The organism is Vibrio sp. Vb1166 (assembly GCF_033338695.1).
In the GTDB taxonomy this organism is placed as follows: Bacteria; Pseudomonadota; Gammaproteobacteria; order Enterobacterales; family Vibrionaceae; genus Vibrio; species Vibrio alginolyticus.
This window is the reverse complement of the sequence record NZ_JAWOTE010000015.1, coordinates 1-57,671: the sequence shown is the minus strand read 5'-3', so window position 1 is coordinate 57,671 and position 57,671 is coordinate 1. Positions and strand designations below refer to the sequence as shown.

The window sequence follows — 57,671 nt, the reverse complement described above, 5'->3', positions numbered from 1 at the left end:
GGCTTAACCTATGGGTTAAGCCTTTTTTGTTATCGGTCGTTTATGGAAAGCCCTATCGAACTTGCACCAGACTACTATCTAGAGAACTTCTTTAAGCTGACTCATCACGCAGTAACTTGGTACAGCGATTTACTGACCAAGGAAGAACACGCATGGCTTTGCTCGTTTGATTCTTTGAGCAAACACGCCCAGTGCCTTTTGGTACGTTTATACAGCCGAAAGGGATGTTGGTTTCGAAGTGATAAACTGAGTTATCAAGAAATACCTTCTATCAATGAAGCGCTGGCGGAATTGAGTCAACATGAGTTTGTAGCCCTTTCCCCACCCCTTTCTCATCAAGAGTTAGCGGCCAATTTACTGACCAAACCAGAAATCTCTGCGCTTTATCCCGAACTGCCGAAATCACTCAAGAAAGACGCCCTTGTCGAACGTTTGAGTAATGCGGAATTTGATCGTATAGAGAAGCTTGAGTTTACGATCGTCAAACTCAATTCAGCTCATATGATCGACGTGTTGCTCACTCTGTTTTTTGCCAACACCCATCAAGACTTAAGTCAGTTTGTGCTTGATGACTTAGGTTTGCATCAGTTCGAGCAATATCAATTGAGTAAAGTGCGCCGTTTCTTTGATTCACGTGAGCAAATAGACCGTTTAATTGAACTAAGCCAGTTGGCCAACCTGTACTGGCAATTTGACCGAAAAGACAAAGCCAATCTCGACTTATTAATTGAGGCAATGCCTCAGCCCGTTAAACACCGTTACGTAGATCGTAAACGCGAGCACATGTTGAATGACATAGCACGTGATTACGAACGGCTTAATGATCTAGAGACCGCCCTGTCTCTATTTGGCCAAACTCAACTCACACCGAGCCGAGAACGACGCGCACGTATCTATGACAAATTAAACCATGATGATTTATTTGGTGACATTGTCACAGATATGCTTAACTCACCGATCGATGTGTCTGAGCTCGAAGTTGCACAAAAACTTGAGCAACGGTTAAAACGAAAACAAGGCGAGAAAGTGCCAAGAGTGACGAAGCCAACCTGTACGGAATACCGCCTTGAACTGGATTTATCTCAACAGAGAGTCGAACTCGCCAGCAAAGCGTATTTTGAGTCCTTAGGCTGGACTGTATTTTACGCCGAAAATGCACTGCTTAATGCATTACTTGGTCTCACTTTTTGGGATGCGATTTTCGCTCCCATCGAAGGCGCATTCATCAATGCCTATCAACATCGTCCTCTGGATTTGTACCATTCTGATTTTGTTACCAAACGCCAAGCTTTGATAGATGCGACGTTTGATATGTTGGAAACGGGCAATACTTATACGTTGTTAACTAGATACGATGAGAAGTTTGGTATCAGCAATCCATTTGTGCATTGGAGCTTAATAAGTAAAGAGCTACTCGAAATGGCACTCGATACAATCCCAACTAACATGTTGATGGCGCTATTTAAAATACAATTGAGTGACCTAAAGCTTTACCGCAATGGGATGCCTGATCTGATTGCTTTTAAAGGAAACGAGTTCGAATGGATTGAAGTAAAAGGGCCAGGCGATAAACTCCAGGATAACCAATGGCGTTGGATCAAAGAGTTTACTCGCCTTAATGTCCCGTTTGCGGTGTGTTACGTCGCAGCAACTTAACTTACTCTATATAAAGAGCTTGGTGTTTGTTCACTCAAACCGCCCCTCGGTTATCGCCCCTTGCTCTTTTTTCTAAACATTTTTTCGTTTCTTCACGATCGCTTCACGCTTCTTCACACAAAATGCGCTTCTACTCACTAAGTTGATTTGAAGAGGCAAAATAAAATGAACAAAACACTTCTTGCGTTACTTGTTACCTGCTCAGTTTCGGTATCTGCGGCTCCTTATGTAGGTCTGGAATATGGACTAGGCACCACTGACCATGATTTGGAACCTCACTTTTCAACTGACAACGTAACACTCAACCCTGAGCTTGAAGACGGTATTTTCTCAGGCTTTGTCGGTTACGCATTTAATGACAACTGGGCATTGGAACTGGGTTACAGCCAGTTTGACCTTGATGATAGTCGTTCAAAAAACCTAGGTATCAAGTCAATCGATGGCAAAGATTACCATCATGAAATGGATTGGGATGCGTCAATCAAAGCCAAGCAAGTGTCGTTGGCTCCTGTGTTTAACTATGCATTAAATGATAAATGGACAACAAAATTCAAAGCGGGTCTAACGTACACGGAATACAACGCCAAGGTTTCTAAACATCAAGAATACGAACTTGTCACGAACGACGATGTGGAAATGACCAACACGCTTTTCCATAGCGCGGAGAAAAACAACGAGCTAGGCGCAATGTTCTCAGTGGGTGCGGAATACAGAATTTTCCCGCAGCTCACCATAGGTGTAAACGCAAAATATCAACTAGACCGATACGCGAACACTGCATCCTTTAACGTAGGCACAACTTATTACTTCTAATATAAGGAGATGATAATGAAAAGAGTATTGTTAACATCCATGCTTGCCCTACTTTCAAGCTCGGTTTTCGCCGCGTTTAATGGTCCAGAAGTCAGTGCAATCAATACGGTGAAAGAGGCGCGCAACGCAACCGACGACAGCGCTGTAGTGCTAACCGGGCATATTGTTCAATCATTTGGTAACGAGACTTACTTGTTCAAAGACAACACTGGTGAGATCGAAGTAGAGATCGACAACGAAGATTGGATGGGTCAAGAAGTGACACCAAAAGATACCGTAATGATTCGAGGAGAGGTTGATTCAGATTGGACAACTACGCAAATAGACGTTGAGACCATTCAAAAACGTTAAGAAGTTGACTAATACCTCAACACAAATAACACAGCCACATTTTAGTGGCTGTGTTACGCAATAATCATGGAAAACGCTCGTTTAGCTAGTCAAGCAAGGGCAATCTTGCGGTACGACTAATCGTATACTCTTAGGCTGAACATCAAATCTAATGGTTCTCGAATGATAAGGTTCTCCATCTAAATTAAGAGGCAATGGATTCGGAAAATCTATCTCCAACCAGCTTGCTTTAGTGTACTTCACAAACTCTCCTTTCTCACTCGGGTTATTGATCTCGTCGATTACTTTAGGCAGCTCATGAGGTAAAAATGGGCGCACCAATGTTAGATCCATCATCCCATCATTAATCATCGCTTTTGGAGCTAACTCTTGCCCACCTCCAGCAAGGCGCCCATTACAAAACGCACCGAGCAACATTTCTCCCTGATACGCGCCACCTTCAATCTTTATTGTTCCGTCATATGGTTTAAAGCCAAGTGCTTTTATAACACCAGTTAACGTGTAAGCTCCGCCGCCAAGAAAGTTTTTGAGTTCAACAGGCGTTTCTGCTGTAACTTCTGCACCAAACCCTGCTGTTGCCACGTTAATAAAGCAGCGATCGTTCGCTTTGACGCAATCGACCAAAGCGGACTGCCCCTCAACAGCAAGAGATAAAGACGCCTTAATGGAATTAGGTACTTGAATAGCGGTAGCAAAGTCATTGGCGGTACCAAGGGGAATAATGGCTAACTCAGGGCGTTTTTCTTTGTCAATTTGAATAATCGCAGAAGCCGCCTCATTGACGGTCCCATCGCCACCAGCGACAACAATACGTTCAATGCCTTCATCAACCGCTTCTTTAACTAGCCGCGGCATGTCTTGAGATTCCCACGTCACACGCACCTGTACGTCGATGCCTTTTTCTCTCATTTTCATGATTGCATCTCTTAACTCTGGATTCCCAGCTTTTTTTCCGTTAAGGATGGCACGTATTGTCTTTTTCATTGCACTTCCTATTGGTTGATGACTTTTCCTGCTTGCTTAATCTGTGAACGTAACCACTGATGGGCGCTGTCGTTTGTGCGACTAGGATGCCAGATTGTACAAAGCTCATACATTTGTTCATCAAATGGCATTGATAAAGATTTAACATGATAGGTGTTATTGAACAAGTTGATCATCGACTCTGGCATTAAACCAATGTATTCACTACCACAAATAATTGGGAGCATTTCTAGTACGCCTGAGGCTCGATACTTAATCTTTCTCTTATCCAAGTCGACAATGTCATCGGCGTTTAACAAGCTCTTACGACTCTGCCACTGCGAAACCACTACGTGTTCTTCTTCAAAAAATTGTTCAGCCGTAATCTCGTCATTCAGGCGTGGATGCGCTTCGCTACATACCACCACCAAACGCTCCGTAAGTACAGTTTCCAGTTTTAACACCGTTCTTGCTCTTGGTGTGATATCAATGATCAAATCGTATCGTTGTAACCGCAGATCACTTTCAAAATCTTCCGTAAAAAGCGGATGTACTTCTAATGCAACATTTGGCGCCGACACACGGATTTGTTTCATGACTTGAGGTAGCAACTCAAAGCTTGCAACGGACACACAGGCAATAGAAAACACTCTATTCGACACTTTAGGGTCAAACTCACTAGAGGCCGATAATGTCGAAGTGAAATTTTGTACTGAAGCTAGAAGAGCAGGATAAATATCCATCGCAAACGAGGTAGGCTCGACACCTTTAACGCAACGATGAAACAATGGGTCATCGTAGATATCACGTAGCCTTGCTAGCGCTTTACTCACCGCAGGCTGGGTGATGTTTAAACGCGCCGCCGCCCGAGACAAGTTACGCTCTTCATAGATGGCAGTGAAAATGGGAATAAGATTAAGGTCGGTCGGTTTCATGCTATTAAATTTTTCAAAAGTCACTTTCTCTATTTTAATCTAACAGCATGATCCTTCACGTAGCCAAGTGCAATAAATGGGCGGTATCGCTTGTTTTAATGAGTTTTAACTCAATTTTGACGCACTTCATTCACCACATAAACTGGCACCATAGTGCAACGTAAAGCTTGACTTAGGCTTTGCCTAGGTAAGGGGTAAGAAACTCGCTGACTTCCTCGCCGCACAAACCCGTTTCTACCTCTATACCTGCTTGTTTTAGAATCTCGATACCTCGACCACTGTTGCGCGGGTCGGGGTCCAATATGGCTACGACGACTTTGCTTATGCCGGATTTGACTAATGTCACCGCGCAAGCTGGCGTGCGACCAACAAACGAACACGGTTCCAGCGTAACGTATGCCGTCACCGATTCTAACGAGCCTTGATACGCATTCAGCGCTTCCACTTCCGCGTGATTGCCACCAATCGCTTGAGTATGACCTTCAGAAACGATTTGATTGTCTTTCACTAACACGCAGCCAACCGGCGGGTTGGGTTGACATTCAGGAAGCGCATTTTTGGACACTTCCAATGCGCGGCGCATAAACTCTTGGCTCATTTGAACTCTATTCTCTAATAAAAACGAGGCGCTATATTAGCGCCCCGTTTTATTCATTGCCATCTCTTCCAATGACTTTGTCCAGTTCTGGTAACGCTCGCGGAATACGGAATTTAAAGCGTTTTTGTTTGGTCTGGACTTTGCGCCACATCGACTTCAGTAAATGAGCGCTATTTTCACCATTTTGCATTCGCGACGCACTTTTTTGCCACGATTCACTCGTATCGGCTTTGGTCATTTCTAGCTCGGCCGTATTTAAACGCAATTGTTTGTACAATATGGTCCTTGCTTCAGACCAACGTTTAGCCTTTAACAAACGGTGGAACGTCAGCCATGCTGGTGTCGGTCTGTTGCGGTAGTAACGTTTAATGGCTACCAATGAAATAATCACAAAACCCAGAAATACAAGCGTGGATACAATCCATGCAAAGTACGTTTTGATGAAGGATTTCAACGTGTGCTTCGCAGCAAATGTTTTGCCCTCTAACACCACCGTTTCCACTTGTTGAGTCTTACTATTCCACCAACGGAACTCATAATCTGGCAGGGTTAATTCACCACCTTGTTGAATCACGTACACACTCTCTTCTGTGCGTGTTGACTGGTAGTCACCACGTGTTTGCGTATCTGTCAAACGGTGCGGTTGAGGATACGCTTGGTAACGGGTTGTTGATTCTCCTTTCAACAAGTCTGGTAGCAACACAGATAGCGAATCATGAGCCAAAATGGTGATTTTACGCGTGATTGCATCCCCAACTTTGAGTGACTCAGTGGAGGTTTCCCACTCTTGTTTTACGTCTACGTGCGTTGCAGAAAACCAAGGCGTATCACCGCTCAACAATCCCGATGGCAAGACAGTTTTGAACTTAATCGGCTGCGTATAAAGTGTGCCTGACACCTTCTCGCCATCCGGCGCCGACACCTGAACGCCCACAGCGACAGGTGGAATCACAAAATCACCAGATGCTTGTGGATACAAAGTCACTTCCCAGCGTTGACGCGACCAAGTTTGTCCCTCTTTTTGCTCAGTAAAGTTGGTTGCTAGTTGATTACGCTGTTTGGCGATAACATTGGGTATTTCAATATTGCCAATTCTCGTACCACCCGTAAACCAACGCGGCGTTGCCACTTCGATGGTTAAAATAACTTGCTCATTGACGCTAAAACTTGGTGTTTTACGCTTCTCTCCAGCCGTTGGTTGTTTACCAACCCACGCTTGTAACTCAACACCATGCTCTCGTTGAACGTCACGAATATCTTGAGCCAACACACTACTGCTCAGGAGGAAACCGAAACAGATAACTAACCACAAGGGTAAAGCAAAGGGCGTAAAACGGTGGCTTTTCATCATTGCACCGCCTCCTCTGTATTTTCGTTCGCAGTAGAAGTTGATTCTCCGGTTTCTATTGAACGCAATTGAATCTGAAACTTCGCATTTAAGAAGTATTTAGGATCCGCTTCGACTCGCTTTAACCATTTGTCGGCTAATTCTTGGCTACCTAAGATGTCGTCTGCACTTAACGTCTCTTTAATCATCAACTCCGCTGACGTTTTTTCATCCGCCCCTTCTGCGGTTTGAGGGTTGTCGCCTAGCTCGGTTGACGCCTCTTGCTCTGTTCCGGCTTGACTTTCACTCATCTGATTTATCTCATCGACGATGCCAGCAATCACTTTCAAGTTGTGCTCAACATCAGGTCTTAACGACTCGCTCAACGTGGGCTTACTGGCTAGGGATTTTAACAAGTCACGAGCAGCCAAATATTCTCGCTGACGCGCCAATGCGCTCGCCGCATTGTAAAGACCGTAATCTCTAACCTCTTCGGACGGGTCGTTTTGCATTTCCAAAAACGCACTGTGCGCGAGCTCAAACTCGCTAGCGTAGTAGTACGCCGTGCCTTTACGTAATGGATCGACAAAGTGTTTTGCAGCTTCTAAATACGCTTGTTGGTTGAACAAACGCTGTCCTTGTTGATCTGGCGTTAGCCACAAATCCCACCACCATTGCGCCACCTTGTCGAAAGCCGTCACTTTTTGCACAACTTGTGGCTGCTCGGCTTTAACTGAAATGTTCTCGGCCAATGCACTTGTTGGCATCAATAACGTGCCGCTCACCATTACAATCACGCACCACTGCACTAACCACCCTTTTCTAAACCACAGCATCATGATCAGCGCGATTGGGAACAGAATTTGATACCCCATGTCTTTCCAAGGCATTGAAGATTCGCCATTAAGCTGCATATTGCGCTCAACGTATCGATTCAGTTGCTCGATATCACTATTATCGACGGTCACTTCCACCAATCGACCGTTAGCCTGACTAGCCAGTTCTTGTAGAGAATCCAAATCCATTGGGTTGTTACTCACAATGTCAGCATTCCCTGCCGCAAGAATTAACAGTTGATAAGATTTGCCCGAGAAATACGCTTGGTATTGCTCAATCGTGGCTGGATTAACGCCATCACTCACCAACAGAACGGTAGAGCCTGGTTGACCTTGCAATTGTTGGTCAATTAACGGCAAGGCTTTTTCGGCAAGCTTACCTTGCACGGGCATAATTTCTGGCGTAATGGCCGCCAAAAACGGGTCAAATACTTTACTGTCTTGAGTTATAGGCATCGCGACATGAGCACTGCCCGCAAACACGACTAATCCCGTTTTTCCGCCTTTTCGCACGGCTAGCAAATCGCGTATTTTCTGTTTGGAACGCTCAAGGCGGTTTGGTGGGAGATCTTTTTGCAGCATCGATTCGCTGTTATCAAGCACCACCAGCAGAGAGGCTTTATCTTCGCCAAAGGGGGAAGATTCACGTTGCCACGTTGGGCCTGCACAAATCACAATGGCGATGAACACAATCAGCATCAAGAGCTTAAGCGGCAGTTGCTTACGCCAACCTCGCTCACCTATCGTCAAAGCATTGCGTAAATGTTCGGGCAGAATATCCTTCCAGCTTGGCTTGCTTTCTTCTCGCCAGCGTAACCACACCAAGAAAAACATGGGGACCAAAGCCAGTAACCACAGTGGTCGAATAAAATGAAACTGCGTAAAGAATTGCGTCCAACTAAGAGAATCAAACATCGCTATCTCCTAATGATGATCGTGTAACAGTCCTTCTTTTGAGTGTTGCGACGCTGAACGCGAGCAAATGCATGATGACCACTAACGCCATCAAGTAATGATGAAGGCTTTGTTTTGGGCGGTATGTGGTGCTTTCGTAAAGTTGAGGTTCCAGTTTGCCAATTTCGTCGTAGGCAGCCGATAGTTCATCACGGTTGAGTGCTTCAAACGCTTCACCGCCGGATTCTTTCGCAATGCGATGAATCGTGTCCATATCCAACGCGGTTTCACCTATCGTTTCCGGATCGCCCATCGCAATGACGTGTACTCTCACGCCTTTGGCTTTCGCAACTTTCGCCGCATCAATCGGTTCAACAAAACTGCCCGTGTCGTTACCATCGGTTAATACAATCGCGACTTTTTCACGGTTTTGGTCTTGTTCTAAAGCACCACGCGACTGATCGCTTTGCTCAAAAACTTTAATCGCTAAGCCAATCGCATCACCAAGATGGGTACTCTGCCCTGCCATTGCCACATCGGTTTGGTTAAGCAGTTCGAGCCACACTTTTTGGTCTGCGGTAAATGGCGTTTGCACGAAAGCAGCATCACCAAAAAGCACCAAGCCTAATCGGTCACCTTTACGAGACTGAACAAACTCCGACAGCACTTCTTTTGCCGCATCAAGACGAGAAATTTTTTCGCCTGTACGTGAGGTGAAATCTGGCTCGGCCATGGAGCCCGAAAGATCCACCACCACCATCACATCGCGGCCTAAACTCTCGCGAACTTGAGGCTCGCCTAACACGGTGGGTTTTGCCATCGCACACACCACCAAAAGCCATGAAAGAATTAACGTTGCTCGTTGCCACCAACTCGGGGTCAACTGGCTTGCACCTTCTGATGGCGTCTCGCCAATCGCTTCCACCAGCTGACTAAAAAACGGCACTTTGATCGCCATTTGCTTAGTGCGATATGCGGGCACCAAGTAGTACACCACCAACGGCAAGGGCAAAACCAGAAACCACATTGGGTGAGCAAATTCAAAACCTGACAAACCAGTTATCGATGCAAGAAGATCATTCATGTTGACCTCCCTGATGTGCTTTGCGTTTCAATCGTGGTGATTTATTTGCCGCGCTTTTTTGAGCATCACAACGGTGCTCACTCACCCAGTTTTTCGCACGAGCAATAAGCGTTACTCGCTCTTCGTTGGTTAGCGTAACGCTTGGGTCAACAATACTTTGTAGCCAGCACTTTGAAAGCTCATCGTTAAAAACCATTTGCGAGTTTGCTTGAGAATCTTCGGTTTGCGGATACAGCGCATCGAGCTTGCGCAGAAAGGCGGTATCAAACAATTTCGCGTTGCGGCTATCAATATGAATCAGCACTACTTTAAGCACAGAGAACAATACTTTTGGCATGTCTTTGTCGCTCGATTTGATTTGCGAAATCGCCAGTAGAGCTTCTTTTCGGTAACGATTATGCCACCATTGCCGAGCCAATCGATATACGACATACACCAATGCAATGAGCACAACCGCCGCTAAAATTTTCCAGCCAATAGTTTGCGGGTACCAACTCACGCTAGATGGTACAGCCACATCATGCAGCTCTCTGAGTATGTAGGTACTCGGAGGCGTAGGAAGATCACTCATTTAACGCCCTCCTACCAGTTTTTGGAATTGTTTAATGTGCTCACCTGTCGTATCGAGTTCGATGTGCGGAAGGTGTTTCATCGCCATAAGTTGAGAGAGTGATTGACGCTGTAAGCTAGTTCGAGCCTCAAGCTTTGCGCTCGCAGCTTCTACCTTTGCGTTGCTGTCTAAATTGAGTTGATACTGCCCATCACCAACCACCCATTTCGATTTTGCCAAATCGTCTGGTAGCGCTTGTTCTAATGGGTCACTGACCATCACAGCAAGAACATCGTTGTGCTGTTGTAGCTGTTTAAGGTGATCAAGGTGGTGCTCCTCGCAGTCGCTCCAGTCGCTGATAAAAATCAAAGTGGATTGCTTGAGCTTCATGCGTTTAATAAGCTCAATCCATTGACTGAACGTTACTTTTTCGGAGTTGCGGGAGTCCACATTGAGCGATTGATTGGCTTTAGCGAGACGTTTAAGTTGCGCCAGAAGATCGTTTTGCGAACGCTGTGCCTTGCTGTGAAACAACGCCTGCTGGGATGCGATGACAAAACCGACTCGGTCGCCATCTTTTAATACTCGCCACCCACACATCGCTGCGATCTCTGCCGCGACAACTGATTTCATTACTTGCGTCGAAGCAAAAAACATTGTGCTTCTCTGGTCGACACACACGATTACGTTGCGATCTTTTTCTTCTGTATAGCTGCGCACGTGCGGCTTACCTGTACGCATCGTAACTTTCCAATCAAGGTTACGAATATCGTCACCCAATTGGTAATGGCGCAGCTCTTCGAAGTTCAATCCACGACCGCGAAACAACGAATTGTGTCGGCCAGAGAGTACGCTACCCGCTTTTAGATGAGGAAGTAAACTGAATGATTCTGCTTGTGCTTGCAGACGTACTAAACGAGCATAATCGCAGTACAAACGGGGATCCATCCCCTGTGATTTTGGCGCAAGAGTTGGCTTAGCCATAATGCCTCCCACTTACCCAATTTCTACACAATCTAGCAGCTCTTGTACGACTCGTTGATGATCGACTCCGTCTGCTAGTGCGTCGTAGGTCAAAGAAAAACGGTGGCCCAATACAGACGGAACCATGGCACGCACATCGTCAGGAGTCACATGGTCACGTCCTTGCATCCACGCATACGCACGAGCGCATTTGTCGAGTGCGATGGAAGCACGAGGACTAGAGCCAATCTCAATCCATTTTGCTAAGTTTGAATCGGCATAACGCTCTGGCTTACGAGTCGCCATCACTAACGCAACGATGTAGTTTTCCACTAGGTCCGATACCACGATGTTTGGTAACTGACGGCGCGCTTCTAGCACCACGTCTGGCTCAATGTGTTTTGGCGTAATAATTTCGCTGCTGGTTTCCGCACCCAATTCTTCACTGCGCACCAAACGAATGATGTCACGTTCGGCGTCATCTTCTGGATAATCGACGGTAACCTTCATGATAAAGCGGTCCATTTGCGCTTCTGGCAGTGGGTACGTGCCCTCTTGCTCTACTGGGTTTTGCGTTGCAAGCACCATAAATAAGTCCGGCAATACGTGAGTTTTATCGCCTACCGTGATTGTGCCTTCGGCCATGGCTTCAAGCAGTGCCGCTTGTACTTTGGCTGGTGCACGGTTGACCTCATCAGCAAGTACAATGCTGTTAAAAATGGGCCCAGGTTGAAAGTGGAGTTGCGGCTTACCATCCAGCTCTTGATAAACCTCAGTACCCGTCACGTCAGATGGTAAAAGGTCCGGCGTAAACTGGATTCGACCAAAACTGGTGTTTAACAAGTTCGCCAACGATTTTACGGAACGTGTTTTTGCCGTTCCCGGTAAACCTTCTAGCAGAATATGCCCATTTGTTAATAACCCGATGACTAAAGCTCGAACCACGTGGCTTTGTCCAATGACGCTTTTTTCTGTTTGTTCGATGAGTTCTTTTATCGCTTGTTGTGCGTGGTTCATAGGATACCTTTTCAATGGTTTAAGCCGTCTTTTCGATAGTTAAGTATAAGAACAAATGAAATAACTTAAGGTTATATTCACTATGTTATCTTTGCGGTTCTTGAGATTGGAGAAGTTGTGCAAGACCAACCAACATCGGTAACGCATAATCAAAGAACATTTTGATTCCCGAACACAAATAGTTTAGACCACTCTCACCATTCGGCGTTTTGATCAAACGGTTTTTTGGGCACTCACCCCAACAATAAGGCAAGTAAGGGCATTGCTTACAATACGTCGGCAATGAATCGCGTTTTGCCATGCCAAAAGTATATTGTCTTGTAGAGAAGGCCATTTCATTCAGTGAGTGTTCATGAATGTTGGCGAGTTTGTATTCTGGATACACATAGTGGTCGCAACTGAACACGTCGCCATTGTGCTCAATCGCCAACCCTTTGCCACAAAACTCCGCCGTCACGCAAAGCTGAGACGGTTTCCCCATTACTTGCGCCACCGCGGTTTCAAACAGATTAACCAGCACACGGCCAAGATCGTTATTCACCCACTCTTCAAAGGTCGCCATTAAAAAGCGTCCCCAGTCTTCAGGATCGACTGACCAATCCGTTACAATCGACATTGGATGCCCCGGTTTAGCCAGATCACTGCCTTTAGTTGGGATCATCTGTTCGTTCCAAAACTGCGGCGCGGTTGTTTGGAAGTTGTTGGCTTCTACCACCGGCGCAAACTGAATATAAGTCACACCCAATTCTTGGGTTAAAAATCGATATACTTCGAGCGGGTATTTCGCATTGTGACGATTCACCGTGACCAACGCGTTGAATTTCACGCCATGCGCTTTGAGCTTATCTACCGCTTTCATCACGAGATCAAACGTTGGCTTACCGCTGCGGGTTTTGCGATATTTGTCGTGCAGCTCTCGTGGTCCATCAATCGACAAGCCAACTAGGAAGTTGTGCTCTTTTAAAAACGCACACCACTCATCGTTTAGCAAAATGCCGTTGGTCTGAAGGTCGTTTTCAATGCGAACGCCTTTCGGCTGATATTTCTTTTGCAAAGCTACGACATTGCGGAAATAGTCCAACCCAAGCAGCGTCGGCTCCCCGCCCTGCCATGAGAATACAATTTCTTCGCCATCCTGACTTTCGATATAGCTTTTCACGAACGCTTCCAGTGTTGCGTCGTCCATTTTTGGCTGCTTTTCTTGGTGCAGTAGATTTTCTTTATGCAGATAAAAGCAGTACTGACAATCGATGTTGCACTTTGCTCCACCTGGCTTTGCCATCACATGGAATCGACGGTCATACGCGCCCAGAACAGGCGCTTTAGACGCCGTTTTAAGAGGAACAATAGGCATAGTAGTAGAATGGCGAGGGGAAATCTTACTCATACGTTTCTCACTATTACATATACCCAAATAACCTCGTGAGCGCTGTACAGCAAAAGTGAAGCTATTTGGGTATATAGCGCTCCAAAAAGCGCTATATAATCTTAATTTACTTAGAAGACTTAGGTACGAACGAACCTGCTTCCATACGAGGCGGGAATTCTTTGAATGTACCCATCACCTCTTTCACTGTATCCATTGCTGGCATCATTAAGAATGAACGCTCGTACATCCAACGAGAATAACCCATGCCTTGATCGCCTCGTTCAAATGGATCAATGCTCAAGTCAAAGATCAGTGGCACACGAAGTTTAGTGAACGGCTTACGCCATACATCCATACCCGTTTCATTCTCTTGAATCATAAAGTGGAACTTGTACTTTCCTTGGCGCAATGCCACAAGATCGCCGTCGTCGCTCCAGTAAACGAACTCATTTCGTGCGGATTTGTCTGACTTACCCGTTAAATATGGCAGTTGGTTGTAACCGTCTAGGTGAACTTTGTAGTCCATATCGCCAACTTTTTTGCCTTTTAGCAGTTCGTCTTTAACTTTGGTATCACCTGCCGCAGCAACTAGTGTCGGGAAAAAGTCCTCTAATGACATCATGCCGTTGAATGTTTTACCTGCCTCAATTTTTCCAGGCCATTTAATCAACATTGGCACACGGAAACTCCCTTCCCAGCCAGTGTTTTTCTCTGAGCGGAACGGTGTCATCCCTGCATCCGGCCACAAATCAACCATAGGGCCGTTGTCAGTGGTGTAAACAATGATTGTATTGTCATCCACACCTAACTCTTTGATCTTGTTAAGTAGCTGACCGATTTGGTCATCGTGCTGCTTAACACCATCCGCGTAGAAACCGGCACCTGTTTTACCTTGGTATTCTTCAGGAACATGTGTGAAGTTGTGCATGCGAGTGGTGTTAAACCAAGTAAAGAACGGCTTGTCCGCTTTTACTTGCTTTTCTATGAAGCTCTCTGCGGCATCAAGAAACTCACCATCAACATTTTCCATACGCTTACGCGTTAGTGGACCGGTATCTTCGATTTTGCCGTCAGCGTAAGAATGGATAACGCCACGAGGGCCAAATTTCTTCTTGAACTCCGGATCTTTAGGGTAATCCACGTTCTCTGGCTCTTCTTCTGCGTTCAAGTGGTATAGGTTGCCGAAGAATTCATCAAAACCGTGGTTGGTAGGAAGATGCTCGTCTCGGTCACCTAAATGGTTCTTACCAAATTGTCCGGTTGCGTAACCCATTTGTTTAAGCACGGTTGCAATCGTCGGATCTTTTTCCGAGATACCTTCCGGAGCGCCTGGTAAGCCCACTTTTGATAGACCTGTACGTTTTGGCATTTGACCAGTGATGAATGCAGAACGGCCTGCTGTCGAGCTTTGCTGTGCGTAGAAGTTAGTGAACTTCGCACCTTCTTTAGCAATGCTATCGATGTTTGGCGTGTTGTACGCCATCATGCCTTGGTTATAGGTACTAAGGTTCCAGTAACCAACATCATCACCAAAGATGACAAGAATGTTGGGTTTGTCCGCTGCATGTGCAACTGCAGATGCAGCGCCCAAAGCTAACGTACATGCGTTAAGTACGAGTTTTTTACTGCTCGTTTTGGTCGCATTTTTCATATTATCTCCAAGAGTTCGCTAGTGCGTAAAAAACGGTATTCGCTTTTCAATACCATTGTTGATATAAGATAAAGCACTAATTTCAGGCGATAAATGCAGTCAAAATTAGTTAACCTATAAATTAAATTTATGAGTGACGTTATGGACTTGAATTTGATCCAAACTTTTCTTGTTGTTGCGGAGTTTCAATCTTATACAAAAGCCGCGGAACAATTAGGGCTTACACAACCTGCTGTGAGCGCTGCAATAAAGCGTTTAGAGCAAGTCGTAGATAAGCAATTATTCGTTAAAAAAGGACGAGGTATCGCACTAACCTCCACCGCTTATCAATTACTGCCGCAATTCCAGCAAGCGGTTAGTATTATTGACAATGCGATATCTGATAGAAATCATTTTGAAGTGTGTTGTTCGGAAATTTTGTTGCACATTATGGACCCGATAAAGAACACTATTTTTTATGAATCACCACCCGAAAAATTCCTATTATTTGAGCTGTTAAGACAACAAAAAGTCGATCTAGTAATCGATACGGTGATCACGAAAGATGCAGCGTTTATTATTGAAGATGCCTATGAGGAAGAAGCCGTGGTTATCTGTCGTGAGAACCATCCCCGTGTACACGGCACGCTCACAAAAGAGCAATTTTATGAGGAAACTCACTGTTTATTTTCAGGAAAATGGAACAACATGTCGGGGTTCGAGCAACTAGCAAAGGAAACAATTCAAGAAAGAAAAGTCGACTTGATCACATCTTCGCTAGCGGGCATGGCGCTGTATGTCGCCCAAAGAGACAGTTTAGGGATCGTTTCTCAATCTTTTGCAAACAAGTGGAGCAAAGCGCTCAAACTTCAAATTTTGCCCTGCCCCATTTCGATACGCTCTATCCCTTACAAGTTCGTTTACCATAAGCGAGAGGTAAACAACCCAGCCCACATCGCTCTACGTGAAAAAATCAAAGCCAACTTAACGGCAGCCCACTACGAACCAATTTGTTTATAACTCTTGTCAATTGAAGCGTTAGGCGTTTTCGTCATCAAGCTTTCTACAAACCTGAATAGATAGAATTTTACAGATAAAAAAGAGGCTCACGTTAATGAGCCTCTCTCTATATGTGATACTTCACTTAGCTTTTCCTACTTATTTGGGTTCTCTTTTAGTTTCTCCATCACTTGATCGAGCGAGAAGCTTGCTGCTTTTTGCCTTGGTGGGAACTCTTTAAACGTTTCAAGGAATCTGCCTACGTAAGCTTGCGCAGGAACAAGCATGTAAGCACGGTCTAGCATCCAATCGTAGTAAGTGTTAGAAGTGATATCAGCCACTTCGTAAGGATCCATACGCAAGTTGAAGATCTTAGGAACACGAAGTGTGGTGAATGGTTCAGCCCAAATACGCAACGTGCCTTTTGCTCGTTGCTCCATAAAGACCAGCTTCCATTTGTTATAGCGAAGTGCAGTTAAGTCTCCATCATCTGAGAAGTAAAAAATTTCTTCTCGTGGGGCCTTATCCTCTTTACCAGTCAAATATGGTAGGAAGTTATAGCCGTCTAGGTGAACTTTGAATTTCTTACCATTCGCACTATAACCTTTGAGCAATTTCTCTTTGATATTGTCATCACCCGCGGCAGCAACAAACGTTGGCATCCAGTCCATGTGATGCATGATATCATTCGAAACAGAGCCAGCTTTAATTTTACCTGGCCAACGTACCATCGCAGGAACTCGGTACGCACCTTCCCAGTTGGTATTTTTCTCTCCACGGAATGGCGTTGTACCTGCATCTGGCCACGAGTTCATGTGTGGGCCATTATCGGTGGAGTAAAAGACGATTGTGTTGTCTTTAATACCCAAATCATCCACTTTTTTCAGTAGCTGACCTACATGGTTATCATGCTCGACCATACCATCTGCATACTCGCTGATACCTGTTTTTCCAGAGTTCTCTTCTTTCACATGAGTACGGAAGTGCATACGAGTTGCGTTCCACCAGACAAAGAAAGGTTTTTCAGCCTTGACGGCACGATCCATAAAGTCGAGTGCCGCATCTAACGTCTCTTCATCCACGGTTTCCATGCGCTTGCGAGTTAGAGGCCCTGTATCTTCAATTTTGCCATCAGCGTACGAACGGATAACGCCGCGCGGACCGAACTTTTTACGAAACTCAGGATCTTTAGGATAATCGACGTTTTCTGGCTCCTCCTCGGCGTTCAAGTGATAAAGGTTGCCAAAAAATTCATCGAAGCCGTGATTAGTAGGAAGGTGCTCATCTTTATCACCTAAGTGGTTTTTACCAAATTGCCCTGTCATATAGCCCATCGGCTTCAGCATTTCGGCAATGGTTGCGTCCTCTTCCTTCAAGCCAAGATCAGCACCTGGAAGCCCCACTTTACTCAAACCTGTTCTAAGAACGGTTTGGCCCGTAATGAAAGTAGAACGGCCCGCTGTACAAGATTGCTCACCGTAATAGTCAGTGAACATCATGCCTTCTTTGGCGATACTGTCTATATTTGGTGTTTTGTACCCCATCAAGCCAAACGTGTAAGCACTGAGATTGGACTGGCCAATATCATCACCCCAAATGACGAGAATATTTGGTTTCTCTGCTGCGATACTGCTACTTGTCGCACCGATTAAAGCGGCGGCAAGAATCGCTAATCGGCGTTTAACGCCATATTTCGCTGTCATATAAACCTCTGTGTGTATTAGAAAAGTGCTTCCTGCAACAGAATGTATAGTTCACAAATGGCGGATAAGCGAATTTACTAAATGAGAATTCTTTCTATCTTTGCCTAACATTACACCGTTATTTGTAGCTAATACGCACTCCAATAGCACTTTAGTTCAGAGCGCCATCGCATCATTCATCACTACTGGTAATCTCAAGTATTAAGATTGTCTACGCATATCACAGTGCTCATAAAGTACCTGATTGCTTTTATATAAATATTAATGATAATACGTTTTACTACTATTAACAATTAAGGTACCCGTGTGCTTGACTCCAAGGTTTCAAATGGAAAAACTTCCCAATGCCAACACAACGGCGTTCACCATAATGATGAGGAGCTATTACTAGATAAGCGCACTCACTCTGTGGTACTCAATTACTTGCCAAACAAGAAATCTGTTCAGTTAACAAGCATTCAATTTAAGCTGCTGCAAACTCTCACTCACCATCAAGATCAAGTGCTTAGTAAGCATTTTCTTTACGAAACAGTACTAAAACGTGAATTTACTGAACATGATCGAGCACTCGATATGCACATGAGCAGAATGAGAAAGCGTCTAGTTCACGAAGGCGTTCCAACAGACAGAATTCAGACAGTCCACCGCCAGGGTTACATTTTCAAGCGCTCAGACAATCAACAGAAAAATTAACGCTAATTGACCCAACTTTTGGTAATTGACCGCTTATTTTGCTTTAATTAATGCAAATTCTAATCACGTAAAATAACTCAATGAATTTGCGCTTAATTTTTACACTTTGCATTGCTACTTTGTTTGCCGGCTGTGCAACCTATGCTGGTCTTAACTATGACCAACTGTTTGGTCCACAGCTCGTGCGTGAACGCACAGTTGACGTGGAAACCCCTCAAGCAAACTTCTTCCAAAGCGAAGCTAAACCCATTATGGATAACCGCTGTGTCGTCTGCCACGCGTGCTACGATGCACCATGCCAACTTAAGCTCTCTTCTGTTGAGGGCATTGACCGTGGTGCGAGTAAAGCACTGGTATATGAAGGAACAAGACTCACAGCCGCAGCACCAACACGCTTATTCGAAGATGCAGAAACAACCCAAGAGTGGCGCGATGCGGGTTTTCATCCGGTTCTCAACGAACGTGATCAAAGCATGGCAGCCAACATTGATGCAGGACTTATCGCACGTTTGCTACAACAAAAAGAGCGCCACCCATTGCCTGACCAAGTCCAGTTAGAAGGCTTTGACTTTTCGATAGACCGAGAGCAAACCTGTCCGACGATTGAAGAATACGAGCAATACGAGAAGGATAACCCAACCTGGGGCATGCCTTTTGGTATGCCAAATCTATCAAACAGTGAATACCACACACTCATGACTTGGTTGGAAAACGGCGCAATAATGAACGTTCACCAACCTGTTAGTGAGAATGAGCAAGCGCAAATAGATAAGTACGAAACATTACTTAACCACTCTGATTTGAAAAATCAGCTGATGGCTAGGTATATATATGAGCATTTGTTTTTATCTCATCTCTACTTTTCAGAACTCGATGAAGATCCCCGATTCTTCACGCTCGTCCGCTCTGCTACACCACCAGGACAGCCCGTCAAACGTATTTCAACGCGTCGCCCGTACGATGATCCAGGGGTTGAACGTGTGTTTTATCGAATTATTCCAGAGCAAGGGACCATAGTAGATAAAACTCACATGCCATTCGCGGTAAACAAGCAACGCATAGAGAACTGGAAAACTTGGTTTATTGATGCTGATTACACGGTTAGCCAGCTACCGAGTTATGCACCAGAAGTTGCTGCAAACCCGATGACATCATTCATCGACCTTCCAGTGAAATCGCGCTTTAAGTTCATGCTAGATAATGCACAAAATACAATAATGGCATACATCAAAGGCCCAGTTTGTCGTGGCCAACTGGCATTGAATGTTATCAATGATCGCTTTTGGGTGTTTTTCCTTGATCCAGATAAAGCAGACATCCCAGAAGTAAATGAGTTTTACCGATCTCAGGCTGATAACCTAAAACTACCGGCAGAACAAGAAAGTAACACGCTACCTGTTACCAACTGGGTCAAGTACGCGCGCCAGCAAGCTCGCTACCTAGAGGCTAAATCTGAGTTCACTAATAACTGGTTTAAAGAAGGTGAAAACCTATCCACCGATGTAATTTGGGACGGTAATGGCACCAACCATAATGCGGCATTAACGATATTCCGCCATTTTGATAGTGCTTCTGTTGTTCAAGGGTTAGTTGGTGAGCAGCCTAAAACAGTGTGGATTCTTGACTACGCGTTACTAGAGCGTATCCACTATTTGCTTGTTGCTGGGTTTGACGTTTACGGTAACTTCGGCCATCAGCTCATGACACGAATGTTTATGGACTTCTTGCGTCTAGAAGGCGAAAGTAACTTTATCTCGTTGTTACCCGCCGATATGCGCCATGAACTGCAATCTAGCTGGTATAAAGATCAAAGCCCGCAGTTGAGTGACTTTTTACAACGAAATGTGAAGCCGTTTAACCAACCAACCAGCGTTCAGTATAAGAGTGACGATCCAAAAACGGAGTTGGTGGAGTTGTTGAGCGAACATGTTTCAGATGTGCTTCTGCCTCGCTACGAAATTCAAGACACGGCTCTTTCTGCGAGTAGTGAAAAGCAACTAAAACGTATTGACCACGTTCGTGGTGAAGGCCTAAAAACCGTTCCGCAAATCACTATGCTTATGGTGAGAAGTCAATCAGGGGAAGATGAACTGTTCACCTTACTTCACAACAATGCACACACAAACATCTCTAGCTTGTTTGATGAAGAAAGTAACCGTGACTTTGCTAACGATGATATGACCATTGTACGCGGCGTTGTGGGAAGCTACCCTGCGGCATTTTTCTCGATCAACGAAAACCAAGTAAAAGATTTTGTCGATCAATTTAGTGCCATCCAAAACGAGTCCGATTACGTTAAGTTATTGGATAATTTTGCGATTCGTAGAAGCTCAGAAAAATTCTGGTCATTTAGCGATCGTTTACATAATTGGTACCGTACAAAACAACCGATCGAATTTGGATTACTTGACTATAATCGTTTTGAGAATCGATGATGATTTAAAGGGGGTTCTCATGGGTATCCGAGATAACATTGCCGCTCTTGAACAACAGATTTACGTTGCTTGTTCTGAGGGAGACTACGAAACGGTCAATATGCTTGAGCATCAACTCGAATACTTGCGTGGCAAAGTGGAACATCCTTTTGATGATGACCCTTATGCCCTAGACACTCGATTCGAGTGGGAAGATGACATGACCGAATAGAAAAAACCTCCGGAAAGCCGGAGGTTTTTTTATTTTCAATGCTCGATGGATTACTTCGCCATTAACTCATCCAGAGCTTGAATTGATGCAGACACTTGAGAAACTAAATCATCTTTAGTCGCATTATAGGTATCTAGAGGTTGAGGCGCGGCTTCAATTGCTTGGCAAGCGTTCATTAGCGCAGTTAGCCCTAAACTTCCTGCACTGCCCTTTAATTTATGGGCAAGGTTCTTTACTTCTTTACTATCATTGTCCTCAGCAGACGCTTGCAGCTTGCTTAATACATCGGTGCTGGTGGCTCTAAACAGATTAATAATGTGCAACATCTTATCTCTGCCCAAGATTTTCATATCGGACTCAATCACGCTCGGATTAATGATAACCACATCGGGTTCCTTTGTTTTAGGTGCTTGAACGACCTTTGATTGTAGCTCTTGTTCTTGAGGCGAAATTTGATCAAACGGGGTACAGTCGGCATTTTGTGGCAACAACAACGGCTTTCCGTCTAGCGCATCCTGAATCAATGCCGCGAGTGCCTCTTTTGCCAATGGCTTAGGCAAGTATCCGTCAAAACCAGCGGCTAGATAGCGCTCAACTTCTTCCGCAAAAACGTGCGCAGACACTGCAATCATTGGCGTGACGGCAAGCGCTTTATTGGCCGGCTTATCACACTCAATCCGCTTTAAGCGTTGGATCAACTCAGTTCCATCACAATCAGGGAGGTTGATGTCGACCAAAGCGATATCAAAATCTTGTGTGCTGATCAGTTGCTCTGCTTGTGAGCCGTTTTCTGCCATCACGACTTGGTGCCCCATGCTTTCTAGAAAGCCTTCCGCGACCACTCGGTTGACTTCATTATCTTCTACTAGCAAGACCTTTGCTTTCACTTTGCAACGTGCGGTTGCCACGGTTCCTGTTTCAATAGGTTCGCTTTCCTCTAACGGAATAGAGAACCAGAATCGGCTACCATTTCCCTCTTCGGAATCGACTTCTAAAACACCGCCCATCGCTTCAATGATTCGCTTACTGATGGCAAGTCCAAGCCCCGTGCCTCCAGTTTGGCTCATCCCACCTTCAGCTTGCGTGAAGGCATCAAACAACGTTCTCTGGTATTTTTTGGCAATTCCTATTCCAGTGTCTGATACTTCAAACAGGACTTGCGACTCGTCCTCAGGGTTCAGGCTAACGTAGATATCAATTTCTCCTTCGTCAGTGAACTTAATCGCGTTACCAACGAGATTGTTCAGCACCTGACTGATTCTGGTGACATCCCCTTTCCAGTAGCGACTAACATCACTTTCAATATGGTAGGAGAACAGCAGCTTCTTCTCTTGTGCTCGACTGTTCATTAACTGGAAAGTGTCCTCCACCATTTGGTGTAAATCAAAGCCCATGTGACGAATTTCTAAATGCCCCGCTTCAATCTTGGAGTAATCCAGTACATCATTAAGGATCGCGAGCAACGTTTTACCACTACGATTAATGATTTCCGCATAACGCTTTTGAATTGGGTTGAGGCCTGAGTCAATCAACAAGCGTGCTGTCCCCAACACTCCGTTCATTGGCGTTCTTATCTCATGGCTCATCGTCGCCAAGAATGCCGATTTTGCTCGGCTCGCTTGCTCTGCTTGCTTGCGAGCTTTAGCGTGATTCAAAACCTCTTCATTCAAACGGCGGTTTGCTTGTTTTAACTGCGAAGTGCGCTGCTCAACGAGCTCTTCTAAATGCTCTTTATGCTCCTCAAGCTCTCGCTTGGCTTGAGCTTCACCCTCTGCTACCACTTTTAGTGCTTGCGCGGTATTACGAGCCGTGATGATGGCCTGCCCCATATGCGCCAACTCATCTTTGCCTTTCACTTCCAACTCAACCGCTAAGTTACCCTGCGCCACAGACAGCAACGCAGCGGAATATTCAGCTAACCGCTTCACAACAGAAAGGTACACCACACGCCATAAAATCAGCACCAATACAATCAAACCAACAATTGAAATAACGGTTAAAGACCACTGAGCGAATTTCAGTGTGCTGGTCAATTGGTCTACAGCGACGGTAGTGGTTTTGTTTGAATCATCAACCAATTTGTTGACCGTGCCATTAAGCTCTGAGAACAACTCTAATGTCTTTTGCATCAGTTGTTGTGACTGTTCGTTATTCTCGTATTGCTGCATCAGTATAGAAAATACGACCTGACGCTTACCAAGCTCTATGAGCAGTTGGCTCATTTGCTTAGAGCGCGTAGGATCTTCCACAGCGAGTACACGGCGTTGCATGATTTTGAGGTTGCTATCGAAATCACTTTGAACCTGTTGAATTCGCTCAATATTCGTTAATGTCCGAGCCTCTTCAATCTGATTCAACATTTTAAAGGCCAACAAGTGCAGTTCATGCAATCGCTCAGTCAGATCAAGATCGACCTCCACCAGTGCATCTAGCGCCTGATAAACTTGCGATTTTTTATTCGATTCTAATAAGTCATAAATATGCGTGACGTTAGCAACAGCAATGGTGCTTGTATTCTGAACTTGCGTACGAGTTAGTTGTTCTAGCTCTTCACTGAGCAGACGCATTTCTTCAACACGAGTATCTATCTCTTTTGCAAGCCACAGCTTTTTTTCAACCGAAACACCGAGTTCTGCCAAATTGTCGATAACGTTCTGGACATTATTCTCTAAAGCTTCTAACAATTGAGAATCGAACGACTCACTCCCGAGCTCCTTGATGTGAGTGAGTAAAGACTCGAGCTGTTCGAACAGCACTCGCCCTGACTCCTTTCTTTCCTGCTCGTTTCTTGCGTTCGACAACATTTGTACAGACGAAATAATACGAGTACTCAATTCAGAGACTTGTCTCGCCTCAATCATGGCGGGAATCGCAGAATCCACAACATTTCTTTCGGTTTTGGCAACCAAAGAAAATCCAGACACACCAATAAGTGCCGATAACATGACCAGTATTGCCATCGCAATGAAAGACAACAAAAGTTTACGACCGATGCTTGCAGTTGCTAGCAGCATATTTTCATGACCTTAATGTTCGTGTTCAGCGACATATTACGTTATATTTTGCAGTGTTTACTTAATCTATGCCAACGAACTTCATTTCATGGTTAAAAATCAACACGCATTTCGCACATTTTTCAAACATTCTGCAGCCATTTTAACCCTAGTTGCTTCTTTGCCAGCGGTTGCCGCAGAGAAAATATGTGCAATATACCCTCACCTAAAGGATTCATACTGGTTGTCAGTAAACTATGGAATGGTGTCCGAAGCGAAAAGAGAAGGTGTCGAGCTACGAGTCCTTGAAGCGGGCGGCTACCCAAACAAAACCCGTCAAGAACAACAACTCGCACTGTGTAACCAATGGGGAGCAGATGCGGTTATCCTTGGGACCGTGGACCCACAGGCTTACGAGCATTCACTTAAAAATTGGGTGGGGAATACTCCCGTTTTTGCTACTGTGAACCAACTCGACTTGGATGAAGAACAAAGTGAGTTGCTAAAAGGGACTGTCGGTGTTGACTGGCATTGGATGGGATACGAAGCGGGTCAATATTTGGCAGCTCGCCATCCAAAGGGGTCAGGAAAAACCAACATTGCCTTACTTTTGGGGCCGCGAACTCGTGGTGGTACGAAACCCGTTACTGCCGGATTTTATGAAGCGATACAAGGAAGTGATATCAACATTGTTGACTCATTTTGGGCAGACAACGACAAGGAGTTACAACGTAACCTAGTTCAACGTGTGATCGATATGGGAAATATAGATTACATTGTTGGCAGTGCAGTGGCGATTGAAGCGGCCATCAGTGAGCTGCGCAGTGCCGGCAAAGCTGAGGAGATCGGTTTAGTTTCTGTGTACTTAAGTCATGGTGTATATCGAGGCCTGTTACGTAACAAAGTGCTCTTCGCACCAACAGATAAAATGGTGCAGCAAGGTCGGCTTTCCGTGATGCAAGCAACGTATTACTTAAGAGGTGAAGCTTATGACAAACATGCCTCACCAACCATCAAACCACTGACTCCGAAGACGCTTCATGACGACACGATCGAAGAATCGTTATCTCCGTCAGAATATAGGCCGACATTCCGTGTTAAGGCTGTTGATTGAAAGACCAAAAACGTGTTCTATTGAGCCACAACAATTTTAAAATCATACAAACGGAAACATCTTGATGCAAAAAACCATTCGTACCATGCCAACCCATAAACATGTGGCTTTGGTTGCTCACGACAACTGCAAACCTGAGCTACTTCGCTGGGTAAAAGAAAACAAAGAAAAGCTACAGAGTCACTTCCTTTACGCAACTGGCACGACAGGACACATGCTGAGTAAAGAAACTGGACTTGCGATCAAGAGCATGATCAGTGGTCCGATGGGCGGTGATCAACAACTAGGCGCTCTCATTTCAGAAGGCAAAATCGACGTTCTCGTTTTCTTTTGGGATCCACTGAATGCCGTACCTCACGACCCAGATGTTAAAGCGCTTCTTCGTATTGCTAGTGTTTGGAATATTCCTGTAGCAACGAACCGAGCCACCGCTAAGTTCCTGTTTAACTCCCCTCTTCTTGAGCAAGAAGTAGACATCGAAGTACCGGATTACGAAGCCTATCTTGCTGAGCGCATGTAAGCTTTGATGCCAACCAAATAAAGCAAGGGCGATACCAAGTATCGCCCTTGCTGTTTTTAACATTCTAAACGTTGCATTTAACGGGAAGTCACTATGGGATAGTCACCATTAACGAGCTCTTGAACGAATGCAGATCCCGCACCAGTATGCGTGATCCAAACCTTCTCTTTCGCACGTGTAATCGCCACGTAAAATAGCCTGCGCTCTTCTGCGTAAGGGAATTTGTCTTTGGACTCCGTCAACGCACCATCAATGTGAATTTGCTTCTTCTTAGCGGGGAATTGCCCCTCATCCACAGAAAGAATAATCACAAAGTCAGCTTCGCGTCCTTTACTCGCATGGCAAGTCATAAAGCGAATATCGAGATTAGGGAAACGTCGCAACCAATCGTCGAACAAATCGGGCTTATGATAATGGTTACGTCCTAGCAATAAAACTGACTTGGTTTGCTTGGCTTGTTGATTCAAGTGATCCAAGATCTTTTCCACTTGATTGCTCGGCGCGGTATGTACGCTCTTCTGCTTGCGTTGTTTGTGGCTGTTTAGTGTTTTCGGCAACTGCGATGGGTTTTGCTGCACGAATGTATTCGCTACATCACCAATCTGATTGTTGAAACGATAAGTTGTATCTAAGTGATGAACGGTAGAGTGAGCAAAGCGTTCTTTAAAGCCAGTGATAAGATCGACATCCGCTCCTGCAAACTGATAGATCGCTTGCCAATCGTCGCCAACAGCAAATAACGTGGCACCTGCTTGTTTCTGAGTGGATTCACACAGTGCTTCAATCAATGCCAGACGATCTGGAGAGATATCTTGATACTCATCGACCATAATAAAGCGCCATGGCGAGACAAACTTCCCTTTATTCACATAATCTGTCGCACGACTGATCATGGTTGGGAAATCCACTTGGTTGCTTTCTTTAAGCATTTTCTGCCACGCTGTAAAACATGGCCAGCATAAGGCGAGTTCACTATTTAAACGCGTATAGTCTTGGTGGTTTACGAGCTTTTCTTGTACTTGCTTTTTGGTCAACCCTACCGCCGCTAAATGAGACAGCTGCGAATCTAGCCAAGCGATCAGTTTTGGATTTTCTGAATGGCTTCCTAACTCATCATCCCCTTTTAGGTACGCAATCGGCCATTTGTCTAAATGTTTTTGCCAACGTTTAAAGTTGGTGGGTGTCATCCAATGTTTTTTCAACCAGTCTACACACCATGCCGTTCGTTGATTTTCGTCCAACGCTAAAGGGCTAATTTCGACAGGTTGCTGTTCGACTTGTTTAAGAATATACAAGCCCAACTGATGGAATGTGTTGACGCGCACACCGTCTGCCGCCATGCCCACTTTATCTACTAAGCGTTCTTTCATTTCAGTCGCCGCATCACGACCGAACGCTAACATGAGAAGCTCTTCTGCTTGAGCCTGATGGCTTTGCAACAAATAGGCAACTCGTGCGGTTAAAACGCTGGTTTTGCCCGAGCCGGCACCAGCAAGAACTAAGTTGTGGTCGTCGTTGAGTAATACCGCATATTGCTGGGATAAATTCAAAGGAGAGGATTCAATTTGATTAAACAGCACTTCCCAATTTGGACGTTCTGCTTCTAGCCAATCGCGATTACGCTCACCAAGCGCCTCAGAGGTATCAATGAGCCAAGGCTCTATTTGCGACATACGATTCGGCATTCGCATTTTGGCTTCTTCTAGGGTGGTTTTCATCTCGCTTAACTCTTGGTTAAGACTTTCAACCCAGGAGACCACTTGAGAATGCGATAAGTAAGCAGGCAAGTGCTTTAGTTTGTAAAGCTCTTCTTCCCACTTAGGTAGATACTCAGCCAGTTTTCGGCACTGAGTGTTGTGCCACTCTTGATATTGACGAACGGCCTCAAGCGCGAACTTTCGGCATTGTGGCCACGGTAAACCTTGGACTAGCCAGCTTTGTTGTTTGCCTTCGTGTTCATGAGCAAAAAACTGTAAAGAGCTCCATAATAACCCACGCTTTACGCTAACTTTGCCATTCCAGATCGTAAAAGGAATATGTTCTTCACTGCCTATCGAGCTTAATAAAACACTGTTCTCTTTTATTTCGACGTGATGGTACTCATTTTGAATAAAAAACTGTGCTTTGCTAGTGGCAGTAAGCTGCATGAAACGTGCGCCTTTTAGTTTAGAAGTTGTCGATTTATATCATTTTAAGGCGCTAAATTGTAGCAACGGCGAGCTCCTAAGTAAGCTTCTTCTTCTATTCTTTAATAAAATTCACATTACTGTCGATTTAATAACCTAAAGCTGAGGTTATTTGAAGCTGGCTTTACAATCCTCAATACATGACCTGGCAGCTTTAATATAAGTCAATGACATCCCTGCTGATTTTATCAGCAACCACGAATTTTTCTTAAAGTAAATCATAAACGCGCTATAGTGGGTCTGGTAGTATTCCCCCTGTTCTTCATCGGAAACATAAGGCGCATTGTGCAAGCAACTTCTAAATTTCGGCTCTATTGGGCAAACAAGACCATAAATTACAGCGTTCTTATCCTAATCACCTTACTGGGTGTAGTTATCCCGACTTGGTACTTCGAGCAAAACACGCTGATAACGCCATTAATATTAGGCGTTATTGCTGCTGCTTTGGCTGAAAGTGATGACAGTTTCACTGGACGCATCAAGGCTCTGATTCTCACCTTTCTCTGTTTTGCGCTTGCTGCTTTTTCAATTGAAATCTTGTTCGATACCCCTTGGGCATTTGCATTAGGGTTATTTATCTCAACCTTTGGTTTTATCATTCTTGGGGCGATAGGTCCTAAGTACGCGAGTATTGCTTTTGGTTCGTTGCTGATCGCTATTTATACTATGCTTGGCGCACATGAAAGCACCAACATTTGGTTTCAGCCACTACTGCTTTTGACTGGTGCCGCCTGGTATTACTTCATGTCCATGATTTGGCAGATATTTTGGCCCCTTCAACCGGTGCAACAAAGCCTAGCCAATGTGTTTTTCCAAATGGCGAATTATCTTGATGCGAAAGCCAAGCTTTTTCACCCTGTGACCAACTTGACGCCACAACCGCTGAGGATTGAAGCTGCAAAATGCAATGCTGCCACGGTTACGGCACTAAACGCTTGTAAAACCACATTACTTAACCGATCGAAACGGGGTCACATTGATGGGCCTAGTGACCGATTTTTAAATATTTATTTCATCGCTCAAGACATTCACGAACGAGTCAGTTCTAGCCATTATCGCTATCAGGATTTAGCGACCGAATTTGAACGTTCTGATGTGCTGTTTCGTTTTAAATATCTTTTGGAGTCTCAAGCCCAAGCGTGTCGTGATATTGCACTAGCCATTCAGCTAGGAAATGAATACTCCCATACCGATCAATCTATTCTGGCATTAGCTGAAGTACAAAACTCTCTTGCTTATCTAGAAGAACAAAAGCAAGGGCACTGGAAACGTCTTCTGATGCAGTTAACATATTTATTCAACAACTTAGCGACGGTAGAAAAACAGCTTAATAACATTAACAACCCAGATGTTGAAGGCCTCGAAGAAGATACCCTCGCCGATACCAACCCACACACGCTAAAAGCGATGTGGCAGCGTATATCAGCAAATTTACACAAAGATTCGATGCTGTTTCGGCATGCATTACGTATGTCAATTGCCTTAACGATTGGCTATGGAATCATTCAAATATTCAACATCGACCGAGGTTACTGGATACTCTTAACCACTTTATTCGTATGCCAACCGAACTACAGTGCCACTCGCCAAAAATTGACGGCAAGAGTAATAGGTACATTAGCTGGTTTGTTGATTGGTGTACCATTGCTGACTTTTTTCCCTTCTCAAGAAAGCCAGTTAGTATTTATCGTTATCTCTGGTGTGATGTTTTTCGCCTTCCGGATGAACAACTATGGGTACGCGACTGGTTTTATTACACTGCTCGTCCTCTTCTTATTTAATCAACTAGGTGAAGGTTACGCAGTTGTCCTTCCTCGACTAGCAGATACCCTCATCGGGTGTGTGCTTGCAGTAGGAGCAGTATTAGTTATTTTGCCCGACTGGCAGTCGAGAAGGCTTCACAAAGTTATGTCGGATGCGATAGAGGCGAACAAGCAGTATCTCGATCAGATCATTGGTCAGTATAGAATCGGCAAGAAAGACAATTTGAGCTACCGTATCGCTCGCCGCCAGGCCCATAATAATGATGCCTCACTCTCTTCTGCGATTAGTACGATGCTGGCGGAGCCTGGCAAATATCGCGCAGCTGTTGATGAAAGTTTTCGCTTCCTAACGTTAAATCACGCAATGTTGAACTATATTTCTGCATTAGGCGCGCACAGAACTCGCATCGAAGATGAGTCAATTCATAAACTCGTTTTAGATGCTCACCGTTGTATTCATCAGCATCTGGATGTACTTCATAAACAGCTTCACCAGCATTGTGAGGAGTGTGACCTATCTAATATTGATGATGCTGGACTCGAGCAACGCTTAAACGAATGGCGCGATGAAGACGACAGCTCTGCCCGCATGGTATTGCAGCAACTTCATCTTATCTATCGCATGCTCCCAGAGCTTCATTCACTTGCTAGTAAGTTTGCCGTCAGGGTAAGTTAGTAACATTCAAACCATATGTAAGAGGGAAGCGCTATATCGCTTCCCTTTTTCTTTTTACGTTTCCATCTACCCCAAAGTGGGTAATTATGTACCTTCTTAGGAAAAATCTGACGTATCACTTAACACACCTTGACAATATTCGGACAAAAAGCAATCGATCAAATTCTAATCTATTTTGGTTGAATAAATATGTTGTATCCAAAGGATGAAGAATTTCGGGCAACGACGGATAAACCGAATCACGACGAAGGTATTGAGATGAACGCACAACAATTTAATGAACTTAAGCAAAAGCTCAGTGATTTAACGGCAAGTCAGTTAAAGTCATTACAAGGTGAGATCAGCGTGAAACTAAATAAAGCGCAAAAACCGGTTCTATCTGGTGAAGAAAGAGAAATGCTTGCCAAACTGTTTGCCTAATCAAGTCATTGATATAAAACACTTGAACGTTTTATAAACTCCACCTATGCTCTCACTATCATAATGTTGGGAGTAGTGATATGCCTGTATCGGGAATTCAATCTGGATACCACATCGTTCAGATGTCACAACAAATGGCCGAGAAAGCTGCACATGGCATTAGCAATAATGTAAGTAAGGTAAAAGAAGAGCTTTCTGATCATAACATCGATTTAGCTGCGGTTGCGGATGTCGCAATAACAGCCTCAACACCTAGCCTTCCCTCTCAAAAAGTTGAATCTCTCATCAACCTCGCACAAGCCGCTGGTTATAACCGAGTTGGCGCGTCTGTCATAGAGAAAAACAATGAAATCATTGGCAGCTTGCTAGACATCCACGTTTAGGCGATTTAACGTCAAATTATCGCTATTTTAATTTCCAACTATCATTGTAACGTCGTAACAAGATAACCCCTTTGCTTCGTTCTTGCTTTCTATTTCGATTCAAATATCTCCTGTTTAAAATCAAGCGTTCCCGAAAAAAATGGGCGGCTTATCAGAGCCGCCCATTTTTGTGTTATATACAGGTTTATCCGTTATCAATAACACCGTTGTTCAGCAATGACTCTACAATCTCATTGGAGCTGAGACCGTTGAAGTCGATTGAAGTACCTAAGTTTTCCACGACAATAGTCTGTTGAACATTTGCATCCGTCGTAATGTTCAGAGAAACACTTTCCGTCGATGCATCGTAGTCTGCCGAAATGTGACCAAGCAGATCATCCATGTCGATCATTGAGTTATTGAGATCAGAGATAACTTCACGTAAATCGATGCTGTCTTCGTTAACAGTGAAGTCAGTAATGGTATCCACTGCCCCTTCATCAACGGAGTCTACCGTCCACTTGAAGATATCGCTGCCGTCTCCACCCGTTAAGATATCTGAGCCTAAGCCACCGATAAGAACGTCATCGCCATCGCCACCCAGAATAACGTCGTCACCGTCGCCACCAATCAAATTAATACCTGTGTCTCCACCGACTAAATAGCTGTCGTCCACTGCGGTTGACTGGTCAATATCGTCGCTATCACTACTCACATTCAAACTAATTTGGACAGGTGAAGACTGCGCTTCATCGCCATTAGATTCCGTTGATATCGCCGTAAGCGAAATATCGTAAGAACCGACATCAATACCACTGTTAGTATCTGTTGCGACAATTTCTAGCGTATCAATTTCATCGCTTGGTACTGTCCAAGTGGTACCATCGAAGCTAATGCCTGATGGAGAAACGCCACTTGTTACCTCTGCACTAGCTGGTACGCCCGTTAGCTCCAAAGACAGCACCTCGTCAATATCAGTAAGCGCCGCCATGATTCCGACAATCGCTAAACCTTGACTGCTCGCGGTTTGGCTAGCCGCAATTTGACGAATGTAATTAAACTGAGGATTGATACTCAATGTAGGTGCATCAGCTACAGGTGTCACATTGATAGTGAAGTCTTGATTCGCTTCCAATGCGGTACTCGATGCATTTTCGAAGTACACGCCGTTGTCTTCGACTTTCACCGATAAAGTGATTGAAGCTGCGTTGACATCTCCTGCATCCACAAATACACCCTCAGAAGCGTCTGTTGCTCCAAGAACGGAGTTAATATTATCTGGTGTGCCCATTAGGGTGATTTCACCAGCCATCCCCGCCCCAACAGTCACACCACTACCTGCTGGCGGCTCGACACGAAGGTCGCCCTCGGTAACTGTAAGAGTCACGGTCATGCTTTCATTTGCTTGTGCGCCCGCAAAGTCGACGTCACTCACACTAATACCCGTTACTTTCTGGCCATCAGCTTCATTGATCGTATCCGTTACCGACGTTGCAGTGATTTCAGGTGCGTCATTGGTAGCTTCAACATTCAACACTGCTGTGCCCGCGATTGTAATTGGGTCTGGAGCGCCGTTAGTGGTTCCGTCATCTGTGATTTCATAAGTGAAATTAACGTCACCAAAGAAATCTGCTGCGGGTTCAAACGTCCACTCTGTCGCACTCACTTGAGTCAGCGTGCCGGAAGCTGGATCCACTAACACAACATTATCGACGGTCAAGTTGTCTGACTCAGGATCACTTGCGTTGCTCAGCAACTCAGTAGCCGTAATAGTTACCGAACCACCATCTTCTTCGGTACTACTCAACGTTACCTCTGATGTTACCGGTGCATCGTTCACCTCAGTGACTTCGAAGGTCGCCGTTCCTGACACCGTTTGAGGATCTGAAACACCGTTCGTTGTACCGTTGTCGGTAATGTCGTAGGTCAAATCGACCTTGCCGTTGTAGCCAGGCGCAGGAGTAAATGACCATGTACCTGTTACGTTGTCGAAATCCAATGTGCCGCTGCTTGGATCAACCAACTGGACATTGTTCACCATCAAGGTGTCGTTTTCAATATCAGACGCATTCGCCAACAAATCAGCTTGGGTAATATCAACCGCCGTACTGTCTTCTGCGATATCAGAAAGTGTCACTTCAGACGTCGTTGGAGCATCATTGACTTCCGTTACGTTGAACGATGCGCTGCCGTTAACCGATTTAGGATCGGATACACCATTTGTCGTGCCATCATCTGTAATGGTGTACGTGATTTCAACTGGACCGTTGTAATCTGGTGCTGGGGTAAATTCCCACTCTCCCGTGCCACTGTTGAAAGTAATGCTGCCCGAATTCGGATCCGTTAACTGAACATTGCTAACCGTGAGATTATCGTTCTCTACGTCTGTCGCATTCGCAATAAGATCCGCTTCAGAGATGGAGAACACACCACTGTCTTCTTCAATGTCCGGTAGCGTCACTGGCGTAGTTTCTGGGGTATCATTCACCGCTGTTACTTCAATATTGAAGCTGCTGCTGTTGGTATTTAGGGTGTCATCTACCCCACCAATTACGATACCTTCATTACCTTGGTCATCGACTGTCACGTCCACCTGAACGTCACCAAAGAAGTTCAGCTCTGGGTTAAACTCAATCAGACCGTCTGCAATGGCATTGTTTAGATCGGCCACTGTGCCTTTCAGTTCAACGGAGTCCGTACCATCACCGCTCACGGTTAGGTTGTAAGTAGCGATGAGCGTTGGATTAAGCTCCAAGATACCGCTGTCGACGTTCACATTGAGTACATATTCAGCATTCGGATCATCGAGTACGGCATCAATGTCGGTAATGCTGAAACCATCAAGCAGCAATGGCGTATCTTCTGGTGTTTCCACATCCACGGTGTTGACGAACTCTGGACGATCGTTCACTGCTTCAACATCAACAGTGACATCAAACTCCTCTGCGGAGCCCAAGCTTTGACTGCCATCGAGCCCAGTATCAACGGCTTGCACTTTGAAATGCAGCGAACCATCCCATGAGTTATCGTTGCGATCCCCAGAATTAAACACCACTTGATCCAAGTCTTGAGCATTGATTTCTAAGACAAAAATGCCGCCGCCTTGGTCAGTAAACACTGTCCCATCAGGTAATGAAACACTCGCCCCATCAGGGACATTGGAGACCTCAACTCTCAGCGTCTCTGGATCATTTTCCTGGTAGTTTGCACCATCTCCGATGGACTCTTTGTTATCAACCACTAACGCATTTACATTAATAACAATGTCTTCGCCCTCATTACCTGCAGCCGAAGTATCGGGATTCACATCAACATCATCACCAATAGGATTGACAATAAGCGTAAAGTTGTTGTTTCGTTCCGTTGGAACTTGTAGCAACTCCTCTTGAATGAAGACCGTAATACCTATCTCAGCCTCGCCACTAAAGTGTTTTGGCGGTTTAATTTGGATGTCACTCAGGTCAATGGACGTCTGAGTGAGATCTTTTAGTTGAATACTCCATTCGCCCCCACCGTTGTTCTTAACAACATAATCAGAGGAATTGGATTTAACGATAAAGTCATCAGGAAGCCCCGTTAACTTGAGTGAAACGAAACTCTCAGAACCGTCATTATCGTTCAGGCTGATCGAAACACCAGAGCCCGATTGATTCAGCGAAATTAAAGTATCTTCGTCACCAATCACCGTGATTGGCTGCGTCGGATCGGCACCTGTAATGGTAATGTCATCAACGACTGGCGTAACTTCAAATGTGACATCGTCAGTGAAGGTTCTCACATCTATATTATCGCCAGAGTTATTCAAGATAGACTGATCAAACACAGCTTCATCAGTAATTTCTCCCTCGACATTAATCTTGACGGTATTTTGGCCACCACCTACGGGGTAATTTTCTTTTGGCTTAAACAGAACATTGTCAAGCGCACCAGCTAAAATCTCAGCTTCATTAAACTCAATACTGGTTCCTAAGCTGTTACCATTGGCATCAACAAACTCACCTAATGTTGTGTCATCAAGCTCTAACTTGATGTTCGTTAGTGTTTCTCGACCACCTTGAGTGTTGTTAAATTGATCGGCAAAATCAACACTCAAGTTAAGTTGGATTAAGCCATCTTCGTAACCAACACCATCCGCCGTGGGAACGTCGTTATTTAGATCAGTCACAGGTTGTTTGTTTGCATCCAAGCCGAAAGTACCGACGATATCTACTCTTACATTTGGTGTGACATCGCTATCCAACGGCTGATCCCCGGCTGAACTCGGAACGTCTGCAACCGGTAAAACCTGAACTGGAAACTGAACATTATTTTCTTTTTCATCACCGGACTCAGTGTCTTTAGTGACGAACCGAATTGGTAATTCGAAATCACCTGCGTAATCTTCTGCCAAGTGCATCGTCAAACCATCAAGGCCAGTAATATTTCCACTCGCATCGATATGGGCTTGGAACACGTATTTACCATTGACAAAGTCGATATCCGTCCCCGTGATCACCAAGCCAGGAGGAATACCAGGAGCTGAAGGATCGACGATAATAGTCAAGACATCCTCCACGCCATCTGCATTAATCGCATCAACTTTCGACGTTAACTGAGCACCAAGGTTAATAGAATTGTCTTCCAACGCTTGAATTTGGACATCATCAGCCACCTGAATCTCTGCCGCTACACTCATTTGCGGTGTGAGAACGGTAGGAAATTCAAGTGTCACATCCGTTTGGCGCATGACCGTCGCATCTTTTTCGTTGCCCAAATCTTCGCCCAAATCATTCACTTCTGCGTAAATGGTTAAGCCAATTTGAGAGAGACCACCGTTATCGCCATCGTCACTGTCATCGTTTGGTGTTAAATCAAGTCCAGACGGCGCTTTAATTGAGAAGTTGTCTTCATTAGTTACTGTCCAACGACCTCCACCTTCATTTAGTGCACCGACGATAACCAATTGGTTGAGGATCTCAGGGTCCACATTGTGAAATTGAACAACAAGTTGAGTCACCACTTCATCTGAAGACGCATCAAACTCTTGATATTTAATGATATGAGCACCAGATTCGCCCCCCATAGAAGTGTTGATCGTAAAGTCAATGTTACCTTGATCGTCTGACTTCACGATATCGGTAGCACCACCACCACTTTCAGTGACAAGCAGACGGGTTTGGTCGTCTATTGCCCCCGTCTTATCCTCTGGCTCAACGATTGGATTAACTTGGACATTCACCGTACCATTGATGGTTTTCTCAGCGATACCTTCACCGGGATTCGAAGCGTCAACATATTCATGGTCAATCTCTTTCACAGTGACGGTCGTGGTCAAGTCAAAGTCAGTACTTGAATCCTGCTCCAACTGGACTTGAACATAGCCACTTTGAGAGATTTTAGCGGAAAAATCTTGCTCTGATTCACCGGCTTGCGGTGAAAGCGTTAGTGTTCCAGAAACAAGCGCTTGTGCCACACCATCTACATAGACCGTGCTGCCTGGAGGAAATCCAGAGATGGTTACATCACTAAAGAATTCATCGGTATCAGGGCTTTGTACGAGCGTCGGTTTCCAATCGATGTCAAAGCGCGTATCTTCATCTCCCTCCGATCGAACAACGTAGTTATCTTGAGCATCAATAACGGGTTCGACCTTGATCCTTACCTCTCTTTCAATCACACGACTATGACCATCATTCTCGGTAACAATGATCGTCCCTGTAATCGCAATGTTTTCAGTTGAAGAGGCTTCCGGAATAATTTGAATACCGGAATTAAAATTCAGCCCAGTGATGTTTGCTTCGTAAATCGGTTGACCGTTACCATCATAGCCAACAAAAGTGAGGTCAACGCTTGAACCGTCTGAATCTACGACACGAACACCATCGGGGATGTTGGACAGGATAACAGTAATGGCTTCTGAATCATCCTGTGGTCTATCGGCAACTTCACCAGATACAACCGAGAAGTTGAGGTTTACAACACCATTCTCTTCAATAGTCGTCTCTATTCCGGCCACATCTCCGTCTACGAATCGGTTCCAAACGTTCCCCGCGTCAATTAATACCGTGTCTGGTATGTCAGCAACACCTTTTACACCAACGATGACGGTCTTACTGCCCAGTGACAACACATCTTCTGTCGTACCGGTAGACAATGATGCTGTGTCTTTCACAATGCCTTCGACATTGAAAGTAAAGTCATCATTGCTGTGCAACGGAGGAAGAACTTCGACGTTCGCTAATTCAGACTCTGGCACTTCGTAATAAAGTACATTGCCGCCTGAATCGGTCACTTCTACTATCTGACTTGGGTTTGCTGAGTCCAGCCACACCAAAGTAACCCCATCAATTGAGAAGTTAGAAATGCGCACAAATAACGCTTCAGAACCATCTAAGTCCGCTGATGGTTTCATGGTGATCACTTCACTTAATTGGAGTGGGTCGTGATCAGTGACAGGGTCTACCGTATTTTGAGTTCGAGCATTATCCTCAAACACATTAATTCGGTTTACAGTAAAACTACCTTTATCCGCAACTGGGTTTACATCAATAATGATGGTTTCGGTTTCTGAGCGAGCGGTATCTTTCCCAAGCAGTGGATTGTTGTTTTCCGTCGTAATAGCGGTGACATCAATTCTGATTTCGCCCGAGAAGTTATCTATCGGATCAACTTGAACTTCATCAATTCGGCTTGCATCCACCAGATAAACACCACCGGATTTTGGTATCGCACTACCATCTGAATAGACTAACTCTGCGTTACCTTCTCCTTGTGTAAAGACAAGCTCGTACACAATGCCTTCTGGGTTACTAGTGTCTTGGGTTTCAGCCGTGATGTTAAGTGCGACATTGTTTCCATCTTCATCAACCGAGTAGTTAAATTCGCTGCTTGCCGTCCACGTTGCAATATCTGCGACGGCAGCAACTTCAATGTCTAAACGACCATTAATCGTATGATCTGGCGTACCATTGTTAAGAATTTCCACGCGGATACGAGGATCGATACCAGAAGCATCGGTTGATGTATGACGATCTGGTACGAAGTACAAGTTATCTAACGAGACAAGCTCACCATTGAATGACTGCTCAACATTTGATGCGTCGAGAACAACCGTATTGCCCACAGATGTTAATTCAATGTAGTTGCCACTGCCGTCTCTGTAGTAGAACGTACCGTTGTGAGTATCAGCATCTCGAATAGTGATGTCACCTAAGCTCTCGTTACGGTCGATATCGTGTAAATTGATAACCAAGTCGACTTTCGCAGGGCTAACATCCAGCGTCGACAAGTTGTCCTGAGTATTTGCAGAGTCAACGCCCACAACGACACCATCACGCCCTTGGTCTTCGAACGCAGTAACGGTAGACGTGTCAATTTGCGCATTGCGGTCTCTTATCGAGATATCCACATCGGCATCTGCGATATCGCCATCACCATCGGTTGCAACAACGTTGATGGTGAAATCAATCGAGTCGGTTTCGGTATGGTCAAGGTCGTCATTCGGACGGAATGACACACTGCCATCGGTTCGAACAACCAAACGACCGATTTCAGTATCCACTCCGTCAAGAACCTTGTGAACAAATACGACTTGGTCGCTGCCGTTCAAATCGACAGAATCAGAATCAACACCATTTTGCTTAAAGTAAATGCCTGAATCATCAGCCGAGAATGAAGTCACTTGTGCGCCGTCAGCACCAAGGTCATCATCCCCCTCTACAGGGTCTCGGAATAAACGAACCGTGCGGCTGCCTTGCCCCTCAACACGCGAAATAGATGCATCGTGCAAGGTTGGAACATCATCGGTAATCGTCACTGGTAAGTTAATACCTGCCGTATCACCATCGACATCGGTCGCAAAGACTGGGAGATCAAGTATGAGTGTATCTTCGCCTTGAGTTGAGTGATCTAGCGCACCCTCAAGCGTAAACTTGTAAGAGCCGTCAGCGTTCAAAACTAGTGTGAACACTGAGTTACCATCAGGTGTTTGACCTTGATAAGTAAAGTTGTTGTTGCTTACCGCGGTTTGAACTAACGTCACCGCAAAACCACCTGAAGTTACTCCTGGTATCGGGTTAGAAGTAAGATCCAGCTGATAAGAGACAACGGTATCTGCCCCTTCCACCGTATCGAAATTGCCCGTTGCTTCTAGGCTGTCTTTGTTGGTTGCCTGAGAGCCGTTGGCAAGGTCATCCTCATCAACAGCCAAAGCATCTGCTGATTTAATTTCGGGAATGTCATCAACTACGGTAATTGGAAGATTCAGTGATGATGACGTGTCACCATCAAAGTCTGTTACTGTAATTGGAATATCAATGACAAGGTTGTTTTCACCTTGAACAGCGTCATGGTCGATTGGTCCCAACAGCTCAAATTGGTAGCTGTCATTATTCGCATCAAGAGACAGCGTGAAGATCTTAGTTGATGTGCCAGTAATAACCGCTTCGTAACTGGTTACTCCACCATTCGTGCTTACTAGATTCAACTCGATGCTGCTGCCGTTCGACGTTAAACCAGACACGACTGCATCGAGGTCTGAAACTTGGTAGCTGACAATCTTGTCTGCACCAGCAACGACCTCAAATCCGCCGTTCAATACCGTTGAATCACTACTTGTCGTGTCAGAGCCACCAGCAAGATCATCTTCATCAACGGTTTGTTGGCTTGAGTCTGTCACTTTCACAATCGCTGGAACATCGTCCACTACTGTGATCGGCAAGGTGATGTTATTGGACACATCGCCGTCAAAATCGGTCGCGTTGACTGGGAAGTTGATGACTAACGAGTTTTCATCGTTACCCGCAGGATGATCAAGTGCACCCAACAGTTCAAATTCATAACTGTCTGCTGAACCATTTAGCGTCAGTTTAAAGACGGTGTCCGTCGTACCTTGTACATAAGCTCGGTACTCAATCACACCGTTTGAATTTGAAAACTCAACCAACTCAAGCGGTTGACCACCTGAGGTAAGTCCAGAAACAGGCGACGTTAAGCTATCCAACTGGAAGCTAACGATAGAGTCGGCACCATCAGTAACGTCAAAGTTGCCACCAATGATATTGGATTCTGGCGTGTCGTCCGAACCTTGGCTTGGAATATCATCCTCATCCACAGACAAGGTACTACCAGAGCTAATAGCATCAATGGTTGGCTTGTCATCTACGATGGTCACTGGCAAGGTCGCAGTGATGGTATCGTTGTCGCCATCCGTGATCTTCACAGGTAGATTCAACAAAATCTCATCAGAGTTAACCGCGTGATCTAACTGACCAGATAACTCAAAGTCGTATTTACCATCTTGATGAAGTGTCAACGTGAAGACCGTCACTCCACCCTGAGTTTGTCCCACGTATACAAGCGCGTCAGCAGTTGAAGCGCCAACGTCTTGAGAAAGTGTTACCTCTTCTCCACCCGATTTCAGATTCGGGATAGGATTTGAGCTTAGATCCAATTCGAAAGCATCAATACCATCTGCGCTAGTGACTTCGAACTCACCTGATACCGTTAACGGCTCTTTAGTGCCATCAGAACCAAGAGGTAAGTCATCTTCGTCGACACGTAGACTTTCAATATTAGTAACAACTGGAACATCGTCCACAACGGTAATTGGCAATGTGAAGGCTGGTGAAGTATCACCATCATTATCTGTCGCCGTCACAGGGAGGTTAATAACAATCTCGTTTTGCTGATTACCATCTGGATGATCAAGCGGCTTCTGTAAATCGAACTCGTAGGTGTTGTTCGTTGCATCCAACGTCAGTTCGAACACAACTTCAGCAGGATTGCCAGCGACACCTTGGTATACGTTCACGCCGTTTGCGCTAGAAGACAGAACTAAGGCTATAGCTTCACCATCTGAAGTCAGTGACGCAACAGGCGTGGTCAGGTCACTCAGCTGAATAGAAGCAACTTGGTCAGCACCTTCGGTGATATCAAAAGTACCTGAAATAACAGTATCTTCTGCACTTGCAGCATCCGTACCTGCTGGTAGGTCATCTTCATCAACGGTTTGTTCGCTGCCTGCTAGTAAACCATCAATGGTCGGAACATCATCCACAACCGTAATTGGTAAGGTGATGTTGTTCGACACATCTCCATCAAAGTCCGTCGCGTTTATCGACAAATTGATGACCAGTTCATTTTGGCCATCAGCATTTGGATGATCGAGAGGAGCGAGCAAATCGAACGTGTAGCTGTCATCAGAGGCATCGAGGGTCACACGGAATACCGGTGTCGTCGTGCCATCAATACGAGCTTCGTAAACTGAAACACCACCTGCGTTTGATACTTCAACCATAACCAGAGATTGACCACCAGAGGTCAGGCCTTGTACTGGCGTCGTTAGGTCAGAAACGCTGTACTCGACAATGCCATCAGAACCATCAGTCGCGATGAAGTTACCGGCAATGCTGTTCGACTGTGTACCATCAGATCCGACTGTTGGGATATCATCCTCATCAACCGTTTGCACACTTGTTGCTTCGATTCCGCCAAGTGTCGGCTTGTCATCAACGATCTTGACAGGAATTGTCTCAGCAGAGGTATCACCATCAAAGTCTGTTGCGATGATTGGGAAGTTGAGCGTTAACTCATCACTATCAACAGCATGATCGATTGGGCCTTCAAGCGTGAAGTTATAAGAGCCATCAGTGTTCACTGTCAGTGTAAAGACCGCTTCAGTACCCGCTGTCGCCTCGTAAGTAAAGCTGCCATCACCATTTGCGGTTTCCGTCAGTGTGACTGCCACGCCTTGTGATGTAAGGCCAGCCACTGGTGTTGCAGACACGTCAAGCTGATAACTTACCACTCGGTCCGAGCCTTGTGTGGTAGTGAAGTTGCCATCGATTGAAATCGGGCCAGTCTGATCTGAACCAATCGTGCCTAAATCATCTTCATCAACGGTAATCGAATCAACATCGATAATGGTCGGCTTATCATCCACGATGGTGACTGGGATCGTTTCTGTGGTGGTATCACCATCAAAGTCCGTCGCGATGATTGGGAAGTTCAGTGTCAGCTCATCACTACCCGTCGCATGGTCGATTGGACCTTGCAGCGTGAAGTTGTATGAACCATCCGTATTAACGGTCAGCGTAAATACTGCTTCAGTTCCTGCTGTCGCTTCATAAGTGTAGCTACCGTCGCCGTTTGCAGTTTCCGTCAGCGTGACGGCCACACCTTGTGATGTCAGACCATCAACTGGTGTTGCAGCAGTATCTAATTGGTAGCTCACTACCCCATCAGAGCCTTGCGTTGTAGTGAAGTTGCCATCGATTGAAATTGGATCTGAGCCATCAGAGCCAATCGTCGCTAGGTCATCTTCATCCACACGGATTGCGTCTACATCAGTGATGGTTGGTTTATCATCAACGATGGTGACAGGTAGTGTTTCCGTCGACGTGTCGCCATCAAAATCTGTTGCGATAATCGGGAAATCGATTTGCAGACTGTCGCTATTCACCGCATGGTCTAGTGGGCCTTGCAGAGTAAAGGTGTAGCTGCCGTCTGACTTCACCACCAATTCAAATACGGCATTGCCATCTGCTGTGGCTGTGTAAGTAAAACTGCCGTCGCCGTTAGCAGTTTCAGCAAGCACGACAGGCTCCCCATGAGAGGTCAACCCTGCTACTGGATCTGCGGTTGCATCAAGCTGGTATTTAACAACGCTGTCTGAGCCTTCAGTTGTGGTGAAAGAGCCCGACATAAACGCATCATCGTTTTGGTCTGAGCCAATTGTAGCGAGATCATCTTCGTCTACTGTCAGTGGAACAACGTTATTAATGGTTGGAACGTCATCAGTAATCGTGACTGGAATGGTCGCGGTCGTCGTATCGCCATCAAAGTCTGTTGCAATGATTGGGAAGTTCAGAACTAATTCATCACTGTTTAACGCATGATCCACCGGACCTTCTAGACGGAAGTTGTATGTGCCGTCTGCATTCACGTTCATGGTGAAGACAGGATTGCCATCCGCGGTAGCCACGTAAGTAAAGCTGCCATCGACATTCGCAGTCTCTACCAAAGTAACAGGCTCACCTTGGGAGGTTAATCCCGAAACAGGATCAGAAGTTGAATCAAGTTGGTAGCTCACCACTCGGTCTGAGCCTTGAGTAGTAGTGAACACGCCTTCAACAAACACAGCGTCAGTTTGGTCTGAGCCAATGCCTGATAAATCATCTTCATCCACAGCCAGAGGCACAACATTATCGATGATTGGCGCATCATCCGTAATGGTGACTGGAATGGTCGCCGAAGTCGTATCACCATCAAAATCGGTGGCAATAATTGGGAAATCAATCGTCAGGCTGTCGCTGTTAGCTGCATGGTCAATCGGGCCTTGCAGCGTAAAGTCGTACGTACCATCTGCTGCTACATTCAACGTGAAGACTGGATTACCGTCAGCGGTCGCAACATAGGTAAAGCTGCCGTCGCCATTCGCGGTTTCCACCAAGGTAATCGCCTCACCTTGAGAGGTTAGCCCCGCAACAGGATCAGCCGTTGAATCCAGTTGATAGCTCACCACTCGGTCAGAGCCTTGTGTGGTAGTAAACGCGCCTTCAACGAACAGATCGCCGCCAGGGTCGGAACCCACACCGGTAAGGTCATCTTCATCGACACTTAACGCATCCACCGCTGTGATGGTCGGTACATCATCAACAATCGTGACTGGAATGGTTTCAGTAACGGTGTCGCCATCAAAGTCGGTTGCGATAATTGGGAAGTTGAGTGTCAGTTCGTCACTATCAACCGCGTGATCAATTGGCCCTTCAAGTGTGAAGTTGTAAGAGCCATCAGTATCTACTGTCAGAGTAAATACTGGATTGCCACCCGCAGTCGCTTCATAAGTGAAACTACCATCACCATTTTCGGTTTCTATCAGTGTGACAGCCACGCCTTGCGACGTTAAACCGTCAACCGGTGTTGATGTGCCATCGAGTTGGTAGCTCACCACTCGGTCTGAACCTTGTGTGGTGGTGAAGTTACCATCAATAGAAATCGGATTGCTTTGGTCTGAGCCAATTGACGCTAGATCATCTTCATCAACCGTAATGGAATCCACGTCAGTAATCACTGGCTTATCGTCCACGATCGTCACAGGGATAGTGGCATTTGTGGTGTCGCCATCAAAGTCTGTTGCGATGATTGGGAAGTTGAGTGTCAGCTCATCGCTATCTACCGCGTGGTCGATTGGCCCTTCAAGCGTGAAGTTATAAGAGCCATCAGTGTTCACTGTCAGCGTAAAGACCGACTCAGTGCCTGCTGTTGCTTGGTAGGTAAAGCTGCCATCAGCGTTTGCGGTTTCAGTTAGCGTGACTGCCACGCCTTGTGATGTGAGTCCAGCCACTGGTGTCGCAGACGCGTCAAGCTGATAACTCACTACTCGGTCAGAGCCTTGTGTGGTGGTGAAGTTGCCATCGATTGAAATCGGGCCAGTCTGATCTGAGCCAATCGTGCCTAAATCATCTTCATCGACGGTAATCGCGTCGACATCGGTAATAGTTGGCTTATCATCCACTATGGTGACTGGGATCGTTTCTGTGGTGGTATCACCATCAAAATCCGTCGCGATGATTGGGAAGTTCAGTGTCAGTTCATCACTGTCTGTCGCATGGTCGATTGGACCTTGCAGCGTGAAGTTGTATGAACCATCCGTATTAACGGTCAGCGTAAATACTGCTTCAGTTCCTGCTGTCGCTTCATAAGTGTAGCTACCGTCACCGTTTGCGGTTTCAGTCAGCGTGACGGCCACACCTTGTGATGTTAGACCGTCAACAGGCGTTGCAGCAGCATCCAATTGGTAGCTTACTACCCCATCAGAGCCTTGCGTTGTAGTGAAGTTGCCATCGATTGAAATTGGATCTGAGCCGTCAGAGCCAATCGTCGCTAGGTCATCTTCATCCAAGCGGATCGCGTCTACGTCAGTGATGCTTGGTTTATCGTCAACAATGGTGACAGGCAATGTTTCTGTCGACGTATCACCATCAAAGTCTGTCGCGATAATCGGGAAATCAATTTGTAGGCTGTCACTATTTACCGCATGGTCTAGTGGGCCCTGCAGAGTAAAGGTGTAGCTGCCGTCTGGCTTCAACACCAATTCAAATACGTCATTGCCATTTGCTGTGGCAGTGTAAGTAAAGCTGCCATCACCATTTGCTGTCTCTGCAAGCACAACAGGCTCACCATGAGAGGTTAACCCTGATACTGGATCTGCCGTTGCATCAAGCTGGTATTTAACAACGCTGTCTGAGCCTTCAGTTGTGCTGAAAGAGCCCGACATAAACGCATCATCGTTTTGGTCTGAGCCAATTGTTGCGAGATCATCTTCGTCTACTGTCAGTGGAACAACGTTATTAATGGTTGGAACGTCATCAGTAATCGTGACTGGAATGGTCGCGGTCGTCGTATCGCCATCAAAGTCTGTTGCAATGATTGGGAAGTTCAGTACTAGCTCATCGCTGTTTAACGCATGATCGATTGGACCTTCTAGACGGAAGCTGTATGTACCGTCTGCATTCACGTTCATGGTGAAAACCGGATTGCCATCCGCGGTAGCCACGTAAGTAAAGCTGCCATCGGCATTCGCCGTCTCTACCAAAGTAACAGGCTCACCTTGAGAAGTTAAACCTGCGACAGGATCAGAAGTTGAATCAAGTTGGTAGCTCACCACACGGTCTGAACCTTGGGTGGTCGTAAACGCGCCTTCAACAAACACAGCGTCGCTTTGGTCTGAACCAATGCCTGATAAATCATCTTCGTCTACAGCCAGAGGCACAACATTATCGATGATTGGTGCATCATCCGTAATGGTGACTGGAATGGTCGCCGAAGTCGTATCACCATCAAAATCGGTGGCAATAATTGGGAAATCAATCGTCAGGCTGTCGCTGTTAGCTGCATGGTCAATCGGGCCTTGCAGCGTAAAGTCGTAAGTACCATCTGCTGCTACATTCAACGTGAAGACAGGATTGCCATCTGCGGTCGCAACATAAGTAAAGCTGCCGTCGCCATTCGCGGTTTCCACCAAGGTAATCGCCTCACCTTGAGACGTTAGCCCCGCAACAGGATCAGCCGTTGAATCCAGTTGATAGCTCACCACTCGGTCAGAGCCTTGAATAGTGGTAAACGCGCCTTCAACGAACACAGCGTCAGTTTGGTCTGAACCCACGCCGCTAAGGTCATCTTCATCGACACTCAACGCATCCACCGCTGTGATGGTCGGTACATCATCAACAATCGTGACTGGAATGGTTTCAGTAACGGTGTCGCCATCAAAGTCGGTTGCGATAATTGGGAAGTTCAGTGTCAACTCGTCACTATCAACCGCGTGATCAATTGGCCCTTCAAGTGTGAAGTTATAAAAGCCATCAGTATCTACTGTCAGAGTAAATACTGGGTTACCACCCGCAGTCGCTTCATAAGTGAAACTACCATCACCATTTGCGGTTTCTGTCAGTGTGACAGCCACGCCTTGCGAGGTTAAACCGTCCACTGGTGTTGCTGAAGCATCGAGTTGGTAGCTCACCACTCGGTCTGAACCTTGCGTGGTGGTGAAGTTACCATCAATAGAAATTGGATTACTTTGGTCTGAACCGATTGACGCTAGATCATCTTCATCAACCGTGATGGCATCCACGTCCGTAATAACTGGCTTATCGTCCACAATTGCCACTGGGATAGTGGCATTTGTGGTATCGCCATCAAAGTCTGTTGCGATGATTGGGAAGTTGAGCGTTAACTCATCACTATCAACAGCATGATCAATTGGCCCTTCTAGCGTGAAGTTATAGCTACCATCAGTATTCACCGTCAGCGTAAAGACCGCTTCACTACCCGCTGTCGCCTCGTAAGTAAAGCTGCCATCAGCGTTTGCGGTTTCAGTCAGCGTAACTGCCACGCCTTGTGATGTAAGGCCAGCTACTGGTGTTGCAGACGCGTCAAGCTGATAGCTCACCACTCGGTCAGAGCCTTGTGTGGTGGTGAAGTTACCATCAATAGAAATCGGGTCAGTCTGGTCCGAACCAATCGTGCCTAAATCATCTTCATCAACAGTAATCGCATCAACATCGGTAATAGTTGGCTTATCATCCACGATGGTAACAGGCAATACGATTTGGCTTGTGTCACCATCGAAGTCTGTAGCAATAACGCTAAAATCAAGGGTTAAGCTGTCGCTATTTGCCGCATGGTCAATTGGACCTTGCAGCTCAAAACTGTACGAGCCGTCGGTATTCAAAATTAATGTGAAAACTGCACTGCCATTTGCCGTTGCGCTGTAGGTGTAACTGCCATCTGCATTTTGCGTTTCGGCAATGGAAACGGTTTGACCTTGAGATTGCAGGCCATTTAAATAATCAGCGTTTACATCCAACTGATACTGTACGACGCCATCAGAACCTTGAGTTGTCGTAAACTGACCTTCGACCAGCGTTGACTGTGATTGGTCAGAGCCTACCAAACTTAAGTCATCTTCATCGACGGTAAGAGAGACAACGTCATTAATGGTTGGCACATCATCGGCAATGGTTACCGGTAGAACAAGTGAACTGGTGTCACCGTCAAAGTCCGTTGCGACAATAGTGAAGTCTAGAGTTAAGCTATCGCTACCCACAGCATGATCGATTGGACCTTCAAGGGTAAATGAATAAGAACCGTCAGGGTTCACTTGTAAGGTGAAGATAGCGTCCCCTTCTGCCGTTGCAGAATAGGTAAAGCTGCCATCTGAATTGGTTGTTTCCGTCAGAGAGATAGATCGCCCCTGCGATTCCAACCCATTGAGTGGATCAGTGCCGCTCTCTAATTGATAACTTACAACACGGTCTGAGCCCTGAGTCGTCGTGAAGCTACCTTGCGCGAACACAGAGTCGCTTTGATCGGAGCCAATGCTTGATAAATCGTCTTCATCGACGGCTAGCGCATCAACGCCATCAATCGAAGGAACGTCATCTTGAACTTGAATGACAATTTGCGCAGCTTCTGGTGTGTTCGAACCTTCGGTAATAGAGGAGCGGTCACCATCCGCATCTACCGCGTAAACTGGCAGTGAGAAAGTGAGCGAGTCATCGTTAGCACCCGTATGGTCAAGTTGTTCATACAAGTTGAATTGGTATTCGCCCAATGCAGGTGCATCAATCGCCACATCAAATACGGTAATACGCACACCATCCAGCTCGATGAAGCCTTCGTAAGTACGTACGCCGTTACTCTCGGACGCTAGTTCTAGTTGAACAACCTGCCCTTGAGATTGGAGTTCTCCACCAACATTGAACTCTGTAGGTTCCAACTCATAGTGATCAATGATGTCACTTCCGACCGCTGTCGTGATCGACCCAGTACCACTTGTTACTGCCGCGCCTTCCTGTGAACCTTGGTCAACCCCCGCCTCGTCTAAAGACAAGCCCGTCACGTTCTCAATCACTGGATTATCGCCATCGAGGATGGTCATCGTAAAGGTGTTGCTTGCCGTATCTTGGTCGAAATCGACGATTGTGGTTGGCAAAGAGAGCTCAATCGTATCTTCACCGTTTGTTTGTTCTAACGGCTTAAATTGCTCAAATTGGTAGGTACCATCGGTGTTCAGACTGATGGTTAAGACGGTTTCATTCGAGCCAGCAATGGACAAGGTGATAGTACTGCCGTCTTCAGAGAGTACCGCTTCTGTCGCCTGATTATCACTCAATAGGCCATCGAATTGACTAAGTCCTTCTTGGTTAAACGTGACTGTTGCCAATTGATCACTACCAATATCAACAAAGGTGCCAGTGATTGGTGTAGAAGAAGATTCAACGTTTTCAAAAGTAACGTTTTGCGGCGCAGGATCATCGCCATCAATAACGGTTGTCGTAAAATCGATAGGCGCTTGAATGCTATTACCACCAATATCTGCGCCTGTAATGTCAAAAGCGATATTGATTTGATCACCGACGATAGATACTTGGCCATCAGCGATGGACGCCACATGGTCAATACCCTGGCTAATCGTGGTAACGACCTCTAACTCTAAATCACGGCCTAAAGATGTCGCTTCGATCTCGATACGAAGCACTTCGTTACCACCTTGAGTGCCGATAATGGCATTTTGCGCTTCGTCGTAAACGAACGCCACTGGCTGACCACCAGAGGTAATGTCACTATTTAACTCGGTTAACAAAGACTCTAATGAGGACGTTTCAGGTACAAATGAAGCAGTATCAAGTGCGAGATCCCCTGCTTCAACCAGCACACTAGAAGAAATGGTTTGCGGGTAGCTAGATAGAGAAATTGAGCCTTCTGTTACGTTAGATTGCAGTGACTGCCCACCATCAGCAAAGATCGTGACATTCAAACCGTCATCTTCGTCGCGATCATCTTCTCCGCTGCGAGTCGCAGACGTTTCAAAAAAAGTAGAAGCGAGTACTTCCGGGTTATTATATTCAACCGTCACGTAGCCAGCATTAGCCGAGCCTTCAGCACCTGCGCCAGCAGCTGTTGCTTCTAAGATAGCGGTAGGGTCAGCTCCGTCTAAAATAGCTTGCTGGATAGCGGCAATATCGTTGGCGTCGAAGTCAGCACTTCCAATAACCGTTGGGTCAAAAGTCACCAAGCCATTAACTGGAGATTGTACCAATACTGGTTCTAACGGTTCAGAAGAAGGCACAGGAAGACAAGCAACACAATTTGCATCGACCAGATAAAGCTCATTATTTATCTGTACGTCGAGAGAAGCGTTATTTTCTGTGATAATAATCTCGCCAGGTCTTAACTCATCCCCCGCTTTTATGACCTTAACGTTTCCATCCAGGCCCAAAACCAAAACTTCACCTTTGACAGCATTTACAATCGCGCTCTGCGGTACCGTGTGCGTACTCATCTGACCTCCGCTAATGGCTTACGTTTCCCATTAACCTTTTTAGATAATTTCTTATTAATTTAGTGCGGCATACTGCACACCTTTATACGATTAAACTAAGTATTGAATCATTAAACAATCGATAAATACCCTACTACCGAGCAACATAAGTAAAACTTACTCGTAGTCACAGAAATGTGACACATGTGCTGACGCGTAGATATCGAATAATTATATGAAATTGATACCTTATTCTGATTAAGTGTAGTTGTTTTAAGAAAAGAAGAGAGATGAAATCATTCAGCTAAACGCCAGACTGCCGGTTGCGATCAATAATGGAAGAAAAGCAATGAGAATGTTGTATACACCGGAGCGTGATGACAGCTTAATCAATATCGGTGACGAAAAAAACGTAACGATTAAATATTGAACAACATAAATTGCAGGACAAAATGCAACGATAAAAAAGTGGCTTACGATATGAATTCCCGCACACCACGAGTTCGGTTTTGTTCTGATATACAGCAAAAAAAACACGAGCAAGCTAATAATAAAATACATAAATACAGTACTTGAAAATAATTATCATTTTCAATCATATGTGAATATTCCCTTACTTTCAATGGTGTTTGAGCTATTAATGTCATCGTTATTATCAATCAACACAATAAGTAAAATTATCAGTAATTCCAGTCCTAAACGTTTGCGTAATCGCTAACCTTCTCTTAACCTTGATTTGAAGCTTTTATCACGGTTTTTTCATTGATATAGTGCGTCCATACAACAAAAAAAGACCATTCGAGGCATGGAGCTTCCTCATTAATCTCAAGATGAGAAGAATTGGTACCGACAAAATTCGGCAGATTTTAAGAGGGTCAAAAAATGGACATGAATATGGTTGAGATTTTAGGTTATGCAGCTTCAATCATGGTCGCTATTTCGCTAACTATGAAAGATATTGTTAAGCTTCGTATCCTTAACTTTATTGGTTGTGCGCTATTTACCGCTTACGGACTAATGATTGATTCTTGGCCTGTAGTATTAACTAACGGTTTTATTGCTTGCGTTAACATCTACTTCCTAGCAAAAATGCAGCAGGAAAAAAAAAGCCTAGAGCCTGAGAAAGCGCAATAGCATTCAAACAATAAAAGCCCGCAAATCATAAGATTGCGGGCTTTTGCTTTTAATATTCCATTTCTATCACAGCATCCCTAAACGAGCGCTAACGAACCCAGCTAAGTGCTAATGTTTCTCGACGAGAAAACATGTCCACATGCGATGAAATGATCGCCTTAACCGTATTCAGTTTCTCTTCTGAATCCGCCTCACAGGTTATAGTTAGGCTAGATGCACAAAGGTTAAACTCCGCTTTTCCCGTCGGAAATGTCACCAAACCGCTATTTTCATTCCAAGTAGCAGGAACCTTTCGTCCAAAATGCCGACAAAGCGTCACTAAGTATTTGTCAGCGTGTTCACTATCTATTCGGGTGCTTTCTTTAATCATGAACTTACTCGTTACTTTGAAACGTCCTATGAAGAACCTTGTTAGAATTGATAAGCTGCAGAGAGCTTGAAGTTGCGACCCGGCTCGTAGTCATCAAGCGTGAAGCCACGTGCAGTACCCGAACGAGACGCATGAGAGCTGTACAACTCGTCAAATACATTATCAATACCAAAGGTCACCGACAGTCCATCAATATCAGACGGCACCCATTGAGCGTATAGATTATGCACATCATAACTTGCTTTCTTTGGCTGACCATCAAAGACGTTGTCTTCCTCTAGAACAAACATTGAGTTCCACCCGAAGATCGTTTCTAAAGCGTCTGACTGGTAATCCAAAGTTAGAGCAATGCTATCACCCATATCAATGCTACGCCCATTGCCCCCAGCAACAGGACCACCAGTATTCTTGTTTTTGGTGTCCGACTTAGAGTAAGAAAGTTTGCTGTTAAACTTGTCGTAACCATAAGAAGCACTTGCCTCAAAGCCTTTAATCTCAACATCACCTAAGTTGTAAATCAGGTAAGTTTGAGTCGCGTTTTGGTACTGGTCTGCAATGTAATCATCAATTTCCGTTTGGAATACCGTAATATTCGCCCCAAAGAAATGCTTATCAAAGGTTTTATCAAAACGAACACCACCCTGCGTGTTCAATCCCGTTTCTGGCTTTAACCCATCCTCTAAAAATGCAACGTCTTGGTAAGCAATAAAGGTTTCCATTAGCTCTGGACCTTTAAATAGAGAGCGTGCACTCGCAAACAACGTCCAATCTTGCGTCACCGCCCATTCTGCTGCTAGAGCCCAAGTTACATCATCATAATTACTGGTTCCTGTCTCAGCTTTGCGTTTGTAATCATCAAAGCGCATACCTGCAGTAATAAAGAAGGCATCAGAGAAGAAGAACTGATCTTCTACAAACAGTGCGGTTGAAATCGCCGATTCGTCCATAAACTTACGACTACCGTAGTAACTCGAAGACGTTTTATCCATGTAGTCGAAGCCATAAGTGACTCGATTATCAAACTCACCTAACATAACATCTGACTGGAATTTGCCATTCAAACCAAAGTTTTGGTTTTTGGCGGTGTTCTTTGATAAACGGTTCGAGGGCCAACGAGGGGCCATCACCGTTTCGTCACGTTTAATTTCTGTCTCGGTATTATAAAGAGTGACGTTTCCTTGGTGTTGTTCGCCTCGCAACTCGTAACTCAAGGTAACGGTATCGCGGTCATAATCCGTAGGGATAAGTAACTTGCTCGACAGGCTATTATTTGCACTACCAGACATATCAGGACGCGGACTGTAATCTCCACTGTCTCGGTACATGTCATAAGAGAGCTCAAAACGATGGATGTCATTTAGTTCATACCCCAGCTTAGCCAGAATGTTGTAAACATCACCTGCAGCACCATAGGTTTTATTGCCATCACCATCTTCAAAATCATCACGCGTAACGTAATGGCCATAGACCATCGCATCAATGTTTTCGGACAAAAGTCCGTACAGTGTCAACGAACCTTGTTGGTTGTCGTTGGATGCATAGCCGCCATAAACACGCGCACCAAACTTTTCATCGTAACGAAGTAAGTCACGAGCGTCTTTCGTTTCAAAGTAGACCGAACCGCCTAACCCGTTTTGAGTCACAGAGTTATTACCTACCTGAATGTCCGCAGATTTGAGAATGTCAGGGTTCAACGTCAAGTTACCAATATGATGGAACATGCTCGCATGCTGAGAAGCACCGTCAAGACGAATGTCCAAATCGGTTTCGCTCAAACCACGAATCGTAATACGTTGATTCACAGAGTGTGTTCCACCAACATCCACACCGGGAATATCGCGCAGTAAATCAGACATATGATCCGCTTGCTTCAGTGACATGTCGTCCGCAAACATCGACTCAGTGTTGCTGGAAACTTTCGTTCCCCATACAACGACCTCTTCAAAATGTGACTCAGTATCTTGAGCTAAAACAGGGGTTGATAGCGCCATTCCCACTGCAAGGCAAAGGCTTGAAAGCTTGATAGGTGAACAAGCAGGGCTTTCCATAACTTCATTCCTAAATATTAATGATAATAATTCTCAGGTATAATAAGCATGAGTTTTATAAATACAAAGGCGATTTGGTTATGCGAAATCGCACAAGTGTTATGAGGAAGTGTCAAATGCAGGAAGTCACAACAAAACGAACTAAAATTGCCAAGATAGCTTTAACCCAAAGACTAGAGGCGACAGAGAAACAATGGATTGTCACGCAAGGCCAACCTTGTCAAACTCAACTGGCCGAAGGTAAGTTCCTATCATATCAGTATAATGATCAAATTTTTGTTCATGGCGGGCGTTGTCTAGAACTTATTGATTCGAATATTGTTTCTACTGCACACGCCTCACTGCTGGTCACTATTCTTTTAGAAGGTAGACTCTCGTTTGGCTACGACGATTTGCAATTTGATTTAGACGCGAGCGACGGCCCTAAGGGTGTAGTGGTGAACTTACTCAAACCTGCAAATTTTCGTCGTTCACTGCTCAAAGATAACCTCATTAATAAGATCAACATATTGGTTAAGCCCCAATGGCTAGAGGCCCGCCTTGAGCAAAATTGTAGCCATCGAGCCTTTTTTAACTCTCATCAGGCGTTTCAACAGTTGGAGCTTAACCAGACGCTATGCGAGCTGGCTGACACGTTAACAAATAGAGAAACACCGCAAGAGTTCCAAGAGAAGCTAGAGGTCGAAAGCTTGATCTATCAAATTTTACATCAAGCCACCAAGCAAATTCCTAAGAATTTCAGTGCTAAAAACAGCAGTATTGAACGACACATTGACGGTCGGATTGAGGATATTGTCAGCTATATTGAAACTCACCTTGATCAAGAACTACGCTTGGAAAAGTTGGCGAGCCAATTCTCAATGAGTGTTTCAAACCTGCAGCGCCGATTTAAACAATCACTTAATATGACCATAAACGGCTACATTCGTTTTCGACGTCTTGAGATTGCTAGGCAACATTTGGAACGTGGCCTAGTGACGATAACAGAAGCCGCCTATGAAGCCGGATACCACCACCCTTCTAACTTCACTTATGCCTTCAAAAAGGCATTTGGTGTGCCACCACATGAAGTGATTAAAGAGTAAGGGGACTCTAGGTAACTGACTGTTATTTAGGAGTGTCTTATCCACAACATCGGTATATACTCGCCTTAAACGTTATGGAGGTTAAACATGAATATTGGTGCTGTCGCGAAGCTCACAGGGCTTTCATCTAAGTCGATTCGATTATATGAAGACAAAGGGATCATATCTCCACCAGCGCGCAGCGACTCTGGCTATCGCGAATATTCAGATAATCATATTCAAGAGCTTAACTTGGTATCACGCGCAAAAAGCGCAGGCTTTTCGTTGCAAGAATGCAAAGAGTTCGTACAACTTGCTCATAACCCCAACCGCAAAAGTAGCGAAGTAAAAGCAAGAACCATGGACAAACTGAGAGAGGTTGAAGAAAAAATTGCACACCTCATGGAGATCAAAACGCAACTTGAAGGTTGGGTTTCTTCTTGTCCTGGAGATGCAGAGAGCCGATGCCCAATCATAGACGAGCTCACCAAGTAAGCCCGCCTATCTATTGATCTCGTTAAAAACGAACTAGCTCGCTTAATGATAAGTACACATACGCTTACCGTTTAACTCTATGATGTTAAATGGCGTTTCGTAGATGTCCTCTAGCGTAGACGCTTGAATAACCTCTTCAACCGCACCACTCGCCACAACTTTACCTTTCTTAAGCGCCAATATGACATCTGAGTAACACGCCGCGAAATTAATATCATGAATCACGACCACCATAGCTTTATTCATGTCATGGGCTAACTGCTGCACAACTTTCATGATCTGAAGAGAGTGTTTGATATCTAAGTTATTAAGAGGTTCATCAAGAAAGACATAATCTGTATCTTGTGCAATCACCATAGCAATAAATGCAAGCTGTCGCTGACCACCACTTAATTCATCCAAGTATTTGTCTTGAATATCTTGCAAATCTAAGTAGTCGATCGCTTTTTCTATGACCTCATGATCTTCTTTAGTCAGATTTCCTTTAGAGTATGGGAAACGACCAAAAGAGACTAACTCTTTTACGGTAAACCGCATTGTAATCGAGTTAGCTTGGCGAAGTACTGCCAGTTTTTTCGCTAGCTCTTTTGTGTCCCATTCCGCGATTTCCTTGCAATCAATGATAACACTACCGCCATCTCGCTCCGTTAAGCGCGAGGCCATAGATAACAGCGTGCTCTTTCCCGCGCCATTTGGACCGATAATCGATGTTACCTTGCCCTTTTCAAACTGAGTATTGGCCTCGTCTACGACTTTGTTTGAACCGAAAGCCTTCGTTAATTTGTCTATTACTATCATATTTATACAACTTTGTTTTTCAGCAGCAGGTATAAGAAATACGCACCGCCGATAAAGTTAATTACGACACTCAACGTCGTCTCAAAACTGAACACGTTTTCGATTATCCATTGCCCAGCAAGTAATGAACTGATGGATAGAAACGAACATCCGACCAATAGCGTTTTATGTTGGTAACTTCGGAACATTTCTCGGCTTAAGTTGGTCACTAGTAAACCAAAGAACATGATTGGCCCTACCAAAGCCGTAGAAATAGCAATCAAAACCGCCGAGATAATAAACACATTTCTCGTCACTTTAGGTACATCAACACCCAAACTTTTCGCATTGTCTTGGTCGAGCCAAAACACATCTAAAGTGCGATGCATCCTAAACAACAACCAACATGCAAACATCAAAGCCGGAGCACTAAAGTAAACCAAGTTCACTTTGACATTATTGAAACTGGCGTACAGTTTCGACTGAACAATTGCATATGTGTTTGGGTCCATCAGCAAAGAAAAGAATGACGCCGCATTGGAAAATAGCTGACCAAAGATCAAGCCGACCAATAGCAACGTAATCAAGTTCTTGCTGCCTTTTGAAAAGTAAAACCCAAACAGCAGTAGCGAAAACGACACCATTACAATTACTGCAATCGCGAAATTGACGTACAAGTTAAGAACTAAGGTACTCAACCCACCAAAAATCAACACGATCAAAATTTGGGTTAACACATACAGCGCATCAAAACCCATGATACTTGGCGTTAAAATTCGGTTGTGCGTAATGGTTTGAAATACAAGTGAAGACTGAGCAATGGCCACACCCGCTAGCACTATCGCCAATACTTTAGGAACTCTACGAGACAAAAAATATTGGTAGTTGTCAGCCGTTAGCCCAATACCAATAAACAGACACGCGAAAAGAATCGCAATGCCACCTAGCATCAGGATCTTCGTTGAATCACGCATGTTGCTTACCTCGCAACAACATAGCAATGAATACCACGCCACCCAATATGCTGATCACGATAGAGATTGGCATTTCATGAGGGAAAATAATTAAACGACTCACCAAATCGCAACACAACACTAAAATGGCCCCATACATGGCCGTAAGCGGAATGTTCTTTTTGAGGTTATCGCCATAAAAGTGACTCACGAGATTCGGTACAATCAGCCCCAAGAATGGCAACTGGCCAACAATCATCACGACACTTGCTGACATGATGGACACCAATAGCACGCCAATCGTCACAACCTGCTGATAATTCAAACCCAAGTTAATCGCGAAATCTTTTCCGATACCTACGGCAGAGATCCTTGCGGCAAAAAGATAGCTGAGGATAACCATTGGTACCGCGATGTACAGCAGTTCAAAATCACCACGCAAGATGTTGGCGAAGTTTGCGACTGTCCAAGCATTCAGACTTTGAAGTGCATCATATTTGTAAGCGATAAACGTAGTCATGGATTGGATGACATTGCCGAAAATAATCCCGACAAGAGGCACAAAAACCACGCTCTTAAATTGAATGCGCTGAATAAAGAAAACAAACGCTAGCGTCCCAAATACCGAGATGCCGAATACGAGCCAAAGGTGATTATCATTACCAAAGAAAACCACGCTCAGTACGTAGCCCAACATGGCACATTCGATCGTACCGGTTGTAGAAGGTGCAGCAAATCGGTTCTGGCTGATTTGCTGCATGACAAGTCCCGCAATACTCAAGCCAGCACCAGCAAGCAGTATGGCAAATAAACGTGGTATACGGCTGGTAAAGAAAAGCTCTAATGCTTTCTCATCACCTGAAAAGAGTTGTTGGGGCGTCATGTTTGCCACCCCAACAAATAACGAAACCGTGCTTAAAACCACAAGGGTTAGCAATAACTTCTTCAAAGTTAACCTCTGCTA

General features: G+C 45.1%; 35 protein-coding genes. 15 read left to right on the top strand and 20 right to left on the bottom strand.

Annotated features, from left to right (window positions below; translation table 11 throughout):
- The first annotated feature begins 42 nt into the window (after window positions 1-42).
- From R7E51_RS15580 to R7E51_RS15570, 3 genes are all read left to right on the top strand, one after another.
- Window positions 43-1,656 carry a VRR-NUC domain-containing protein gene (locus tag R7E51_RS15580; RefSeq protein WP_115386607.1) on the top strand — a complete coding sequence of 538 codons (1,614 nt, stop codon included), beginning with the start codon at window positions 43-45 and terminating at the stop codon, window positions 1,654-1,656.
- Window positions 1,657-1,821: 165 nt separating this feature from the next.
- Entirely contained in the window at window positions 1,822-2,469 is a 648-nt protein-coding gene (locus tag R7E51_RS15575) for an AcfA family outer membrane beta-barrel protein (RefSeq protein ID WP_005376538.1), read from the top strand.
- A 15-nt stretch (window positions 2,470-2,484) separates the two neighbouring features.
- Entirely contained in the window at window positions 2,485-2,820 is a 336-nt protein-coding gene (locus R7E51_RS15570; protein WP_005376539.1) for a YgiW/YdeI family stress tolerance OB fold protein, read from the top strand.
- Window positions 2,821-2,901: 81 nt separating this feature from the next.
- Here R7E51_RS15570 and yegS read toward each other — a convergent pair whose 3' ends face one another.
- The 11 genes from yegS to R7E51_RS15515 form a co-directional block, all read right to left on the bottom strand.
- Window positions 2,902-3,804 (bottom strand): lipid kinase YegS, encoded by a 903-nt coding sequence (yegS, locus tag R7E51_RS15565; protein ID WP_005376540.1) that lies wholly within the window; start codon window positions 3,802-3,804, stop codon window positions 2,902-2,904.
- 8 nt (window positions 3,805-3,812) lie between these two features.
- Entirely contained in the window at window positions 3,813-4,718 is a 906-nt protein-coding gene (locus R7E51_RS15560; protein ID WP_005376541.1) for a LysR family transcriptional regulator, read from the bottom strand.
- 172 nt (window positions 4,719-4,890) lie between these two features.
- On the bottom strand, window positions 4,891-5,316 hold the full coding sequence (locus R7E51_RS15555) for a bifunctional diaminohydroxyphosphoribosylaminopyrimidine deaminase/5-amino-6-(5-phosphoribosylamino)uracil reductase RibD (protein WP_005376542.1): 426 nt from the start codon (window positions 5,314-5,316) through the stop codon (window positions 4,891-4,893).
- 49 nt (window positions 5,317-5,365) lie between these two features.
- The gene (locus R7E51_RS15550; RefSeq protein WP_025767853.1) at window positions 5,366-6,667 is read right to left on the bottom strand and encodes a BatD family protein; all 1,302 of its coding nucleotides are present in this window, start codon (window positions 6,665-6,667) and stop codon (window positions 5,366-5,368) included.
- A complete protein-coding gene (locus R7E51_RS15545) occupies window positions 6,664-8,394 on the bottom strand; it encodes a vWA domain-containing protein (protein ID WP_206954607.1) in 1,731 nt (576 codons plus the stop codon). Before R7E51_RS15545 ends, R7E51_RS15550 begins: the two co-directional genes overlap by 4 nt.
- Window positions 8,387-9,457 (bottom strand): vWA domain-containing protein, encoded by a 1,071-nt coding sequence (locus tag R7E51_RS15540; RefSeq protein ID WP_206957738.1) that lies wholly within the window; start codon window positions 9,455-9,457, stop codon window positions 8,387-8,389. Before R7E51_RS15540 ends, R7E51_RS15545 begins: the two co-directional genes overlap by 8 nt.
- Window positions 9,450-10,028 carry a DUF4381 domain-containing protein gene (locus tag R7E51_RS15535; protein ID WP_005376546.1) on the bottom strand — a complete coding sequence of 193 codons (579 nt, stop codon included), beginning with the start codon at window positions 10,026-10,028 and terminating at the stop codon, window positions 9,450-9,452. The genes R7E51_RS15540 and R7E51_RS15535 overlap by 8 nt, the downstream gene beginning before the upstream one ends.
- A complete protein-coding gene (locus R7E51_RS15530) occupies window positions 10,029-10,991 on the bottom strand; it encodes a DUF58 domain-containing protein (protein WP_005376547.1) in 963 nt (320 codons plus the stop codon).
- Between the two features lie 12 nt (window positions 10,992-11,003).
- On the bottom strand, window positions 11,004-11,987 hold the full coding sequence (locus R7E51_RS15525; protein WP_005376549.1) for an AAA family ATPase: 984 nt from the start codon (window positions 11,985-11,987) through the stop codon (window positions 11,004-11,006).
- A gap of 85 nt (window positions 11,988-12,072) precedes the next feature.
- Window positions 12,073-13,374 (bottom strand): anaerobic sulfatase maturase, encoded by a 1,302-nt coding sequence (locus R7E51_RS15520; RefSeq protein WP_033906479.1) that lies wholly within the window; start codon window positions 13,372-13,374, stop codon window positions 12,073-12,075.
- A gap of 106 nt (window positions 13,375-13,480) precedes the next feature.
- Window positions 13,481-15,007 (bottom strand): arylsulfatase, encoded by a 1,527-nt coding sequence (locus tag R7E51_RS15515; RefSeq protein WP_017635363.1) that lies wholly within the window; start codon window positions 15,005-15,007, stop codon window positions 13,481-13,483.
- A gap of 141 nt (window positions 15,008-15,148) precedes the next feature.
- On the opposite strand from R7E51_RS15515, the gene R7E51_RS15510 reads away from it, so the two are divergent.
- Window positions 15,149-16,006 carry a LysR family transcriptional regulator gene (locus tag R7E51_RS15510; RefSeq protein ID WP_005376559.1) on the top strand — a complete coding sequence of 286 codons (858 nt, stop codon included), beginning with the start codon at window positions 15,149-15,151 and terminating at the stop codon, window positions 16,004-16,006.
- A gap of 134 nt (window positions 16,007-16,140) precedes the next feature.
- Here R7E51_RS15510 and R7E51_RS15505 read toward each other — a convergent pair whose 3' ends face one another.
- On the bottom strand, window positions 16,141-17,688 hold the full coding sequence (locus R7E51_RS15505; RefSeq protein WP_005376560.1) for an arylsulfatase: 1,548 nt from the start codon (window positions 17,686-17,688) through the stop codon (window positions 16,141-16,143).
- Window positions 17,689-17,994: 306 nt separating this feature from the next.
- Between R7E51_RS15505 and R7E51_RS15500 the strand changes: the two genes are divergently transcribed.
- The 3 genes from R7E51_RS15500 to R7E51_RS15490 all read left to right on the top strand — a co-directional run bounded on the left by R7E51_RS15500 (window position 17,995) and on the right by R7E51_RS15490 (window position 21,027).
- Window positions 17,995-18,381 carry a winged helix-turn-helix domain-containing protein gene (locus R7E51_RS15500; protein WP_005376561.1) on the top strand — a complete coding sequence of 129 codons (387 nt, stop codon included), beginning with the start codon at window positions 17,995-17,997 and terminating at the stop codon, window positions 18,379-18,381.
- Window positions 18,382-18,461: 80 nt separating this feature from the next.
- On the top strand, window positions 18,462-20,816 hold the full coding sequence (locus R7E51_RS15495; RefSeq protein ID WP_206957740.1) for a fatty acid cis/trans isomerase: 2,355 nt from the start codon (window positions 18,462-18,464) through the stop codon (window positions 20,814-20,816).
- A gap of 19 nt (window positions 20,817-20,835) precedes the next feature.
- Window positions 20,836-21,027, top strand: coding sequence for a hypothetical protein (locus R7E51_RS15490; RefSeq protein WP_005376565.1), 192 nt, complete (start codon window positions 20,836-20,838; stop codon window positions 21,025-21,027).
- A 50-nt stretch (window positions 21,028-21,077) separates the two neighbouring features.
- Here the strand turns inward: R7E51_RS15490 and torS are convergent, their stop codons facing one another.
- Window positions 21,078-24,041 carry a TMAO reductase system sensor histidine kinase/response regulator TorS gene (gene torS / locus R7E51_RS15485; protein ID WP_005376567.1) on the bottom strand — a complete coding sequence of 988 codons (2,964 nt, stop codon included), beginning with the start codon at window positions 24,039-24,041 and terminating at the stop codon, window positions 21,078-21,080.
- A gap of 43 nt (window positions 24,042-24,084) precedes the next feature.
- On the opposite strand from torS, the gene torT reads away from it, so the two are divergent.
- Together torT and R7E51_RS15475 are read left to right on the top strand one after the other, a co-directional pair.
- The gene (gene torT / locus R7E51_RS15480; protein WP_257789287.1) at window positions 24,085-25,134 is read left to right on the top strand and encodes a TMAO reductase system periplasmic protein TorT; all 1,050 of its coding nucleotides are present in this window, start codon (window positions 24,085-24,087) and stop codon (window positions 25,132-25,134) included.
- Window positions 25,135-25,198: 64 nt separating this feature from the next.
- Window positions 25,199-25,654 carry a methylglyoxal synthase gene (locus tag R7E51_RS15475; protein WP_005376571.1) on the top strand — a complete coding sequence of 152 codons (456 nt, stop codon included), beginning with the start codon at window positions 25,199-25,201 and terminating at the stop codon, window positions 25,652-25,654.
- 77 nt (window positions 25,655-25,731) lie between these two features.
- Here R7E51_RS15475 and helD read toward each other — a convergent pair whose 3' ends face one another.
- The gene (gene helD, locus R7E51_RS15470) at window positions 25,732-27,801 is read right to left on the bottom strand and encodes a DNA helicase IV (protein WP_005376572.1); all 2,070 of its coding nucleotides are present in this window, start codon (window positions 27,799-27,801) and stop codon (window positions 25,732-25,734) included.
- A 324-nt stretch (window positions 27,802-28,125) separates the two neighbouring features.
- Here helD and yccS point away from each other — a divergent pair, with 324 nt between their 5' ends.
- From yccS to R7E51_RS15455, 3 genes are all read left to right on the top strand, one after another.
- Window positions 28,126-30,279, top strand: coding sequence for a YccS family putative transporter (yccS, locus tag R7E51_RS15465; protein WP_005376573.1), 2,154 nt, complete (start codon window positions 28,126-28,128; stop codon window positions 30,277-30,279).
- 189 nt (window positions 30,280-30,468) lie between these two features.
- Window positions 30,469-30,699, top strand: coding sequence for a hypothetical protein (locus R7E51_RS15460; RefSeq protein ID WP_005376575.1), 231 nt, complete (start codon window positions 30,469-30,471; stop codon window positions 30,697-30,699).
- Window positions 30,700-30,779: 80 nt separating this feature from the next.
- Window positions 30,780-31,082 carry a hypothetical protein gene (locus R7E51_RS15455; RefSeq protein WP_047101396.1) on the top strand — a complete coding sequence of 101 codons (303 nt, stop codon included), beginning with the start codon at window positions 30,780-30,782 and terminating at the stop codon, window positions 31,080-31,082.
- A gap of 184 nt (window positions 31,083-31,266) precedes the next feature.
- Here the strand turns inward: R7E51_RS15455 and R7E51_RS15450 are convergent, their stop codons facing one another.
- Window positions 31,267-49,887, bottom strand: a complete 18,621-nt coding sequence (locus R7E51_RS15450; RefSeq protein WP_206957749.1) for a retention module-containing protein — start codon at window positions 49,885-49,887, stop codon at window positions 31,267-31,269.
- Window positions 49,888-50,748: 861 nt separating this feature from the next.
- Between R7E51_RS15450 and R7E51_RS15445 the strand changes: the two genes are divergently transcribed.
- Entirely contained in the window at window positions 50,749-51,000 is a 252-nt protein-coding gene (locus tag R7E51_RS15445; RefSeq protein ID WP_005376619.1) for a YgjV family protein, read from the top strand.
- An 88-nt stretch (window positions 51,001-51,088) separates the two neighbouring features.
- Here the strand turns inward: R7E51_RS15445 and R7E51_RS15440 are convergent, their stop codons facing one another.
- Both R7E51_RS15440 and R7E51_RS15435 read right to left on the bottom strand, forming a co-directional pair.
- Window positions 51,089-51,370: a DUF2218 domain-containing protein gene (locus R7E51_RS15440; protein WP_005376622.1), complete on the bottom strand. Its 282-nt coding sequence runs from the start codon at window positions 51,368-51,370 to the stop codon at window positions 51,089-51,091.
- Window positions 51,371-51,411: 41 nt separating this feature from the next.
- Window positions 51,412-53,418 (bottom strand): TonB-dependent siderophore receptor, encoded by a 2,007-nt coding sequence (locus tag R7E51_RS15435; RefSeq protein ID WP_005382608.1) that lies wholly within the window; start codon window positions 53,416-53,418, stop codon window positions 51,412-51,414.
- Window positions 53,419-53,534: 116 nt separating this feature from the next.
- On the opposite strand from R7E51_RS15435, the gene R7E51_RS15430 reads away from it, so the two are divergent.
- Together R7E51_RS15430 and cueR are read left to right on the top strand one after the other, a co-directional pair.
- On the top strand, window positions 53,535-54,503 hold the full coding sequence (locus R7E51_RS15430) for a helix-turn-helix domain-containing protein (protein WP_005376626.1): 969 nt from the start codon (window positions 53,535-53,537) through the stop codon (window positions 54,501-54,503).
- An 87-nt stretch (window positions 54,504-54,590) separates the two neighbouring features.
- On the top strand, window positions 54,591-54,977 hold the full coding sequence (cueR, locus tag R7E51_RS15425) for a Cu(I)-responsive transcriptional regulator (protein ID WP_005376627.1): 387 nt from the start codon (window positions 54,591-54,593) through the stop codon (window positions 54,975-54,977).
- A 42-nt stretch (window positions 54,978-55,019) separates the two neighbouring features.
- On the opposite strand, the gene vctC is transcribed toward cueR, so the two are convergent.
- Genes vctC through vctD form a run of 3 tightly spaced genes read right to left on the bottom strand, consistent with a single transcriptional unit; the run spans window position 55,020 to window position 57,656 of the window.
- Window positions 55,020-55,775 carry an iron chelate ABC transporter ATP-binding protein VctC gene (gene vctC, locus R7E51_RS15420; protein ID WP_005376629.1) on the bottom strand — a complete coding sequence of 252 codons (756 nt, stop codon included), beginning with the start codon at window positions 55,773-55,775 and terminating at the stop codon, window positions 55,020-55,022.
- 2 nt (window positions 55,776-55,777) lie between these two features.
- Window positions 55,778-56,728, bottom strand: coding sequence for an iron chelate uptake ABC transporter permease subunit VctG (vctG, locus tag R7E51_RS15415; RefSeq protein WP_171345628.1), 951 nt, complete (start codon window positions 56,726-56,728; stop codon window positions 55,778-55,780).
- Window positions 56,721-57,656, bottom strand: a complete 936-nt coding sequence (gene vctD / locus R7E51_RS15410) for an iron chelate uptake ABC transporter permease subunit VctD (RefSeq protein ID WP_017820306.1) — start codon at window positions 57,654-57,656, stop codon at window positions 56,721-56,723. Before vctD ends, vctG begins: the two co-directional genes overlap by 8 nt.
- Window positions 57,657-57,671: the final 15 nt, after the last annotated feature.

Coding starts and splice junctions, on each gene's coding strand:
- vctC (WP_005376629.1), bottom strand. CDS start 55,775: ATGATAGTAATAGACAAATTAACGAAGGCTTTCGGTTCAAACAAAGTC.
- R7E51_RS15515 (WP_017635363.1), bottom strand. CDS start 15,007: ATGAAAAATGCGACCAAAACGAGCAGTAAAAAACTCGTACTTAACGCA.
- R7E51_RS15495 (WP_206957740.1), top strand. CDS start 18,462: ATGAATTTGCGCTTAATTTTTACACTTTGCATTGCTACTTTGTTTGCC.
- R7E51_RS15535 (WP_005376546.1), bottom strand. CDS start 10,028: ATGAGTGATCTTCCTACGCCTCCGAGTACCTACATACTCAGAGAGCTG.
- R7E51_RS15525 (WP_005376549.1), bottom strand. CDS start 11,987: ATGAACCACGCACAACAAGCGATAAAAGAACTCATCGAACAAACAGAA.
- R7E51_RS15460 (WP_005376575.1), top strand. CDS start 30,469: ATGTTGTATCCAAAGGATGAAGAATTTCGGGCAACGACGGATAAACCG.
- R7E51_RS15435 (WP_005382608.1), bottom strand. CDS start 53,418: ATGGAAAGCCCTGCTTGTTCACCTATCAAGCTTTCAAGCCTTTGCCTT.
- R7E51_RS15550 (WP_025767853.1), bottom strand. CDS start 6,667: ATGATGAAAAGCCACCGTTTTACGCCCTTTGCTTTACCCTTGTGGTTA.
- vctG (WP_171345628.1), bottom strand. CDS start 56,728: ATGCGTGATTCAACGAAGATCCTGATGCTAGGTGGCATTGCGATTCTT.
- R7E51_RS15555 (WP_005376542.1), bottom strand. CDS start 5,316: ATGAGCCAAGAGTTTATGCGCCGCGCATTGGAAGTGTCCAAAAATGCG.
- R7E51_RS15575 (WP_005376538.1), top strand. CDS start 1,822: ATGAACAAAACACTTCTTGCGTTACTTGTTACCTGCTCAGTTTCGGTA.
- R7E51_RS15540 (WP_206957738.1), bottom strand. CDS start 9,457: ATGAATGATCTTCTTGCATCGATAACTGGTTTGTCAGGTTTTGAATTT.
- yegS (WP_005376540.1), bottom strand. CDS start 3,804: ATGAAAAAGACAATACGTGCCATCCTTAACGGAAAAAAAGCTGGGAAT.
- helD (WP_005376572.1), bottom strand. CDS start 27,801: ATGCAGCTTACTGCCACTAGCAAAGCACAGTTTTTTATTCAAAATGAG.
- R7E51_RS15475 (WP_005376571.1), top strand. CDS start 25,199: ATGCAAAAAACCATTCGTACCATGCCAACCCATAAACATGTGGCTTTG.
- R7E51_RS15505 (WP_005376560.1), bottom strand. CDS start 17,688: ATGACAGCGAAATATGGCGTTAAACGCCGATTAGCGATTCTTGCCGCC.
- R7E51_RS15580 (WP_115386607.1), top strand. CDS start 43: ATGGAAAGCCCTATCGAACTTGCACCAGACTACTATCTAGAGAACTTC.
- R7E51_RS15440 (WP_005376622.1), bottom strand. CDS start 51,370: ATGATTAAAGAAAGCACCCGAATAGATAGTGAACACGCTGACAAATAC.
- R7E51_RS15530 (WP_005376547.1), bottom strand. CDS start 10,991: ATGGCTAAGCCAACTCTTGCGCCAAAATCACAGGGGATGGATCCCCGT.
- R7E51_RS15560 (WP_005376541.1), bottom strand. CDS start 4,718: ATGAAACCGACCGACCTTAATCTTATTCCCATTTTCACTGCCATCTAT.
- cueR (WP_005376627.1), top strand. CDS start 54,591: ATGAATATTGGTGCTGTCGCGAAGCTCACAGGGCTTTCATCTAAGTCG.
- R7E51_RS15570 (WP_005376539.1), top strand. CDS start 2,485: ATGAAAAGAGTATTGTTAACATCCATGCTTGCCCTACTTTCAAGCTCG.
- torS (WP_005376567.1), bottom strand. CDS start 24,041: ATGCTGCTAGCAACTGCAAGCATCGGTCGTAAACTTTTGTTGTCTTTC.
- R7E51_RS15430 (WP_005376626.1), top strand. CDS start 53,535: ATGCAGGAAGTCACAACAAAACGAACTAAAATTGCCAAGATAGCTTTA.
- R7E51_RS15510 (WP_005376559.1), top strand. CDS start 15,149: ATGGACTTGAATTTGATCCAAACTTTTCTTGTTGTTGCGGAGTTTCAA.
- R7E51_RS15455 (WP_047101396.1), top strand. CDS start 30,780: ATGCCTGTATCGGGAATTCAATCTGGATACCACATCGTTCAGATGTCA.
- R7E51_RS15490 (WP_005376565.1), top strand. CDS start 20,836: ATGGGTATCCGAGATAACATTGCCGCTCTTGAACAACAGATTTACGTT.
- R7E51_RS15445 (WP_005376619.1), top strand. CDS start 50,749: ATGGACATGAATATGGTTGAGATTTTAGGTTATGCAGCTTCAATCATG.
- R7E51_RS15520 (WP_033906479.1), bottom strand. CDS start 13,374: ATGAGTAAGATTTCCCCTCGCCATTCTACTACTATGCCTATTGTTCCT.
- R7E51_RS15450 (WP_206957749.1), bottom strand. CDS start 49,887: ATGAGTACGCACACGGTACCGCAGAGCGCGATTGTAAATGCTGTCAAA.
- R7E51_RS15545 (WP_206954607.1), bottom strand. CDS start 8,394: ATGTTTGATTCTCTTAGTTGGACGCAATTCTTTACGCAGTTTCATTTT.